The organism is Bacillus aquiflavi (genome assembly GCF_019915265.1).
In the GTDB taxonomy this organism is placed as follows: Bacteria; Bacillota; Bacilli; order Bacillales; family Cytobacillaceae; genus Bacillus_BT; species Bacillus_BT aquiflavi.
This window is the reverse complement of sequence record NZ_CP082780.1, coordinates 2768228-2825898: the sequence shown is the minus strand read 5'-3', so window position 1 is coordinate 2825898 and position 57671 is coordinate 2768228. Positions and strand designations below refer to the sequence as shown.

Below are 57671 nucleotides of genomic sequence, written 5' to 3'. Positions count from 1 at the left end.
TGCGCCGATAAGGCAATTAATGTGATAACTACACCAACACCGACAGAAATAAGAGCATTTGTAAAGCGGAATCCCATCCGCTCTTCTTTTCGATTAATTTTCGGTAAGTGATAAAAGCATAATAGAAATAGCGCAACTGAAACAGTTTCAATCACAAGCTGAGTAAGAGCTAAATCTGGTGCTCGAAAAAGAACGAAGTAAAGGGCAACTGTATACCCGATTGATCCTAATAAAATAATTGATGTTAATCTTGATTTTGCAAATAAAATTGCAATGGCACAAATTGCAATAATTACAGCTAAAATAGCTTCATACACTCCGATAGGTGCTGCATTATCAATCGTAATTTTCAATGCATTTTTCACTGATAATGTAATACTTAACATACCGATAAAGAAAATAAAAATATAGACGAGATATGTTCGAATAAATCCGTTCATATAGCTGTTCGTAAAGTTGTTTGAACTACGCTGAATTAGCTCTAAACTGCCATCATACAGACGATTAATAGATCGTTTTTTAGGGAATAGCTTATAAATGTTTTTCCATTTTGGAAATGTTAGGTAAGCTATCGTTCCAACAGCGATAACTCCTATCGTCATCATTAATTCTATGTTAAATCCATGCCAGTAACTAATTTCAACGAAAAATTTGCTGCTATCATTGAGCAAAGATGGAAGGATGGAAGCCATTGCCGGTGCTATTAATGTATCAGATAGCAAGCTGTCAGCAAAAAATCCGAAAATAATAACGAGTGATGCTAAAATAACTGGTGGTATAAGCATGCCAATAGGAGCCTCATGAGGCTTTTTCTCAAGTTGAGCAGGCTTATATTTACCTGTAAATGTCTTAAAGAATAAAATCATACTGTAAATAAACGTAAAAATACTTGCAATCCAAGCTAACATTGGGAAGAGAAATCCCCATGTTTGCATATTGAAAATATCCATTTCTAACACACGAACCATGCCAGTAAAAAACATTTCTTTACTTAAAAAAAAAAGTTAAAAGGCGGAAGACCTGCCATTGAAAATGTACCAATCGCAGCAATTGTAAACGTGATTGGCATCATGTGCATTAATCCTCCAAGCTTGCGAATATCACGAGTTCCCGTTTCATGATCGACAATGCCGACGACCATGAACAGACTGCCTTTAAATGTAGCATGATTAATTAAATGAAATACAGCAGCTGTTGTTGCCACGATAAAAATATTTTCATCCAAATGATCATAATAGAGAGCAGCGGCTCCTACACCTAACAGAGACATAATTAATCCAAGCTGACTTACTGTAGAAAAAGCAAGAATGCCTTTAAGGTCTGTTTGCTTAACAGCAGAAAATGAACCCCATAATAATGTTACGAGCCCGACTCCAGCAACAAGCCATAACCAAAGGCCTGAGTGTGGTGCAAACACTGGACTCAGTCTAGCAACAAGATAAATTCCTGCCTTTACCATTGTTGCAGAGTGTAGGTATGCACTCACTGGTGTCGGCGCTTCCATTGCATCCGGAAGCCAAATATGGAACGGGAATTGAGCTGATTTTGTAAATGCACCTAACAAAATACATAGCATGGCAGGAATGAATAATGGACTAGTAAAAATGTCCCCAGCATTGTTAATAATTTCAGAAATACGAAAAGTTCCCGTCATTAAGTAAAGGAGAACAAATCCTCCAAGCATGGATAAACCGCCTAATACTGTAATGAGCATCGATTTTTGTGCGCCATAACGAGAACGCTCTTTATGGTACCAATAACCAATTAACAAGAAAGAAGAAAAGCTCGTTAATTCCCAAAAGGTATACAAGACGATTAAGTTATCCGATAAAACAACGCCTAACATTGCTCCCATAAATAAGAGTAAATACACATAAAATGTGTTAAGTTGTTCTTTATCTTTTGCTAAATAAAAAATGGAGTAAAGAACGACGAGGGAGCCGATCCCAGTGATGAGCAGAGCGAAGAGTAGTCCTAAGCCGTCTATTTTTACAGTAAAATCAATTCCAAGTGATGGAATCCAAGATATAGACTTTGTGACTGAATGTCCACCCATTGTTTCTGATATAAACTGAAAAAAGTAACTGAATAATAAAACAGGTAAAAAGAGGACAAACCAACCTGTATGAATTTGCCGAACATACTTATAAACAATTGGTACAAGTAGTGCCAGCAAAAAAGGTGATAAAATTGCCAAGTGTAGCAAAGACAGAGACCCCCCTTATATGTATAAATAGTTGTGATCGTTTTTTAATGAAGTGGTAAGATAGTTAAGTAAAATTTTTAAAAAGCTTTACTGATTTTTTAGAATAGTATAATCATCCAACATCCAACTATGAAACAGTAAAAATTAATTGTCGAATTAAGCTTTAAGTGAAATTATAACCTAAAACTTAAGCGCTTGCATGCCTTTAAAAAAATATCTTAAGATTCTTTAATCAATTAATAAATAGGTAGAAACCCGTCATTTTCGCAAGAAAAAAAATTTTTTTAAATAAAAAATTTTAGTTTTAAATGGAATCATTTGGGGGTATTGATGGTTATTTTATGTATATAATGAACTTTGTCGGTAAACGCTATGTATGGTGATGTTACAGGATGAGGAAAAAAATTTTTGTATCGCTGCTAATCTTTTTTGCAATATTTAGCGGGGCATCGTTTTTAAATGATCGTACTGAAGAAAAGTTAATGATTGCTGAAAATCAAAATTTACATGTTATCCCATTAAATACAGGGTCTGAAACAAACAGAAACATACGATTGAAATTTAAACAAAGAGAATATGTTCGGATAATTCCGTATGATAAAAATTATTAGCATTTAACTTTCAAGATCAATATTGTGAGCAGGCTCCTCAAGAATAATAAGTTTTGGATCATGTAAAATCGTTCTTGCAATATTAAGCCGCCTTTTCTCAGAGAAGCTAAGCTTTTCAAGCTTAACCATTTTTATTTAGTAAGCCAACATTCAGTCATCATTTTTCAATATTGACGGGAACATTATAAAGGTTTTTAATAAAAGTGAGATATTTCTTTGCATGAAGCCGTTCATAAAGGGCTTCATTTAAAAGTGAAAGACCAATCTCTTGACATCTTCTTTTGTCATTATTATTTACCGCCAGAAGCTGGAATCTCTTCGATTAAAATGTTGATTCATTTATTTCTTTCCTATATCAGCGTTACATTGGATATAGTTGTATTACCAATTCTTTTTTCTCACTTTTTAAAATAACCGACATGATCCTCTCACCTGTCATTTTATTCCCTTTAGCACGTAGCCAAAGCTTTTGCTTTATAAAATAGGGAAGCTTTAACGATAGGCTTTGTTAAACAATATTGTTGTTTTAAGTTCATTTATGGAAACTCGTGCCTTTCCGCTAAATGAGCGAATCAATCAACAAAGTTAAAATATAGCCTAATGATAAAAAAATTTTACCATATGACTCGTAATCGTAAGGAAACAACTTGACTATAAGAAAAAAGTAGCACAAACATATGTTTGTGCTACTAAAGGTTAATATTTGTCTTAACTATTTCTCTTTTCCGAGCGAATAATAGAAGTTGATTTTTTGACATTCCACCATAAAATAACGAATGTTAATAAAAATAAAGCACTTGTAATAAAAAAGACTGATGAGATGCCAAAGAAGCCTGCAAATATTCCCCCCATTACTGGTCCGATGACGTTTCCAAGAAAGCGAAAGCTCATATTATAGCCGAGAACCTCCCCTTGCATAGAGGCAGGTGCGACTTGACGAATATACGCAGTGACACAAGGAATGATTCCGCCAATTGCGATCCCAAATAAAAAGCGAAATAAAATAAGTTGCCATAAAGATGTGACGAACGCTTTTGGGATAAATACGAGAGCTGCAAATAAAAGTAAAATTAATAAGACACGTTCATAGCCAATCGAATCTCCTAGTTTACCCCAAGCCCTAGTAGTAAGTAAGTTTCCAAAGCCAGCTGCAGAAAAGGCAACTCCAGCAAGAAAAGCAATGTTACTAGAGTTAGTTAACTCGTTAACGTATAAGGCAAGCAGCGGCTGAATACTTAAACTTGCTACTTGGACAAGTAATGTAATAAACATAATTGTCATTAATCCGCGATGATTGAAAATATGGCCTAATACTTCTTTGCGAGTAAAAGTTTGTTGGTTTTTTTTTACCTTTTTCTCGCGGTTTTCTTTAATTCCAATTGCCACAATTGTAGCGGCTATAGCAATTGCAATTGATGTAATGATAAATGTATATTGAAAAACGAACAAATCAGCCATGAATCCACCCATTAGCGGTCCTAAAAGCCCCCCGGATACAGTTCCCATCTGTAACGTTCCTAATGTTTTTCCTGCAATTTTTTTAGGCGTTTGTGATGAAATAAGAGCCAGGGACGTCGGGATAAATCCAGTGACAGCTCCCATGAGAAGTCTTAAAATAAATAATCCTTCAACAGAGCGAATAAATCCCATTAAAAAAATACTTGTTGCGATTCCGTAGCCAGTAATCATTAATATTGGCTTATATCCGCGTTTATCACCGAAACGCCCCCATAAAGGAGAAACAAAAAAAAAGCTGTCAAAAATGTAATTCCAAATACGAAGCCTGCCCAACGTTGTACGTATTCTTCACTAAAGACTCCAAATGTTTCAATATATAGAGACAGAAGTGGGATAATCATTGTTGTACTTGCGGCAACAAGAAAATTTGCAAACCACATGATGATTAAATTTCTTTTCCGGATAATAACACCTTCTTGTAAATATTTCGTATCCCTAAATATTAATCATATATAAAAGTCATTAATTTGAAAAGAGAAAAGCTTAACACTTCAATTATGGGGAGATGATTATATACTATATTTATTCCTGCTTATGATATGAGGCGAACGAAAAAGCAAGCTTTTTTCCGTTTCATATCGTAATGCGATTTTACACGGGTGCTATCGTTATTTTTTAAAATAATCCATTTCTAGCGTTTTTAGATGTGATAAACTTCTGTCTGCCCAAGCACTCCCTTCTTCTTGTAGTTCTTGTTTCATGTTGTTTACAGCGTGATGCAATGACTCAGTATAGTTTGGGATTTTTTCATTGTAAGCATGTACTAGTTTTTTTGGAACATTTGTTTTTTCATGAAAAGCTAATGCTCTTCTTTCATGAAAAAAGCTTGGATTCGGATTTTTTGGGCTATGCAGATCCCCTTGCATCGGGTGTTTAAGTACTGCAAGCACTTTTATTAAATAGTGTTGTGGACGAACATCAACAATTTCTCCAATATATTTTCCCGTTTTATAGACGGCTGTTATCGTTTGCCCAATATTGAATTTATTCATTTTATTGCCTCCTTTACAGATACATAATAGTTATATATGAACGTTACTTAAAGTATAGGTATATAGTTGTTATCGTGACAACTTTTTTTTACTTTATTAAAAAATGTATTTCTTTACGTTTAATCATAAATAAGGTGAGTCTTCAAAATTTACAAAAGTGAGATAGAGAGATTGCCCTCTTTTTAGATTTTGAAAAGGGCAAGGGCGATTTTTTATTAAATTAACATGATAAAAAATTTATTGAAAACAAAGGGTGCAAAGAAAGCAAAAATCAGTTAAAGTTAAAAAATGGAGGGATCATTGCAATGAAAAAAAGTTTATTTGCTTCATTAGTGACAATTTTGCTAATATTGGGCGCGTGTAGCACAAATTCAGATGACACAGTTAAGCAAAAGACTAACAATAACGAAAAACAATCACAAGCAGAAAAGCAGAAAGAAGGAGAGAAAGACATGAATAATGTAGTTTATCCACAGCTTACAACAGAGGTATTGGAAAATGAACAACTAGTTGAAATGGAGACTTCTATGGGAACGATTAAAATCAAATTATTTCCAGAATATGCTCCTAAAACAGTTGAAAACTTTGTTACTCATAGTAAAAATGGTTATTATGACGGAGTTACATTTCATAGAGTGATTGATGATTTTATGATTCAAGGCGGAGATCCTGATGGTACAGGACGCGGTGGTGAGAGTATTTATGGTCATCCGTTTGAAGATGAATTTTCTGACAAGCTTTTTAACTTACGCGGTGCTTTGTCAATGGCAAATGCTGGTCCAAATACAAATGGAAGTCAATTTTTCATTGTTCAAAATAACTCAATGGATCCAAGTTTTTAAGGGCAACTTGAAAAAGCAGGTTATCCTAAAGAAATTATTGATGCATTTATAGAAATGGGCGGTACTCCTTACTTAAATTTTAAACATACTGTTTTCGGACAAGTAATTGAAGGAATGGATGTTGTTGATAAAATTGCTAAGGTTGAGGTTGACTATAGTGATAAGCCTGTTGAAGATGTCATCATTAAAAAAATAACTGTAATTAAATAGTAAAATAAGCTGAGGTTGTCGGTCATGTGAATTGATTGAAGATAAAAATTTTTAAGTAACGTATCCATAGGGGAAAACATTAAAAAGTTGGAACACATTTAAAAGACTGATATAATAAATGAGAAATATGATTGTAAGTGAAGAGGAAAGGAAGATTCTATGTTCCAAGAGCTCGTTATGCCACTATATATGTATTTCCCATTTCTTTACTTCCCTGAGGATAAAACTGAATATATTCCAGCTGCCATCTCAATGTTCATTTTTATGGTAATAACAGTGTTAGCTTTTCGCCTTGTCATTAGAATTTCAAAGCGGCAAGCAGAGAAAGCAAAGAAGTTTGAAGAACAGTTAAATTTGACAGATGATCATAAAAAAGAGTAATTGATCATGATGAATAGCTTTTAAACATCCTTTCAGTTTGTATTTATGGTGCAATTTTCTTAGAAAGTGATTGAAAACCGCTTGTTAGGCACGAAACGGAAAGCGGATAGAATAAATTGTTCAATGAGCTTACAAATCTTACAACGAAGTGCAAGCAAAGTATAATGTGTGAGCGTTTGACAACAGTTTTTGCAGGGACGTTAAGACGTCCTTTTTTATTTTCCTCTTTCAAAGTTAAGTCATCCATTTATCCCTTCTTTATGTCCGATCGTTTATGAAGGATCAGACTTGGTCATAATGAATACAAATTAGGGATATGGAGGATTTACTGTCATGAGAAGACGATGTGCACTTGTTTTGTTATTACTATTAACAGGATGTACTGAACAATCCCCAACATCAGTAGAAGTTGAAATGTATAATAGGGATGGGGATTCTTTGGGGAAAATTAAACTGATGGAACAAGCAGACGGGGTTAAGTTAAGCATAAAATTAAAAGGACTCCCTCCTGGGGAACACGGTATGCACATTCATGATGTTGGAAAGTGTAAAGGACCTGACTTTCAATCTGCTGGTGACCATTTTAATCCAGAGAAGAAAGAACACGGACTCTTACACCCGAAAGGTGCACACGCCGGTGACTTACCTAACTTAATTGTAAAAGAAGATGGGAAAGTGGAAGAAGATATTGTTGCTCCTCAAGTTACCTTAAAAGAAGGAAAAACATCTTTATTTACGAAAAAGGGGACATCGATTATTATTCATGAGGATAAAGATGATGGAATGAGCCAGCCTGCTGGTAATGCTGGCGAACGTATTGCGTGCGGTGAGATTAAAAAAGAAAAGGCTGAATAACAGCCTTCAAAAGAAGGATCAGACTAAAAACCGCTTAACGTTTTTTAGTCCCAGACTGTTGATATACGCTCGCATGCTTCGTTGTCTATTCGTTTCCACCTCGACTAACAAGCGTCTTAACCAGTCTGGGAATGATGATTTTTTCTATAATTCACCAATGTTGAACACTTTAGTTTGTTTGTAATGCTTTTTTAAAACGTTTGAGTCCTTCTTTTAGTATTTCGCGCGGGCAAGCAATGTTCATTCTTACAAAGCCTTCTCCTCCAGGGCCGTATTTGGCTCCAGGTTCAAGTGCAAGCTTTCCTTTGTTTAGTAAGCGATTTTTCAACTCAATATCTGATAAACCGAGGTTGCGACAGTCGAACCAAAGCAGATACGTTCCTTGAGGCTCGATAAGTTTTACATTTGGCAGATTTTCTTCAATATATTTTTTCGTTATATTTACATTCTCTTTAATATATTTTAATAACTCCTCAAGCCATGCTTCCCCATGGCGATAAGCTGCCTCCACTCCAATTAATCCAAAGGTCCCGACAGAGAAGAAGCCTTGTTTTCGTTGGACCTCATTAAATTGATTCCGCAAGGTTTCCTCTTGAATAATTACGGAAGAAACGTTTAACCCAGCTAAATTAAATGTTTTGCTTGGAGAAATACATGTGATAACTATTTTTTCTAGCCCTTCTAAAGAAGCAATCGGGATATGTTTAAAAGGTTCAAGTACTAAATCCGAATGTATTTCATCAGCAAAAATAAGACAGTTATAGCGCAAACAAAGCTCTCCGATTTTTAAGAGCTCTTCTTTTGTCCAGACACGTCCGCCTGGATTGTGCGGGCTGCATAATAAAAATAATTTTACACCTTCTTTTAAACGGTTTTCAAAACATTCAAAGTCAATTTCATATTGACCTTTCATATTAAGTCTTAACGGGCTGTTTACAACAACACGGTCATTTTTTTCAATCATTTCAAAAAAAGGAGCATATACTGGTGATTGAAGCATTACTTTATCGCCAGGTTTTGTATAGGCACGGATCACTGTACTCATAGCAGAAACTACACTTGGACTAAGAGTTATCCATGATTTTTCAATTGGCCATTGATGACGTTTCTGCATCCATTGTTGCATTACTCTATAAGTTTCGTCTGAAGCAAATGTATAGCCGTAAACCCCGTGATCAAGTCGTTTCTGAAAGGCTTCTGTTACTGCAGCTGGTGCACGAAAATCCATATCAGCGACCCACATTGGCAACAAATCATCTTCGCCAAATAACTCTTTCGTCATTTCCCATTTAAATGAATTTGTTCCGAAACGGTCAACGTTTTCGTCAAAAATATTTCTAGTCATTTTCTCCACCCCTTTGATTTTATTACACTTTGCTGTTGATGTAGAGCATCTTAGAAGAACTAAAAATATCTAGGCTATGTCATACAACTCTGTTGATTTATTGGCTCATTTATCTTTTGACGATTTGAATTGAGAAGAGAGTGTTTTTTTCATTTATTTCTTTCGTCATCGCTGTGTGTGAGATGTAATCTAAAAATCATAAAAAGTCATATAGCCAAATATTGATAGGCTTGTTCATTTATTTATTACCATCATAAGCGTGATATTTATTAATTACAATATAAATTGATGTTATGACCTTTTTGCATAAAAAATTTAGCTGTAAATTGTTTAGGAAACGCAGTCGATTTTTTAAAAAAGAGGTTTTCTCTTTTTTTACTAAGAAATATAAAACTTTTAATTTGTTTCATTAACAAATTTCAACACATGTCTAAAAACATCAAGAGGACGTTCTTCAGGAAGGAGATGTCCTGTTTCTTTAAAAATAACTATTTGCGAGTTCGGTAATTCTTTATTTAATTTTTCTCCAACATTTAATGGAACAATTTTATCATCTTCACCCCAAATGAGCAGACAAGGTGTTTCAATTGTTTGCAGTTTTTCTGAAGATAGGTCTCCTTCGCGATGACGGATCATTCTTGTTAAGGCTCGAAAAATATCATTTTTCTGAAAAGGAGTTAAATAACCAGAAATCATTTCATGATCAATTAATGTATGGTCATATATAACATTTTTGAGATTTTGTTTTTCGCCAGATTTTCCAAGCCAATATTTTATGTAAAGATAAAAAAAGGGGAAGTAGCTTACAAAGATTAGTGATCGTTTAGCCCGCTGTAAGTAAGCTGAGCTGCATAGTAAAATGACTTTTTCCACTAAAGTTGGTTGTTTATAAGCAATGTTCAAGCTTATTTGTCCTCCCATTGAATGGCCCATGATGATGATTTTATCAATTCCCATCATTTTAATAAAATGAATAATTGTTTGCGCGATATTATCATATGAGTACGTATAACGCAAAGACTTTCCGCTTTTTCCGAAAGGAGGGAAATCTATAGAAAAAACATTAAAATCATTTTTTAATAAAGGGATGAGACGACGGTAGCTAAAAGAGGAGGATAAAAAACCGTGTATAAGTACAATTGTATTTTTGGAAGAAGGATGGGCATAAAATTCATAATATAAATCAATGCCATTTAATTTTTTATTTCCAGATGCTTTTTTAAAACCCATGGTCGTTCACTCCTGCTTTGCGAGATATCATTTATTTTATCCAAAATCATTCCTTTCACACTGTTGTCGAGAAAAAGATGGTGAAAAACAAAAAAAAGACAACCTACACGATTGTCTACTTAAAAGGGGGGAATACTAGAAAGCCTTATAATACAATATTAACCAAGTTTCTAGGTTATTAAACATATTTTTTAAATTTTTTGGGAGTTTTTTATTTTTTTTTTATTATTATTGATTGTTTGTCATAGACTTTCCTTTATTTCCTTGAAGGTCAGATGCAGGCACGTCTAACACTGTGGAAATTTTTAAAATTGTGTTTGTGTTTGGAATTTGCTCACCGGATTCATAGTTCTCAATAGTTTTTGTTCCTACCCGAATTTTTAATGCTAATTCTTGTGCAGTCATGCCTCTTCGTTCACGCCACAATTTAATATTTTTTCCGATTTCAGACATTTTTACCCTCTCCTTTATTTAGTTTCACTATATAATACATGTTTTTTGTATCTTAATGGAAGCATTCCCTTATTTAATTATTTTTATTGTACCATTTGTTTCAAAGTTATTTCGAGACGTTTTTTTGAATCGTTCTTAATTGTTCATAAAATCTCTATTTAATTACAAAAAATCCATCTTAAATATATATGAAAAAATTGATAAAAAAATCTAATTGTGATACAATTTTTTAATGCGTAAAAGAAGAGAAAAATAAAATTAAAAATTTAGGAGTGTTTTAATGGGTCAAAGAATTACAACCGGAAGTATATTAACAGGAAAAGTTACCGGTATTCAGCCGTACGGAGCATTCGTTTCGTTAAACGACTCTATACAGGGATTAGTTCATATATCTGAAATTACACACGGATATGTAAAAGATATTAATGATCATGTGAAAATAGGAGACGAAGTAACGGTAAAAGTGTTATCCGTTGACGAGGAAGGCGGAAAGGTCAGTTTATCGATTCGGGCAACTGAGGGTGTACCTTCAAAAAAAATTGCAGCAAAAGTAAAGAAAGCTGAAACTAACAATGAACAAGGTTTTAACACTTTAAAAGAAAAGCTGCAGGAATGGATTGAGCAATCTGAAAGTGAAGGTTTAATGAATAAATAAAAGCTAAGAACAGACTAAAGCCATGAGAGCTTATAGACAAATTCAATATGTTTTGTTGCCAACGCTTGTTAGCCGAGATATATAGGACGGAGGCGAAAGCGAATAGATCAGTCGTGCATGAGCTTACAACGAAGTGCAAGTGATGATAAATGCGAGTGTTTGTCAACAGTCTGAATAGCTGGGTAATAAACTCAGCTATTTTTTATTTCTTAAATTAATTTTTCTGAAAAATTAACAAATTCATTTAATTGACACAAATATTATGTTTTAATTTTAAAGAGAGTGAAATTACACCGAGAGGAAAGAAGTACGATGAAGGAGAGTTCAGAAAAAAAGATACCGTTTATTATAGCGATGCTGCCTTTAACAGCGATGATGATTGTCATGGCGATCACAATTATTGAATTTGAAGGAAGCCCGCACATACCGTTAATTTTTGGAACTATTGTGTGTGCAATAGTCGCATCCCAGTTTGGATTTAAGTGGAAAGAGATTGAAGCAGGGGTATATAAAGGAATTCAACTGGCGTTACCTGCTATTATGATTATTATTATGGTCGGATTGACGATCGGAGCTTGGATTGGTGGAGGAATCGTTGCAACAATGATTTATTACGGACTAAAATTAATCACACCATCAATGTTTCTCGTTTCGATTTCAACTATTTGTGCGATTGTTACATTAGCAATCGGCAGTTCGTGGTCAACGATGGGAACGATTGGTGTTGCTGGCATGGGCATTGGGATAAGTATGGGTATTCCTGCACCAATGGTAGCTGGAGCTATCATTTCAGGCGCCTATTTTGGTGATAAAATGTCACCACTTTCAGATACAACTAATTTAGCAGCTGGCATAACTGAAACTGATTTATTTGAGCATATTCGCCATATGTTTTATACTACAATTCCTGCATTATTCCTTGCATTAACAGCTTATTTTTTTATGGGAAGACAATTTCGGACAACTGAATTAAATAATGAAAATATTCAAACGATCATGAATGTACTCAATGAAAACTTTGTTATATCTCCATGGCTGCTATTCGTTCCTTTGATTGTGATCTTTTTAGTTGCAAAAAAAGTTCCGGCTCTTCCAGCACTTGCAGCTGGTATATTGTTAGGGTGGTTATCGCATATAATCGTTCAAGGTGGACAAATTGGAATTGCGGTTAATACATTACAAGAAGGTTTTTCGATTGAAACTGGAAATGAATTAGTCGATGATCTTTTCAATCGTGGCGGGATTGATGATATGATGTATACTGTCTCTTTAACAATTGTTGCGATGGCATTTGGCGGGGTCATGGAGCATACAGGGATGCTGGAAGCTATTGTTAAACAAATATTAAAGTTAGCTCGTTCAGCTAAAAGTCTTGTTGTTGCAACTGTCTTTACAAGTTTTTTTACAAATATTGCAGCAGCAGAACAATACATTTCAATCCTGCTCCCGGGAAGAATGTATCATCAAGCTTATAAGAAAAAGAGACTCCAATCAAAAAACCTCTCACGGGCTTTAGAAGATGGGGGAACAGTTACTTCATCACTTGTACCTTGGAATACATGTGCTGTTTTTATTATGTCTACATTGGCAGTACACCCGTTTGAATATGCCCCATATGCCATTTTTAATTTATCTGTTCCATTGATTGCAATTTTGTTAGCTTCTTTTGGATTTAAGATGCCGTATATGAGTGAGAAAGAAATGAAGGAGATTGAAGAGAGTCAAACTTCTTCAAAAATTTCTGGATAAGGTTGTGTCGTACAACTTAAAAAAATATTTATCTATTTCTTATAAGAAGATGATAAAAATTTTATTTTTGATATTATTAATGAACATAGTTTAATGAATTTTTAAATTAATGGGAACAGTGTAAAAATACGTGGTTTTAATAATAATGTTTGAATAGGAATAACTTGTTACATGATGTCATAGTTTAACGTTTTTTACATAACAGGGTTAAATATCGTGTTACAATATATAAAAAAGTAACAACGAATGAAGTAAATTCATACCCCAATTTTCATGAATTGAAGGTTCCGTTGTACAATAGTAATATTGATTTAGGATGGAGGAATGTTTATGATGAAAACAGCATCTAAAGCATTAATTGAGCAATCAGAACAATTCGGAGCAAATAATTATCATCCGCTGCCAATTGTCATTTCGAACGCAGAAGGTGTTTGGGTTGAAGATCCAGAAGGGAATAAGTATATGGATATGTTAAGTGCTTATTCTGCAGTTAATCAAGGACATCGTCATCCAAAAATTATTGCCGCATTGAAAAATCAGGCTGATAAGGTAACTTTAACATCTAGAGCGTTTCATAATGATCAGCTTGGATCATGGTATGAAAAGGTTTGCAAATTAACAAATAAAGAAATGGCACTTCCAATGAATACAGGTGCAGAAGCTGTTGAAACGGCAATTAAAGCTGCACGACGTTGGGCATATGATGTAAAAGGTGTTGCAAATAATAAAGCGGAAATTATTGCTTGTAAAGGAAATTTTCATGGTCGGACAATGGCCGCTGTTTCTTTATCATCTGAAGAAGAATATAAACGCGGCTTCGGACCAATGTTGCCAGGAATAAACCTTGTCCCTTACGGTGACATAGAAGCATTAAGAAAAGCAATAACTCCTCATACAGCGGCATTTTTGGTTGAGCCGATCCAGGGAGAAGCAGGGATTATGATCCCTCCGGAAGGTTTCTTGAAACAAGCATATGAATTGTGTAAAGAAAATAACGTTTTATTTATTGCCGATGAAATTCAAGCTGGATTAGCCCGATCTGGAAAAATGTTTGCTTGTGATTGGGAAGAGGTAGTTCCCGATATGTATATTTTAGGAAAAGCCCTTGGAGGAGGAGTATTCCCAATTTCATGTGTTGTTGCCAATAAAGATATTTTAGGTGTATTTAATCCAGGCTCACATGGTTCAACATTTGGGGGAAATCCGATGGCATGTGCTGTTTCAATTGCAGCCATTGATGTACTAATAGAGGAAAAGTTAGCCGAACGCTCTTTACAGCTTGGAGAATATTTTATAAATAAATTAAAAGAAATAAACAATCCGATCATCAAGGAAGTACGCGGTCGTGGTCTATTTATTGGGATCGAATTGACAGAATCAGCGAGAAAATATTGTGAGGGGTTAAAAGAAGAGGGCTTGCTTTGTAAAGAAACACATGAAACAGTCATACGCTTTGCTCCACCCCTTATTATTAATAAAGAAGAGTTAGATTGGGCGATTGAGCGAATTAAAAAAGTATTATCTTAATATTGTTAATGAATACTAAGAGATAGAAAGCTCCTTTATCTCTTTACAAGAATATAAGGAAATAAACGGAAGCTTTACTTAAATTAATAAAGAGGTGCAATAATGGAAACCGCAGGAGTATCAGAAAAAGCTATAAATGATTCATTAAAATTATTAACATCGACTCAAGTTGTTATAAAAAAGGCTTTGGATAAACTTGGATATAATGAAGAGGTTTATGAGCTTCTGAAAGAACCTTTACGGATGTTAACAGTCAAAATTCCAGTTCATATGGATGATGGATCAGTAAAGATATTTACCGGATATCGTGCTCAGCATAACGATGCAGTAGGACCTACTAAAGGAGGAATACGCTTCCACCCAGAAGTAAATGAGCCTGAAGTAAAGGCTTTGGCGATGTGGATGAGTTTAAAATGTGGGATCGTTGATTTGCCATATGGCGGAGGAAAAGGCGGAATTGTTTGTGACCCTCGTACGATGTCAATGGGCGAGTTAGAGCGTTTAAGTCGAGGCTATGTAAGAGCGATAAGCCAAATAGTCGGACCGACAAAGGATATTCCTGCTCCGGATGTTTTTACGAATTCGCAAATTATGGCTTGGATGATGGATGAATATAGCTCTTTAAAAGAACATGATTCTCCAGGTTTTATTACAGGAAAGCCAATCGTTCTCGGAGGATCTCAAGGAAGAGAAAAGGCAACAGCTCAAGGAGTAACTATTTGTATTGAAGAAGCAGCTAAAAAACGGGGAATTTCGATAAAGGGTGCAAAAGTGATCGTTCAAGGCTTCGGTAACGCTGGAAGTTTCTTGTCGAAATTTTTGTATGATGCAGGTGCGATTATCGTTGGTATCTCTGATGCTTATGGTGCTTTATACGATCCAAATGGTTTAGATATTGATTACTTGTTGGATCGCCGTGATAGCTTTGGAACGGTTACCACGTTATTTGAAAATAAGATTACAAATAAAGAATTGCTTGAGTCTGATTGTGATATTCTTGTTCCAGCAGCGGTCGCCAATCAAATAACTGAAGAGAATGCGCATAATATTAAGGCTTCAATCATTGTAGAAGCTGCAAACGGACCGACAACGTTAGAAGCGACGAAAATATTAACTGAACGGGGAGTCCTGCTTGTTCCAGATGTGTTGGCTAGTGCTGGCGGAGTAACCGTGTCATACTTTGAATGGGTACAAAATAATCAAGGCTACTACTGGAGTATAGAAGAAATTGAAAAGAAACTCCGTAAGGTTCTTGTTGAATCATTTAATAATGTGTATCAAACAGCAGAAACGCGTAAAGTAAATATGCGTCTAGCAGCATATATGGTTGGAGTTCGAAAGATGTCAGAAGCGGCTAAGTTTAGAGGGTGGGTTTAAGAGTTTAAAAAGGAAAAGCAGCCTTTTAAAGGCTGCTTTTCCTTTTTTATTTATTATCTTGTTGGCTTTGCCTCAGGTTCACGTTCAAGTTCTTCATTTGGTTTAAACAGCAAACCAAGATTGATAAGACCTGCAATTCCGACTAAGCCGTAAATAATCCTCGAAAGAGCGGAGTCTTGACCGCCGAATATAGCAGCTACAAGATCAAACTGGAAAAAACCAATGAGCCCCCAGTTAATGGCTCCAATAATTGTAAAAACTAGTGCAATACGCTGTAAAGCGCTCATTTTATTTCCTCCTTATGATTAAAGTGTTCTTTTATATAGTGATACATGCAATAAATAATTATTCATGTTTAATGATGTGTTTAAAAATATTTTTTCCAATAAAGTGAAAACTTGAAAAGGACGTTAAGAGCTAGTTTTGCCTAACTGTGGATGATAACGAAATAACCAAGACTTAAAATTTCAAAATCCTTTTAAGAAATTCATCATGAAATTGATGTAAATGGAAACACTAAAACAAAATGACCAAGAAAGGTGTGTCTTCATTGATTGAGATACCGTCCGAGTTAGAAGGAAAGCATTTTGAACTTTTTAAGTTAGAACAGGTCTTAAAGCCGCTTGGTTATTCGATTGGCGGTAACTGGGATTATGATCACGGATCCTTTGATTATAAAATTGATGAGCAAACGGGATACCAATTTTTACGGCTTCCTTTTAAAGCAATTGATGGCCAGTTAGACTCTCGCGGAGTCACGGTTGAATTTGAGCGTCCTTTTTTGCTTAGTCACAAATATCAGCGCGGGCTTGATGATCATGTAAATGTATCAAATGTAACAGCTTCCTTTAATCAATTTTCTGAACCTGTTGATAAAGATGCAAGCTTCCCTGAAAAATTGGTCGGGATCGGCCGGGCGCTAGTAAGGGAAGCAGAAAAACTCCTGCTCAATTTATAAGGATGCTCAACTAACAATTCTCATTAAACACAACTATTAGTTGATCATCTTTTTGAATGATAAAAGGGTGGGAAGGATTAATAATCGTTTTCTCACCTCTTTTAATACCAACTAGTAGAATATTTTTTAATAATAAATGTGAGTTTATTAAGTTAAATGACTGACCAATCATTTCTTCTTTTACAGTTAAAAAAGAGAGCTTACATTTTTGCAGTTGATTTATTATTTCAAAGAAGCTTGTTTTTTTCGTAGAAAGGAGACGATTGACCATTACAAAACTTGTTAATGCATTCGACTGAATAATTTCATCTGCTCCTGCTCGCTTAGCATTAGCTACTTGTTCAGGTGTTAGTATTTCTGCAATACAGCATATTGAAGGATTTAAACCTTTTATTGTTAATAAGGTCAACACAGTATTCATATCTGCGTAAAGTTCATTTTTATTTTGATCGGCTGTAATTAATACCTTTTCTGCAAAGGCAATATTTGCTTTCATTAACACTTCATCTTGAAAAGCACGTCCATTTATAAAATGAACATTGTTGTGACAGATTGGGTTTTCTTGAAGGGTTTCATCAATTAATATTATTTTTTTTGGATTTTTCTCTAGTAACATACTTTTAATAATTTCCCGCGAACGTTCATTCCAACCGATAATAATCATATGATGACCACCGTTATAAGCAACTTTTCCTTTCATGAAAGAATTTTGTCTTGAGACAGCTGCGGTCGCGATTGTTGCAAAGTACGATGACACAAGGCCAATGCCAAGAAATATTAACACGATCGCCGCTACTCGACCTTTTGTAGAAGCAGGGACTAAATCTCCATAACCAACTGTAGATGTAGTAATAAGTGCCCACCAAATTCCGTCGAATACAGTCGGAAATGTTTCCGGCTCCATAAAATACATCATAACTCCAAAGCAAATAATGACTATTAATGCTAAAATAAAGATGCGAAAAATGAGCGGTAAACGCATAAAAAAAGCATAAAGGTGTTGGGGCACGCTATTCACCTCAAAACTTTAGACTTCATGCTCATTATTGACGAATAAAATTTTTTTCATAATTTTTAAAGCAAAAATCAGCTAGGTAATTTGCATTAATTTAAAATTGTTATACAATATAAGATGTACAAACGACTGTATTTTTAGCTAAAACTGTTATATAACAGTTTTGAAGAAACATAATTATTGCATAATAGGAGATGACTTCATTGTTATTAGACGAACGTTTCCGTGGGTATAACTCTGCTGCTTTGAAAAAGGATTTACTAGCAGGGATCACGGTGGGTATCGTTGCCATTCCCCTTGCAATGGCATTTTCGATTGCTTCAGGTGTAAATCCGGAATATGGGATATACACGACAATTATCAGTGGATTTTTAGTAGCATTACTTGGAGGATCACGCTTTCAAATTGCCGGCCCTACAGGTGCTTTTATTCCTGTACTGTTAGCCGTTGTTCTCCAGTATGGGTATGAAAAGTTGTTAATTGCAGGTCTCTTGGCGGGTCTTTTACTTATGATCATGGGGTTATTAAAGCTTGGTAACTTAATTAAGTACATACCTCGCTCAGTAACGATCGGATTTACATCAGGAATTGCTGTCATTATTTTCACAGGACAAATTGCAAGCTTTTTAGGATTAGAAGGTGTTGAAAAGAAAGAGGCTTTTCATGAAAATATGAATGAAATTTTTCGTCAATTAAATACAGTGAATATGTACAGTATTTTAATCGCTATATTAGGATTTATATTATTAATTTTTATTCCGAAATTATTTCCTCGTGTTCCAGTACTTCTAGTTGCGTTAATTATTCCTACAATTGTTGCTGTCTTCTTTTTCCCAAACAAAGTTGCAACAATCGGATCAGCATTTGGAGAAATTCCGCAAAAGCTTCCATCATTTAGTTTTCCAGAGCTAAGTTTGGAAACGATAAAAGAGGTATGGAGACCAGCTTTAGTTATTGCTATTCTTGGTGGGATTGAGTCGTTATTGTCAGCTGTTGTTGCAGATGGAATGACTGGAAAGCGGCACAATTCAAATCGTGAGTTGTTCGGGCAAGGGGTTGCCAACTTCGTCACACCATTATTCGGAGGAATTCCAGCAACAGGTGCAATTGCTCGTACAGCAACAAATATAAAAAGCGGTGCAGTCAGTCCGCTATCTAGTATATTTCATAGTGTATTTGTTTTAGGGGCTCTATTAATATTTGCACCATATGCATCGTATATACCTCTTGCGAGTATGGCTCCGATATTAATGCTAGTTGCTTGGAATATGAGTCAGCATAGAGCGTTTGTTCATATTTTAAAATTACGATCAGCTGATTCCATTGTTTTAATAGTAACGTTCTTACTAACTGTGTTTGTTAATTTAACAGTAGCAGTTGAAATTGGATTATTACTGGCAATGATCTCTTTCATTAAACGTATGAGCGGGATGCTTGAAATTGATAAAGTATTACCCGATTCACATGGAAAGCAAGTTTCACCTGATCCAATTATAACAGGACATGATTGTCCGCAGCTTTCAATTTATACAATTGAAGGGCCATTGTTTTTTGGGGCAGCGGATACTTTTGAGCGTGTGCTAACCCGCTCAATACGTAAACGGCCAAAGGTGCTGCTTTTGCGTATGCGGTATGTCTCTCTAATTGATGCTACTGGTGAAGGAAATCTCTCTTCTTTAGTGAATGACTTTCAAAAAATGAACGGAATTATCCTAATTTCGGGTATACGCGAGCAGCCTCTTGAAATGCTAAAAATAAGCGGCCTTTATGAAAAAATTGGGGCTGAGCATATTTTTGAGCATACTGGAGAAGCAATTAACTACGGTCTCTCTCTATTAAACTATGATCATTGTAAAGGATGCCGCTTTGCTGCTTTCCGTGAATGCGATAGTTTTAAGCAAAGAGAAGTAAGTGAACACGCACAGATGGCGCGTGTGCGTTAGAATAAAATCGCGACGGAAGCGAGTAAAAACTGTCGTTTGATCACTCAATTTGACAACAATCTAGTCGATGATTGGCAAGGTTAGCCAAATCATCGACTTTTTGTTTGTAATAAATGATTGGAGATTATTTAGGCATCCAATTTGTTATGTAGTCATAACATTCGGTTTTTCAACGACTACACCTGCAAGTTCAAGCTTCACAGGATTTTGGAGAGAGTCACCGACTGGACATGTTCTTTCAATAAATAGAGCAAACTCGTTTGCTTTTTCTTCAGATGCGTCACATTCCATATACATTTTAAAACGTACAGCTTGAAATCCAGGTCTTACTTCTTTTTTTCCTTGAAAACCAGCGGGATCTAAATCTCCTTCCAATTCAACACGAAAAGCTCGAAGATCGATTCCAAATTGTTTTGCATAAATTTTAGCTACAATTGATTGACACGCACCTAACGCACAAAGTGTCATTTCAACTGGATTCATTCCTTTGTCAGTCCCGCCCAAGTATTTCGGTTCATCCATCATTACTTTAAAACCTCGCGAAGCCGTTTCTACTAACAAACCTTCATCTAAATTTTTTGCGGTAGCTTTAAATGTAACAATTGACATGTTTTTTTTCCCCCTAAAATGTGACTATTCATCTTTTGACAAGTTTATTTTACCATATAAAATTATATTTGTTCACTATATCACAAAGTAATATTAACAATTTTATGAATAACAATTAAAGTAAAAAAACATATCCTGTTAAACATTATTGTTCAATGGCACATTCGTGTGAGACATTGTCCTTTCGAGAAGGCTTCATATCGTTAGGAAGTAAGTAAATCAACAGAGAATAATATATAAAAATAGCTGTAAACTAGAACATACGGAAGTAATCCACCCGTAAATGTAAGTCTCATCATTTTAAATTGTACTTACATGTCATAATCATGTCATATGGCTATTTGTCCTTTAATACTCGGCTTGTGAATAATGTCACTAATATGTAACAATGTATATGTCGCAATTATTGAAAGAACGATGTTTAAACATTTTAGGGAGGTCTTTTTTTGGTTAGAGTGAAAAAAAGTTTTTTTTTTTTACTGATTTTTATTCTGATTGCAAGTTTAACAGCTTGCACTTCAAGTGATAGCAGTAAAAACGGTAAGTCAGAAGGTGCAAATAAAGAGGAAACACTTATCTTTGCTGATGCTGGATGGGATAGTATGAGATTCCATAATGGTGTAGCCCGGTTTATACTTGAAAACGGTTATGGATATAAAACGGATATTATGCCTGGCTCTACAGTTGCAACAATCCAAGGACTTGGGAGCGGGGATATTGATATTTACATGGAAGTATGGACAGACAATGTGAAAGAATCTTATCAAAAAGTTTTAGACAGCGGTAAGGCGGTTGAACTTGGCATAAACTACGATGATAACACTCAAGGATTGTATGTTCCAACCTATGTAATCGAAGGGGATCCAGAACGGGGAATAGAACCATTGGCACCCGATTTAAAAACTGTTGAAGATTTAAAAAAATACAAAGATCTTTTTAAAGACCCTGAAGATCCTAGTAAAGGAAGAATCATTGGCGCCATTCCAGGTTGGTCTGCCGATGAAATTATGACTGAAAAAATTGAAACGTATGGGTTAGATGAGCAATTTAACATTTTCCGTCCTGGTTCTGACGGTGCCTTATCAACATCGATCGTTAATGCATATAAAGCCGGTGAACCTTGGGTTGGCTACTATTGGGAGCCCACTTGGATCATGGGAATGTATGATATGACACTATTGGAAGAAAAAGAGTATAACGAAAAAGATTGGAACGATGGTTATAAGACAGCCTTTCCTTCTGTGAAGTTGACAATTGCTGTTAATAAAGATGTTAGTGAAAATAAGGAAGTAGTTGACTTCTTGAAAAATTACAAATCGTCTACTGAAATAACAAACGAAGCCCTTTCTTATATGCAAGAGCATGAAGCAACGGCAGAAGAGGCAGCTGAAAACTTCTTAAAGGAACACGAGGAACTTTGGGTTGAATGGGTTCCTGAAGATATAGCTAATAAAGTGAAAGAAAAACTTTCATAATGAACTTTGAAAAATAAATCAATAGCTGGTATTTAACCAACTATTGATTTATATTTTTTTGCTATGGTGAATTATATACTAGATTGGAGTGAAATTAGTTGCATTGTATAATGTGACATATGAAATATGACTAATTTTCCGGATATTCGTTGGGAACTAGGAAAGTACGTTGAAGAAGCAACTGTGTGGTTTACAGATCATTTTCAAGGCACTTTAGATTCTATTTCAAACGGAGTTTTATTCTTATTAATGAAAATAGAAGCGGGTCTATTATGGATTCCTTGGTGGGCGGTATTACTAGTTGTTTTTATTTTAGGAGCACGCTACAAAAGTATTGTTTCAGGAACGATATATGCATTGTTATTATTTTTAGTCGGTACATTTGGTTACTGGGAATTAATGATGCTTACATTAGCGATCGTTTTGGCCTCTGTTGTGATTTCAATTATTATCGGGGTTCCAATTGGGATTATATCTTCTTACAGTAAGAAAACAGAAAACATTTTACAGCCAATATTAGATGCGATGCAAACATTACCGAGTTTTGTGTACTTAATTCCCGCAATGATGTTTTTTGGTTTAGGAAAAGTCCCAGCAGTATTTGCTACGATTATATATGCTGCTCCTCCTGTTATTCGCTTAACAAAATTAGCAATTCGCGGAGTCTCAAAAGAAATGGTCGAAGCAGCTCAATCATATGGTTCTTCTACTTGGCAAGTTTTAACGAAAGTACAACTCCCACAAGCACTCCCTACAATTATGACAGGTATTAACCAAACAACGATGATGGCTCTTTCAATGGTTGTTGTAGCTTCAATGGTTGGAGCAAAAGGTTTAGGTATGGAAGTATTAACTTCTATTAACCGGATTGACATTGGAAAAGGTTTCGAGTCTGGAATCGGGATTGTGTTTCTCGCTATTATTATTGATCGAATTTCTCAAGGAATTGCTGACAGATCTCGTTCGAAGCGTTTGAAATTGTAAAAGGAGTTTAAATTTATGCCAACAAAAATACAAGTGAAAAATATTACAAAAATATTTGGGAAAAATCCAAAAACAATTGTCCAAAAAATAAAGCAAGGAATGTCGAAAAAAGAAATATTAGAAAAAACAGGCCATACTGTTGGGATCTATAATGCTAACTTCGAAGTAAAAGAAGGGGAAATCTTCGTGATTATGGGGTTATCAGGAAGTGGAAAATCAACCCTTATTCGCTGTCTTAACTTATTAAATAAACCAACTGCGGGGCAAATATTTGTTGATGGTGAAGAGGTCACATCATATAACAAGAAGCAATTACAGGAGTTTAGAAAAACAAAAATAGCGATGGTATTTCAACATTTTGGACTTTTTACACATCGATCTGTTTTAGAAAATGTGGCTTATGGTCTTGAAATTAAAGGTGTTCCAAAAGAAGAACGTGAAAAAATTGCTTTAAAAAATATTCAGATTGTAGGGCTTGAAGGGTATGAACAGCAAATGCCAGATCAGCTTTCTGGAGGGATGCAACAGAGAGTAGGACTGGCAAGAGCCTTAGCAAACGATCCTGATATTTTACTAATGGATGAACCTTTTAGCGCCCTAGACCCTCTTATTCGCAGGGAAATGCATGTTGAACTTCTTGATCTACAAGCAAAACTTAAAAAAAAGATTATTTTTATTACACATGATATAAATGAAGCATTTAAGCTTGGAGATCGAGTTGCTGTTATGAAAGATGGACAAATAGTTCAGACTGGAACACCAGAAGAAATTTTGGAGTCGCCGGCTGATGAGTATATTGAAGATTTCGTAAAAGATATTGATCGTTCTAAAGTTTTACAAGCAAAACATATTATGATGAGTCCTGATCCAGTGGCGTATATGAAGGATGGGTTAAAACTTGTAGTTAAAAAGATGGAACAGCAAGGGATTTCTAGCTTGTACGTCGTAGATACGAATCGTAAGCTACAAGGAATTGTGACGATTGATGATGCGATCGAGGCTCGACAACGCGGGCAAGAATTAAAGGATATTATTAAGCATGATTTTGAGAAAACTAATCCCGAAACATTTATCCAAGATCTCATCCCGCAAGCTACTCAAACAAAATATCCAATCGCTGTTATCGATCAAGAACAAAAACTTCTCGGTTTAATTGTTCGCGTTTCCGTTCTTTCAGGTTTAGTATAAATTACCTATACTTTTTGCTGCTTTCTCTAAAGTGATGAGAAAGCAGCTTTTCTTTTTATCATCATTTATTTGCTTTCGCTTGCTGCTGTACTTTATTAGGCTTTTCCTCTTCTAAATCTTCTTGTTTTGCAGCAACTAAATTTGAGGAGCGAATGACAGCTGATGTTAAATTATTATTCGGCGCTGCTTCTTCATTCCACTTTTTCATTTTGTCACATCCTCTCTATAAATGTAATGTTTAGTATACGATTTCTAGAAATGAATATGAATTTTTTTAGTTTTATTTTAAATATATACTTGAATCAAATATATACTTTTGTTAAAGTTATTTTATGGAAAGAACAAGTTTAATTAAAGGTCATTTAGAAATGTGTGTGTTGTCTATTTTATCAAGGGGGAAAAGCTACGGTTATGAAATGATGAAGGAGTTGGAAAAATACAATTTAAAATTGAAAGGAGTAGGAAGTATTTATCCGATATTGACTAAGCTGAAAGATCAAGGATGGGTTCATACTTACCGTGAAGTAACAAATAACGGAAAGATGAGAGTTTATTATGAAATCAACGAAAAAGGAGAATTGTATCTCCAAAAAAAGATTAACGAATGGTTAGAGTTGCAAAATGATATAAAGTCTTTGCTTCAATGTGGTTTGAAAGGAGATCAGTTGAAATGAAAATTGTATTAAGTCGATCTGAAAAACAGTTTTTAAATGAAGTACTTACAGAATTAAAACAATATCAAATCAGCTCAAAAGATAGAAGAAATATTAAACTGCAGCTTTTAGAACATATTCAGGAAGCTCGTGAACATGGCGATGATAGTTTAAATGGACTCGGCGATTCGACGACATTTGTTAAGGATTTTTTAGACTTGAATGAAATAGATCTTTATTCTGAAATAAAACAGCTATGAACACCTCGCAGTAGACGAGGAACTTTACTTATAATAGGCAGCTGTGCTTTAATTGTTACATATCTTTTCTCACAGTTTGTTTTATCACTGTTTTTAACAGAAGTATTTAATCCACAATCTAACCATTCATTTCATTATCATCTTTTGTATCGAATATCTGATGATGCATGGTGGAATTCATTGCTCATTATGATTAGCTTCTTTACTTCTTTAGCAGTATCATTACTTGTTGTGTTTTTTTTCGAAAAAAACGGAGAATTATTTTATGAAAGAACTAATCGCTATTATTAAAGTAATATTAGTTTGTTTATTATTAATTTCTTCTCTTATATTTTGGCCCGTCTCACAAATATCCGCAGAACAAAATGTAAAAAACACGTTAGAAAACTACGTCGAAACTTTTTTAAAGGAACATCGAGTTCCTGGAGCTTCAATTGCAATTGTGCGTCATAATGAGATTTTTTATTCCAACGGATGGGGGATAACAGGAGAGTCTGAACAAGATGTAACGACTGAAACGCCTTTTACGGTTCGGATCGATCAGCAAGTCATTAACAGGCTTAGCGATCATGAAATTAATTGAAGAAGGAAAGCTTAACATAGATGATCCTGTACAGAAATATATTCCTACTTTCACGCTTAAAGATCAACAAGCAGCATCTCAAATAACGATTAAGCATTTATTATCTCATACGAGTGGACTTAGTCCTTATATTGGTTTATTAATGGCTGATAAAACCTCCAATGATCTTAACGCGATTAAAAGCAATTTGAACAATCTAATAAATGTTAACCTCACAGCATCTCCTGGCGAGAAATATCAATATAGCAGTGCAAACTACTTAATTCTTGGTGCTCTTATTGAGGAAGTTACAAATCAACCATATTCTCAGTTCATGGAAGAGCACATTTTCTTACCTTTACAGATGAAAAATGCAGCAGCTGACTTAGAAACAGCAAGAGAAAAAGGATACTTTGCAGGGTATCAGTCATGGTTTGGTCTACCAAGAAAGAGTGAAGTTGTCTATGATAACGGAGGAGCCGCATATGGCTATATCACTGCAAGTGCTAAAGATATGGCCCAATTGATTAACTTTTTTAGCGAACAAGGTGACAGCATATTATCAAAAGAATACAAGGAACTTTATTTATCTCCCCTATTTCAAACTAAAGAAGAGCAATATTACGGTTTTGGTTTAAGAATAACAGATTCCGTTTCTCAAGGAAAAATAATTTGGCATTCAGGTTCAACCCCAGATTCGCATACTGAATTTTTCTTCTTGCCTGAAACAGGTTGGGGCGGGGTGATTCTGACGAATAAAAATCATATATTAGAAGAAGAGGCTCTTCCAAATTTAAAGAATGGTATAATTGCGATTTTAAATGGAGAAAAACCGGCTGATGTACAAAGTATTTTTCCTACTGTTCAACTTGTCCTATGCGGGATACTATGTTTGCTTTTTGGACTGTTGTTTTATTTAATAGTCAAACTTGTTAGGAAAAATATTCGTAAAAGAAATGGTATTAGGTCAATAAAGTAGACACAAATTTTTTAGATTTTTATCCTCTACCGCGCTTTCGCTTGGTGGCCTCTTCATTCAAGAACAGAATGACTTCTGTTCTTGAATGAAGAGGAAAAAGTGTATCTTGTGTTAACTTGCAGCTTTACTAAGGTACATACGTTCGTATTCGGACGGCGAAAGGTATCCATTGGCCGAATGAATTCTTTTTGAATTATAGAATATTTCGATATATTCATAGATTTCTTTTTTGGCCTGTTCTCTCGTCTTATATTTAGTTAGATAGATAAGTTCTTTCTTTAGCACACTATGAAAGGATTCAATGCAGGCATTATCATAACAGTTTCCCTTTCTGCTCATGCTTATATCCATCTCATACTTAGTCAATTTCTTTTGATAATCTTTTGAACAATATTGGCTGCCACGATCTGAATGATGAAGAACAGAGCCAAGGGGTGGCTTCTGGCGGTTATATGCCCGATCCAGAGCGTTAATCACCAACTCTTTTGTCATTGTCTTATCCACGGACCAGCCAACAACAATTTTGCGAGAAAATAAATCCATTACGCTTGCTAAATAGAGCCAGCCTTCTGAAGTTGGAATATAAGTGATATCAGCGACCCATACTTTATTCGGTGCATCTACTTTAAATTCTTGATTAAGCTTATTCTCGTAGACTGGAAGAGAATGCTTTGAATTGGTAGTCGCTTTATATTTTTTAACTGTCTTTGACCGGAGATTCTCTTCTTTCATGATACGAGCTACTGTTTTTTGGCAGACAGGCACTCCTTTTCTTTCAAGGTCTTTTGCAATCTTTGGACTTCCATAAAGTCCCCTGGATTCTAAATATGATTTATGAACGTGCTTAACTAAAGTTTTATGGCGTTTTGCTTTTTCACTTTCAGGGCGATCCACCCATTTGTGATAGCCGCTTCGGGAAACCTTCATGACCTTGCACATCTTCTCCACACGGAAAATGAAGCGATTCTCATAGATGAATGAGAAAATTACCGATGGTCTTTCACGAAGAAGTGCATCATCCTTTTTTAAGATTGCATTCTCCTCCTCAAGATCACGTAGCCGTTTTTGCATTGCTTTTAATTGTTGAGCTTCTGTCATGTTTGGAAAAGAAGCTTCAATAAACTCTTCACCATATTTCTTTTTCCAATTGTGAATGGTATTTGGACTAATATCCAGATCCCTAGCCGTCTGGGCAACCGACTTGTTTTGTTCAATCATCATTTGGACTGTACTTCTTTTAAAATCTTCATCAAATGTTTGTCTGCTCATTTGGACACCTCATATTATTAGTTATTTTAATAATAAACTGTGTCTACTTTTGAGTCTAACATCAAAAAACATTATGTATTTCCGGTACAATCCTTATTGCTTTATCAATTATCCTTGTTCCACTACTCTTATATATTGTAAGGTCTCCTTGGCATTCGATAAAATTATTTGCTCCTGATATTGCCTTACTGATAATGATGATTGTAGTCTTTTTTAACTTAAACGGTCTATTATCCATATTTATTTTACTGAAACGATATCAATCTTCTTAATTAATATTTACTTCTAAATTTAAAAAAAAGTCCGTTAACGGGGCCGATCCGAAAATAATAAATGTAAAAGCTCATTAACACAACGTTTAGAGCAGATAATGTGATAATTTTAATATGGTTACATAACAAAAGGTTTGTGATTATTATACAATTAAACCATCAGAAAAAGTTACTTCTGATGGTTTAATGATTTACTACTAATGATTAATAATTGAAAGTATGTCTTGTAAGCGATCAACTTGATAAGTAGGTTGTGCTTTTTTGGCAACTTTGCCATCAGCATGGTCAATCAAAATTGAATCCATTCCAATTTTTGTTGCTCCTAAAATATCTGTACTTAAGTTATCACCAACCATGACTACTTTATCAACTGATAGCTCCATTAAACGTAAAGCGTGTTCAAAAATAACTGGATTTGGTTTGCCGAAACCAACATTTCCTGAAATGACGATATGCTCAAAAAATGGAACAAGCTCTGGAGTCATCGTAAGTTTTTCAAGCTGTAAAGAAGGCGCCCCATTTGTTAAAAGTAATAAACGAAAGTCTTTAGCTGTTAAAGTATTCAGTACGTCAATTGTTTCTTCATATAGAAATGGAGAGGAACGGCGAGCTTCTTTAAAGCGGTCTCTTGCTTTAATGGCTTCATCTTCTCCGAGATTGAAATCCTTTAATCCTTGCACCCATGTCTTTGTTTGATAATCTAAAATGAGTTCGCCCATTTGTCTGAATTGCCAATGGTGGACATCTCCAAAGTTTCCCCATAGACCTTCAAAAGGATTGATTCCAATTTGTTGCGTAAATAAGTAGAAAGGATAAGTTGCATATTGTTTTCGAGCTTCTTTTCTAATTCGAGCTTCGATATCCTTTTTGTTTAAATGATATGATGAAGCAATTTCATGACATGTAAGATCAAACGCGGTTTGGATACTTTTTCGATCATTTAATAACGTGTCATCCAAATCAAAAAATATCGCTTTCTTCATTATTCTCCCCCATTAAAGTTAATTCGTCATTATTATGTTCTTTTAATCTCTTTATTTTAACATTTAAATCAATATATTATAAACGTTCTGTAATGAAAATAAAAGGAGATTGTTAACGCAAATCGTAAAAAATGCATAACAAGAAATATTTTTGTAACAAACGAAATATTTTTAAAAAAAATGAAACATTTGTAATTATTAAACGTCTAATATGTTAGAGAACAAAAAAGGGTGTGATGTTATTGTCCAAACAAATTAAGTCGTAACTTTATTTTATTAAATGACTACTAAATTATTATCCTATAAATGCATAACGAGAAATATTTACGTAATAAATGAAATATTTTTAAAAAAAGTGAAACATTTGTAATCATTAAACGTCTAATATATTAGAGAACAATAAAAGGTGTGATGTTATTGTCGAAAGAAACTAAGTCGTAACTTTATTTTATTAAATGACTACTAAATTATTATCCTATAAATGCATAACGAGAAATATTTACGTAATAAATGAAATATTTTTAAAAAAAAGTGAAACATTTGTAATCATTAAACGTCTAATATATTAGAGAACAATAAAAGGTGTGATGTTATTTGTCGAAAGAAACTAAGTCGTAACTTTAATCTTATTAAATGACTTGTCAACTCGTCACCATAGAAACAAAGAAGAGTAATTTTATAGAAAAGTAATTTTTAATCATCAAGTGAAAAATGTAATAAATTAATAAAATAATAAATAGGAGTGGTTTTCATGTCAAAAAAAATTATTGGTCTTACGTTCACTTTATTAGTTATTTTTTCATTCACTATTTATCAATCTGTTTCATCCAAGAATACGGTTAAGTCTGTTCAAGCTGAAGATCTTAAAATTGTTTCAAAAGAAAGAGCTGAAAATGATTATTTAGATTCTACTTATCGTCCAGTTGTTAATTCTCAACCAGCAGCAAAAATTGAACAAGAGCCAAATGTCGAAAAGTCGATTGAACAAAAAGAACAACCGATTAAAGTAGCAGCAACTAAAAAGACAGAACAAGTTCCACAAACGAAGGTAGAAAAGAGAAGTGAACCAGCAACGCCTCTTACAGTAATAAATGAAGATACACAAAAAGAAGTGAAACAAATTGAAAATAAGCAAATTGAAAATAAACAAACCGAAGATCAAGAAAAAATAGATAAAGGGAATGATATCTATATTGAAAGAGATATTCAAAAACTAGCAAATCATTCGCATTATTCTTATACTAAAGAACAATTATTACAAGAGTTCGGTCATAATTATACAGAGTTAATTGGCGCAAAGCATAATAACACTCTTTGGCGTTTTCATATCGGAGCAGTAGAAGATTACAAGTATGAGTTAGAATATGACACAGTAGATAGAGAAGCACTGCTTTCAGATAGAGTGAAGTACTTCATTACTTTCCATTTTGCAGCAGATGGTGAATCAATTGCGTATATTTCTGGATATTATAAAGATGTGTGTGGCGTTGTCCATGAATATGGTGTTTTTCAAGACGGATCAATGAAAGATTTATCTAGTCATGGACAATATTTTGAATAATAATTGATTTTTTTATAGAGGGTACGGAAAATGTGTGTAGTTTAACAGCATTTAACGTACCTAATTTTGTTTTAAGAGGCATACACTGATAATGAAAAGACCGATTGAATCATTATAATGAGAACGAAGGATACATGCGTTTTCTAAAAAGTCTGACTGTACTACCGAAATAGATGTAGTACAGTTTTGTTTATTTTTATGGATAAATAACGAATTTTCCAATATGAAAAGAATGAAAAAGGAGATCTATGATTAAATAAATTGGCGACAAATATTTGGATATGTGTACTTTTGCTTCTAGCAATCAGAATAGGGTGATGAAGTAGAAAAAAGAAGAAGTACATTTTATCTAGATTGTTTTTTTGCTTCACTATTCTATAAGAGAAATATTCAAATGAAGAGATTAAGAACAGCCATGTTATGACATGGCTGTAAGACCCAATTGATTGTTGTTTAATGTCGAGCAGTTTGTAAATCAGGCTATAGCCCTTTGAAACTATATCATTTATTATTTGTTTATGCATGTTTACTGAATGAAGATTACACCAACAGTTAAAAAAGATACACGTTTTACTCTTTGTTAGGAGTATCTAAATGAAGTGGAGGAGGTACCAACCAGCCTTTTTCTTTGTTTAATTTCAACACTTTTACTCCAAATTGTGCTTTACTCAAATGAAATTGACCAAACATCGCACCGATATCTTCACGAATAGATTGCCCCATAATCTGACTGCATGCTACTAGACCATTTGCAGTGTCCATAGATAAAGCTGCGCTGATTTCTGGATCACCAAACCGAGCACCAGTGGGTATATCTTCTAAGTTAGCAACTGGACGTTCAGGTGGTGCGGGAGGAAGGGCTACACCATTAGCTTTTAATAATTCTTCGATTTGTTGATTTTCAGTTTTAATCCCTTGAATTGCTTCCTCAAGGAGATTCTTTAAATCATGATCACCAGTATGATTAACAAAGGTTTGGTACGCAACAAGATGTCCTTTATTCACTGTAAGGTATGTCCAAGAACTAAATACTTCACCATAGTGCATCGGTTCATCTTGAGGGTTACCGCTTAAAATTCCCATAATCGCACTCCTTATCTTTTTAATTTTCATTATTTTCTCCTTTAAAAAGAAAATAGTTTCGATTATTAGTGTGAGATTATTTCCTGAGAATATGCATTCATAACGAATTTTTTTATTTTTTGATATTTTTAGTCGAACTGGCATGAGTAGAAAAAACATTTGATGAAGATTTTAAAGAAGTGCGCACAAATGACAATGGAACAGGAGGATTGAAGACAAATATGAACTATAAAATAATAAAAAAAACGCCAGTTCTAAACGGTAGAAATGGCGTACCTTCAAGGTTTAAATCATATGGAGCATAGCGGGCTCGAACCGCTGACCTCTACACTGCCAGTGTAGCGCTCTCCCAGCTGAGCTAATGCCCCTAAATTCATGTCCATGAAATATTATAGCCTCACTCTTTCACTAATGCAAGTGAAAGAGTGAAGGTAACGGATTAGGAGTATGAGAATAACAATACAATGATTCGGGCTTTTTTACTCCCATGTAAGTTCTATGCCTAATTTTTCTCCTAGTTTAACAAGGCCTTTTTGAAATTCAAGTGCTAAATTGTTTGCTTTTTCAACGTGCTTATCCACTTCTCCTGCTAAGTCAGGGTCTTTTGTTTCATAAACTTTTAAATCTAAATCCATTGACTTTTGGTATGACTCGATAGCTTTTATATATTTTTTGTGATGAGGTGCTAACTTCTCATTTTCTATTTTTTCTTTTTTAATTTTATTAACAAACGTTTTATACTCTTCCATCGTTTTCTTCAAAATATCAATATATTCTTTTTCTGTTACTGAATCATCTTGAGCTGCGATTTCATAGTTTTCTACTATTTTAAACTCTTCTTCATTCCATTCGTTAATTTTTGTAATGTAGTTTTCGAAAGCATCAGCATCTTTAGAAAATAAGCTACAGCCTGATAATAAAAAAATAATCATTAAAATTCCAATAATTTTTTTTATATAGTACCTCTTTCATGTATAAATTAGTTTTCTGTTATTCTCTTAATCCTCCATTGCCAATTAAAACAATTTATCCCCTTTTTTACAATAGTTTTTATATAAAACAATAGTTTTTAACTTCATAACGCTTGTAAAAACTGTTAAAAGTTATCCCTTAATGTAAGCTCTCAATTTCAACACTTTTAATCCCTGTCATTTCCGAAACAGTGTAATATACATCGGTCGTTTTTCGCCGAAAATGAACAGTGACCACTAATTGAACGATATGTGTTCCTTCTGATGTATCTTTTATCCGAATACTTCTTATCGTTATTTTATTTTTTTTTTTTTTTTTTTTAAAATTTCCGCAATTTTTTGCTTTTCAAGTACGTAAAGTTTTAATGAAACTTCTCTTTCTCTAAGCTGTCTTGGACCAATCAGCCCGATAATAAACGGTACAATTTCAACGCTAATAATTAATAAAGCAACACCTGCAGCTGCTTCAAGATAAAATCCAGCCCCGACAGCAATACCAATGCCTGCTGAGCCCCAGATCATGGCAGCTGTAGTCAGTCCAGAGATTGTATCGTTTCCACGTCTTAAAATAACTCCTGCTCCTAAAAAACAAATTCCTGATACAATTTGGGCTGCTAAACGAAGTGGATCCATTGTAATATTAATTTCATCATTTCCTGGGAACATGTATGCTGATTCTATAGAAACAATTGTTAACAAACAGCTGACAGTGGAGATCACAAGGCTTGTCTTTAAACCAACTGGCTTTCGTTTTAACTCTCTTTCTAATCCAATGACAAGTCCGAGGATAGCTGTTAGTCCTAATTTAATTAAAATATCGATTTCAATGAAATTCATCATTTTCTCTCCCTAGAGTTGAATGTTTTAATTCAATAGAAAAATACAGCATAACATCGTAAAATTATGTATACCTTGTAATTTTAACATGAAAGAGGTGTTTCTTTTGCAAAATTTAAAAGTAAATCCATATGTTGCTTTGGCGATTGGAGTAATTACTGTGTCAACATCGGCTATTCTTGTCAAAGTTTCTGCCGCACCTTCTGGGATTATTGCTTTTTATCGCTTATTATTTTCAGTTTTATTTATGTTGCCTTTGTTTCTTTTAAAGTATGTTTCGGAGCTGCGTCTTATTACGAAGCGAGATTGGGTGTTATCAATTATCGCGGGTGTATTTTTAGCATTTCATTTTATTTTGTGGTTTGAATCATTGAATTACACATCTGTTACAAGCTCGACAGTATTAGTCACATTACAGCCGTTATTTGCATTTATCGGGACGTACTTTTTCTTTAAAGAGAAGTTATCTTTTAAGGCGGTTTTAAGTGGCGTCATTGCAATTATAGGTAGTTTTTTTATTAGCTGGGGAGATTTTCAAATTAGCGGAGCAGCACTTTTTGGTGATATTTTAGCGTTAATTGCCTGTGCACTTGTAACAGCATATTTGTTGTTTGGGCAAACAGTAAGACAAAGGCTTTCATTGATTACTTATACATTTGTTGTCTATAGCATAAGTACAGTAACACTTTTCCTCTATGTTTTAATTTTAGAAGAACCGCTTATTCCATATCCAACGAATGAGTGGGTATATTTTATTTTACTTGCATTAATTCCAACATTGCTAGGTCATACATTATTTAATTGGTTATTAAAATGGTTAAGTACTTCTACAATTTCAATGGCGATTTTGTTTGAACCAGTGGGGGCGTCATTGTTAGCCTACTTTTTGCTTGGAGAACGAGTAGTCCAATCACAAGTACTTGGCGGTGTCATTATCATAATCGGAGTAACATTATTTTTATTAGATGAGCGGAAAATAAAGCAATTAAATCAAAAGCAAATAGCAAAATAAAGTATTTGTTAATTAAGACAGAAATAAGCGGAAATATGGGGGGATTATATAAAAGAGTATGAGTATGGTTATTTTTATCATGCTTTAGGGAGCAGTTTAGATCTCCATTGTTAAAATGTAATAGTTGGAAATCTAACTGCTTTCAATAATTCTAAAGTGTAGAACAGAATTTTTAGGTGAAAAAACAGTTGTTCCTATTTGTTTTAAGTAAGAGCGACTATTTAAAAGTATACGCTAAATTAGAAAAGACAAAAGCCATCATGACAGTAAAAATAAAAGTCCCACCATATACTTTTCCTTCTGTATTGGCGATTTTAATTCCTTCTATATATGCAAAAGAAAAGAGAAATATAGCCATAAATAATGAAAGATAAAGTGCCAGCGTATGAGCGATCAATGTTAATACAGTCCTTTCAAATTTAAAATTTTTTTTAATTTCAGTCATTATTTTATGCTTATTAAAATAAAGTTATGTTTGTTTTAAAAACACAAAATGATGCTTTATTTACTTGTCTAAATAAAATATTAAAAACTATCTTGAAAATATTTAATGAACATGGTATATTTATTTTCGTCCTTATGGACAAACTTTATAGGTTTATTTGTTATTAAAGGCTATAAAGTATTTGAAAACTTTAAAATGTTGTTGACAAAAGGTTAAACAGCATGTTATATTAAAGAAGTCGCTTCTGATGCGACTGGAGAAAAATTGCTCTTTGAAAACTAAACAAACAAACGTCAACAAATCAAAGTGGAGGCAATTAACTATTCGTTAGAAGCTGACATTTGCCAACGTTAATTTTTTATCATGAGCGAATCAACGCTCCAAATTTATTGGAGAGTTTGATCCTGGCTCAGGACGAACGCTGGCGGCGTGCCTAATACATGCAAGTCGAGCGAACTGATCAAAAGCTTGCTTTTGAACGGTTAGCGGCGGACGGGTGAGTAACACGTGGGCAACCTGCCTGTAAGACAGGGATAACTTCGGGAAACCGGGGCTAATACCTGATAACCCTTCTCTTCGCATGGAGAGAAGTTAAAAGATGGCTTCGGCTATCACTTACAGATGGGCCCGCGGCGCATTAGCTAGTTGGTGAGGTAAAGGCTCACCAAGGCGACGATGCGTAGCCGACCTGAGAGGGTGATCGGCCACACTGGGACTGAGACACGGCCCAGACTCCTACGGGAGGCAGCAGTAGGGAATCTTCCGCAATGGACGCAAGTCTGACGGAGCAACGCCGCGTGAGCGAAGAAGGTCTTCGGATCGTAAAGCTCTGTTATTAGGGAAGAACAAGTACCGTTTGAATAAGGCGGTACCTTGACGGTACCTAACGAGAAAGCCACGGCTAACTACGTGCCAGCAGCCGCGGTAATACGTAGGTGGCAAGCGTTGTCCGGAATTATTGGGCGTAAAGCGCGCGCAGGCGGTCCTTTAAGTCTGATGTGAAAGCCCACGGCTCAACCGTGGAGGGTCATTGGAAACTGGGGGACTTGAGTACAGAAGAGGAGAGTGGAATTCCACGTGTAGCGGTGAAATGCGTAGAGATGTGGAGGAACACCAGTGGCGAAGGCGGCTCTCTGGTCTGTAACTGACGCTGAGGCGCGAAAGCGTGGGTAGCGAACAGGATTAGATACCCTGGTAGTCCACGCCGTAAACGATGAGTGCTAAGTGTTAGAGGGTTTCCGCCCTTTAGTGCTGCAGCAAACGCATTAAGCACTCCGCCTGGGGAGTACGGCCGCAAGGCTGAAACTCAAAGGAATTGACGGGGGCCCGCACAAGCGGTGGAGCATGTGGTTTAATTCGAAGCAACGCGAAGAACCTTACCAGGTCTTGACATCCTCTGCCACTCCTAGAGATAGGACGTTCCCCTTCGGGGGACAGAGTGACAGGTGGTGCATGGTTGTCGTCAGCTCGTGTCGTGAGATGTTGGGTTAAGTCCCGCAACGAGCGCAACCCTTGATCTTAGTTGCCAGCCTTTAGTTGGGCACTCTAAGGTGACTGCCGGTGACAAACCGGAGGAAGGTGGGGATGACGTCAAATCATCATGCCCCTTATGACCTGGGCTACACACGTGCTACAATGGATGGTACAAAGGGCAGCGAAACCGCGAGGTCGAGCCAATCCCATAAAACCATTCTCAGTTCGGATTGCAGGCTGCAACTCGCCTGCATGAAGCCGGAATCGCTAGTAATCGCGGATCAGCATGCCGCGGTGAATACGTTCCCGGGCCTTGTACACACCGCCCGTCACACCACGAGAGTTTGTAACACCCGAAGTCGGTGAGGTAACCTTTTGGAGCCAGCCGCCGAAGGTGGGACAGATGATTGGGGTGAAGTCGTAACAAGGTAGCCGTATCGGAAGGTGCGGCTGGATCACCTCCTTTCTAAGGAATCATTAAAGGTTGATCGTTTGTTTGTTTAGTTTTGAGAGAGCAATCTCTCAAATATTGTTCTTTGAAAACTAGATAATAAATGAAGAAGGCAAAAGAAAGAAACCGAGTATCACCAAAGATATCTCTTAAAAAAAGGGAAAAGAGAAGCAAGTAGTTCTAGGAAGCAAATGAACGACAACCGGAGCGTACAAAAGTACGTGAGGATTGGAGTGAATGCAACTGACAACGAAATACGTAGCTTATCTTTTACCAAAAAAAAACAACAACTTAGAAGCGAAGCTTATTGTCTAAAGTAAGGAAAAGAAGAAGCGAGAAGCTCAAGGAAGTGAACGAACGAAGACCGGAGCGTATAAACATACGTGAGGATCTGAGTGAGGGAAACTGACGCAGAGATTCGAAGCTTATTATTTTCCGTAGGTTAAGTTAGAAAGGGCGCACGGTGAATGCCTTGGCACTAGGAGCCGATGAAGGACGGTACTAACACCGATATGCTTCGGGGAGCTGTAAGTAAGCTTTGATCCGGAGATTTCCGAATGGGGAAACCCCCTATCCGTCATGGGATAGGATCATAACCTGAATCCATAGGGTTATGAAGGCAGACTCGGGGAACTGAAACATCTTAGTACCCGGAGGAAGAGAAAGCAAAAGCGATTCCCTAAGTAGCGGCGAGCGAAACGGGAACAGCCCAAACCAAGAGGCTTGCCTTTTGGGGTTGTAGGACACTCAACATGGAGTTACAAAGGAACGGGGTAGATGAAGCGGTCTGGAAAGGCCCGTCAGAGAAGGTAACAACCCTGTAGTTGAAACTTCGTTCCCTCCTGAGTGGATCCTGAGTACGGCGGGACACGTGAAATCCCGTCGGAATCTGGGAGGACCATCTCCCAAGGCTAAATACTCCCTAGTGACCGATAGTGAACCAGTACCGTGAGGGAAAGGTGAAAAGCACCCCGGGAGGGGAGTGAAAGAGAACCTGAAACCGTGTGCTTACAAGTAGTCAGAGCCCATTCATGGGTGATGGCGTGCCTTTTGTAGAATGAACCGGCGAGTTACGATTTCATGCAAGGTTAAGTTTAAAGACGGAGCCGCAGCGAAAGCGAAGCGAGTCTGAATAGGGCGAAAGAGTATGAGGTCGTAGACCCGAAACCAGGTGATCTACCCATGTCCAGGGTGAAGTCCAGGTAACACTGGATGGAGGCCCGAACCCACGTACGTTGAAAAGTGCGGGGATGAGGTGTGGGTAGGGGTGAAATGCCAATCGAACTTGGAGATAGCTGGTTCTCTCCGAAATAGCTTTAGGGCTAGCCTCAAGTGTAAGAGTCTTGGAGGTAGAGCACTGTTTGGACTAGGGGCCCTCATCGGGTTACCGAATTCAGACAAACTCCGAATGCCAAAGACTTATCCTTGGGAGTCAGACTGCGAGTGATAAGATCCGTAGTCGAGAGGGAAACAGCCCAGACCACCAGCTAAGGTCCCAAAGTATACGTTAAGTGGAAAAGGATGTGGAGTTGCTTAGACAACCAGGATGTTGGCTTAGAAGCAGCCACCATTCAAAGAGTGCGTAATAGCTCACTGGTCGAGTGACTCTGCGCCGAAAATGTACCGGGGCTAAACGTATCACCGAAGCTGTGGATTGACACCGTAGGTGTCAGTGGTAGGAGAGCGTTCTAAGTGCGTTGAAGCTAGATCGTGAGGACTGGTGGAGCGCTTAGAAGTGAGAATGCCGGTATGAGTAGCGAAAGAAGGGTGAGAATCCCTTCCACCGAATGCCTAAGGTTTCCTGAGGAAGGCTCGTCCGCTCAGGGTTAGTCGGGACCTAAGCCGAGGCCGAAAGGCGTAGGCGATGGACAACAGGTTGATATTCCTGTACCACCTTATCGCCGTTTGAGCAATGGGGGGACGCAGGAGGATAGGGTAAGCGTACAATTGGATGTACGTCTAAGCAGTTAGGCTGGTAATGAGGCAAATCCCATTACCGTAAGGCTGAGTTGTGACAGCGAGGAAAATCATTTTCCGGAGTTCCTGATTCCACACTGCCAAGAAAATCCTCTAGCGAGGAATAAGGTGCCCGTACCGCAAACCGACACAGGTAGGCGAGGAGAGAATCCTAAGGTGATCGAGAGAACTCTCGTTAAGGAACTCGGCAAAATGACCCCGTAACTTTGGGAGAAGGGGTGCTCTGATAGGGTGCAAGCCCGAGAGAGCCGCAGTGAATAGGCCCAGGCGACTGTTTAGCAAAAACACAGGTCTCTGCGAAGCCGCAAGGCGAAGTATAGGGGCTGACGCCTGCCCGGTGCTGGAAGGTTAAGGGGAGCGCTTAAGCAATCGCTGAAGGTGTGAACCGAAGCCCCAGTAAACGGCGGCCGTAACTATAACGGTCCTAAGGTAGCGAAATTCCTTGTCGGGTAAGTTCCGACCCGCACGAAAGGCGCAACGATCTGGGCACTGTCTCAACGAGAGACTCGGTGAAATTATAGTACCTGTGAAGATGCAGGTTACCCGCGACAGGACGGAAAGACCCCGTGGAGCTTTACTGTAGCCTGATATTGAATTTTGGTGCAGCTTGTACAGAATAGGTAGGAGCCGTGGAAACGTGAGCGCTAGCTTACGTGGAGGCGTCGGTGGGATACTACCCTTGTTGTACTGAAATTCTAACCTGCGCCCCTTATCGGGGCGGGAGACAGTGTCAGGCAGGCAGTTTGACTGGGGCGGTCGCCTCCTAAAAGGTAACGGAGGCGCCCAAAGGTTCCCTCAGAATGGTTGGAAATCATTCGCAGAGTGTAAAGGCACAAGGGAGCTTGACTGCGAGACTTACAAGTCGAGCAGGGACGAAAGTCGGGCTTAGTGATCCGGTGGTTCCGCATGGAAGGGCCATCGCTCAACGGATAAAAGCTACCCCGGGGATAACAGGCTTATCTCCCCCAAGAGTCCACATCGACGGGGAGGTTTGGCACCTCGATGTCGGCTCATCGCATCCTGGGGCTGTAGTCGGTCCCAAGGGTTGGGCTGTTCGCCCATTAAAGCGGTACGCGAGCTGGGTTCAGAACGTCGTGAGACAGTTCGGTCCCTATCCGTCGTGGGCGTAGGAAATTTGAGAGGAGCTGTCCTTAGTACGAGAGGACCGGGATGGACGCACCGCTGGTGTACCAGTTGTCTTGCCAAAGGCATAGCTGGGTAGCTACGTGCGGAAGGGATAAGTGCTGAAAGCATCTAAGCATGAAGCCCCCCTCAAGATGAGATTTCCCATTTGAGCTCCCTGAAAGATGATCAGGTTGATAGGTCTGAGGTGGAAGCGTGGCGACACGCGAAGCTGACAGATACTAATCGAGCAAGCACTTAACCAAATAAACATGATACTTTCTATCTTACTTCTTCACATTATCTAGTTTTGAGAGAATAAAAAATTATACTTGAAAAAAATTTTAAAAAGTATATAATAGTATATGTCTCATTTAAAAACATGTCTGGTGACGATAGCGAGAAGGTCACACCCGTTCCCATTCCGAACACGGAAGTTAAGTTTCTCAGCGCCGATGGTAGTAGAGGGCATCCCTCTGCGAGAGTAGGACGTTGCCGGGCTAAGTACGGAGGATTAGCTCAGCTGGGAGAGCACTTGCCTTACAAGCAAGGGGTCGGCGGTTCGATCCCGTCATCCTCCATTATCTATGCCGGCCTAGCTCAATTGGTAGAGCAACTGACTTGTAATCAGTAGGTTGGGGGTTCAAGTCCTCTGGCCGGCACCATAGGACCTTTATTGTACAAGTTGTATTATTTTGATATATTAATGAGCCATTAGCTCAGTCGGTAGAGCATCTGACTTTTAATCAGAGGGTCACAGGTTCGAATCCTGTATGGCTCACCAGCTATTTTGCGGGTGTGGCGGAATTGGCAGACGCACCAGACTTAGGATCTGGCGCCGTGAGGCGTGGGGGTTCAAGTCCCTTCACCCGCACTATTTTGCGGAAGTAGTTCAGTGGTAGAACACCACCTTGCCAAGGTGGGGGTCGCGGGTTCGAATCCCGTCTTCCGCTCTCGATCATTTGCCGGGGTGGCGGAACAGGCAGACGCACAGGACTTAAAATCCTGCGGTAGGTGACTACCGTACCGGTTCGATTCCGGTTCTCGGCACTATAAGCGCCCGTAGCTCAATTGGATAGAGCGTCTGACTACGGATCAGAAGGTTATGGGTTCGACTCCTTTCGGGCGCGCCATACATAATAGATATATCCGGGAAGTAGCTCAGCTTGGTAGAGCACATGGTTTGGGACCATGGGGTCGCAGGTTCGAATCCTGTCTTCCCGATTATAAATAATTTAATGGGGCCTTAGCTCAGCTGGGAGAGCGCCTGCCTTGCACGCAGGAGGTCAGCGGTTCGATCCCGCTAGGCTCCACCATATTTTGTCCTTTATATTGGCGGCGTAGCTCAGCTGGCTAGAGCGTACGGTTCATACCCGTGAGGTCGTGGGTTCGATCCCCTCCGCCGCTACCATTTAAAAGGACCTTTAGCTCAGCTGGTTAGAGCAGACGGCTCATAACCGTCCGGTCGTAGGTTCGAGTCCTACAAGGTCCACCATCTTTACCTTATATGGAGGAATACCCAAGTCCGGCTGAAGGGATCGGTCTTGAAAACCGACAGGGGTGTTAAAGCCCGCGGGGGTTCGAATCCCTCTTCCTCCGTCATGTAAGTTTATATTATCGCGGGGTGGAGCAGTCTGGTAGCTCGTCGGGCTCATAACCCGAAGGTCGTAGGTTCAAATCCTGCCCCCGCAATAAATATTTAAATATGGTCCCGTGGTGTAGCGGTTAACATGCCTGCCTGTCACGCAGGAGATCGCGGGTTCGATTCCCGTCGGGACCGCCATTATTATTATATACATAGGCTCGGTAGCTCAGTCGGTAGAGCAAAGGACTGAAAATCCTTGTGTCGGCGGTTCGATTCCGTCCCGAGCCACCATTGTCAATAGGCCGTTAACCTTGACTAGAGTTTTTAAACTATGGCGGCTATGGCGAAGTGGTTAACGCATCGGATTGTGGCTCCGACACTCGTGGGTTCGATTCCCACTAGTCGCCCCATAATAAATTATATACGCGGGTGTAGTTTAGTGGTAAAACTTCAGCCTTCCAAGCTGATGTCGTGGGTTCGATTCCCATCACCCGCTCCAATATAAATTGGGCCTATAGCTCAGCTGGTTAGAGCGCACGCCTGATAAGCGTGAGGTCGGTGGTTCGAGTCCACTTAGGCCCATCATATGATGTTATTCCGCAGTAGCTCAGTGGTAGAGCATTCGGCTGTTAACCGAACGGTCGTAGGTTCGAATCCTACCTGCGGAGCCATATTTGGGGAAGTACTCAAGAGGCTGAAGAGGCGCCCCTGCTAAGGGCGTAGGTCGCGTAAGCGGCGCGAGGGTTCAAATCCCTCCTTCTCCGTCACTTCATCTGGCCCGTTGGTCAAGTGGTTAAGACACCGCCCTTTCACGGCGGTAACACGGGTTCGAATCCCGTACGGGTCATAAAAAGCTGTTGTTCAAATGAACAACAGCTTTTTCATTAATCAATTTGTTTTATGTTCTTTTTCTTTAAAAGGTACTCGGGACTATTAAAGTCTAAATTAGAGAAAGCTCCTGGATAAGGGCCTCTGAACATATCAATCGCTAAAATTTTTCCATCAGCTGCTTCAAATAATGCTGGTTTGAAATGTGTTTGTTCTTTATTTCTCCCCACATCGTCACCTCACTTTCCTTTTGAAAATGGTTTATTTTTATTGTCTACATATCCATCTTTTTGCTTATAGGGGATGTTTCCAATTATTGATTCTATATTTTCTTTATCAAGAGACGCTTCGTATTCTTCGTGTTTTTTTGATGGATAAACTTCTATTTTTGTACCAGTCATATCAGTTGCTAAAAAAGTTTCAATATCTTCCGTAAAGCCCTCATCATCATGACTTTCGTTGTAAAGACTCTCATATGATTCATAGTCACCTGCTAAATCGGACGGAGTTTCAGATGTACCAAAGCGTGCAACTTCTTGAAAGCTATCTTCATGATCAAATACTTCCCTATTTTGTCGATGTTGAAAAAAGTTGTTATGGGCTGGTTCAAGAACATTTTCTTCACTAGGGCGATCAGAAGGTATTATTTGTTCAGGGCTATGTTTTTTACAATAGAGCGTTGTAGGAATTGCTTTTAGTCGTTCAAACGGGATATCTACATCGCAAATGGTACACTTTCCATAAGTCCCCATTTCCATTGCGTTAAGTGCCGCCTTAATTTTATCGAGCTCAGAATCCGCATGTTCCTCTAAAGCAAAATCTTTCTCACGCTCAAATAACTCTGTGCCCATATCAGCAGGATGATTATCATAAAGAGAAAGCTCTCCAACTGTTTCACGAGAATTGTCACCTTCTAAACTTCCCTCTTTATTTCGTTTAAGTTGATTTTCTCTCATTTGTTTTATTTCCTTTAACTCATTTTTTAGAATTTCAATCTGTTGTCTCGTTATCACTTGTACACATCCTTTTGTAAAGCTGTTGTCTTTTTAGTATGGGCGTTTAGATATTTTTTATATGTTAAAAATTAATCTGAAAGTAAAATTGAACATTCATTCAGTCTTAGCAATGTGGTTAAAAAGAAATAGAGTAAAGAAACTGTTGGGGAGCTATAAAAAACAAATTAAAAAAGCTTTCGCATTTGGCGAAAGCTTGAAATTATAAAGTGAATTTTTGAAACGGCCAGCATTAAACGGAAGCGAAAAGCTTTCGTACATAAAGCACCCGTTAGTTTGGCAACAGTTTGAAGTTATTTATCATTTTATAAATAATAGCTTAAAAATAATCCAATTGACAGTAGAAAGCCAAAAATCGTGTTTGTTTGCGCTGTTGCCTTCATTGCCGGCATCATAGTAATAGGCTTAGTCTTGCCAATAAAACCTTTCGTTGCTTTTATCGCTTTCGGCAAGCTCAATATAACAATAGCTAACCATGGAGTCGTATAGTTTAATGAAATTAGAAAAAATACCCATAGGTATGAGATTGTAAACATACCGGCCAATAAGTAGATGGCATTCTGTCTTCCAAGTAAAATAGCTAGTGTTTTACGCCCGTTTTCTTTATCGCCATCTAAGTCCCGAATATTGTTAGAAAGTAGAATGGCTCCGACTAAAATTGAAATTGGAATCGAAACAAGTACACTTGTTGTTGTAATCGTTCCTGTTTGAATATAAAAGGAAATGAGAATAATAAGAACACCCATAAAAAATCCAGCGACAATTTCTCCAAAAGGTGTATAAGCAATTGGAATTGGACCGCCTGTGTAGAAATAACCAGCTGCCATTGAAACTATTCCGATAACAGCTAGCCACCAACTCGTGTTAATACAAATATAAAGTCCAATGAGTAAAGCAACGCCAAATAGGCTAAAGGCTAATCTAAGAACTGTTTTCGGCTTAATCCCTTCTCTGACAATCGCTCCGCCAATCCCAACGGATTTTTCATTATCAAGTCCTCTTTTAAAATCGTAATACTCATTAAACATGTTTGTTGCTGTTTGAATGAGAATACTGGCAACTAACATTGCCGAAAATAAGATGAGATTAATCTCTGTTATGTGTAAAGCAAGAGCTGTCCCTAATAAAACAGGAACAAATGAAGCCGTTAATGTATGCGGACGTGTTAACTGCCACCAAACTTTCCAGTTTGATCTTGATTTTACGGCAGTTGAAGAATTAGTATGCACATTCGGTTGCATGATAAAACTCTCCCTTTTTTGCAATAATGTCTCCAACTAAATATGATAATAATAAAAATACCCCAATGTTAAGTGTAGGTAAACGGGCTGTAAGTGTCAATGTCTTTTGCCACTAAACAAGGGGAATATTGCCTTTATCGTATTATGGAAAAACAAGGGTTTTAAATCATGCTCTCTTATTGACATTATATCGTTATGAAGTGTATGGTAAAATAGGCTTAAGACAAGTAGATAAAAAGCGAAGCGGACTGCAAAGCGGTGCCAAGTAAAACAACTTATGAGCAGGTCATGTAGTTTCTATTGGATGCAGAGCAGAATTGTTTATGACTTTAAGCCGCTAGAAGGCGAGAAGCTGATCAAAAAGCAACTAGGTGCTCGTTTTGGGGGGATTTTTTTGATTACAATTCAAGGTACAGACTTTAAAGAGGAAATCTTACAAGGAATGAATCGGGCAAAGGCAACGGGAAAAGAAGTTTTATTAAGTGTTGTGAACAAAATTGATCATATTGAACCGCTTTCTTTTTTCGCCGCAGGGCGAGAAAATATGTTTGGAGAACGGTTTTTTTTGAAAGAGCCTTCAAGTGAAAACTATTTTATTGGTTTAGGTATATGTAAATTAATACGATCTGATGAAAGAGATAATCGTTTTCTACTCGTCGAAAAAGAGTGGAAGCGTTTTATATATGAAGGAATGATATCTAATCCTTACAAGCATGCTGGACTGGGTCCTGTGCTTTTTGGGGGCTTTTCTTTTGACCCTTTTAAACCAAAAACAGAATTATGGTCAAAATTTAATGATTCGACCTTTCATGTACCGAAGTTTATGTTAAGTAAAGTAAATGGACATGCTTATTTAACAACAAATCTAATTTGTACAAAAAATGATGAAGCGACCTTTGTAGAAAAGGTAATTGAAGAGCGAGAAAATCTTCTGAACGTACTCTTTGAATATAAACCTGATTTTGCAGATGCTCAATTAAAAAAGAAAATTGAAATAAATCCATTACAATGGAAAGAAACAGTGGCAAATGCGATTGAAGATTTAAAAAAGTCCGCGACCTTAAAAAAAGTTGTCTTAGCAAGGGAATTGCGACTTTATTTTAGTGATGATATTAATATTGAACAAGTGTTGTTTCACCTCTTATCTGATCAAGTAGATAGTTTTATTTTTGCTTTCGAGTCAAATGGCGATTGCTTCATTGGTGCATCACCTGAAAGGCTAGTGAAGAAAAATAATGAAAATGTTTTTTCTACGTGTTTGGCTGGTTCAATTAGAAGGGGAAAAACCGATCAGGAAGATAAATTGTTAGGTGAAACGTTATTAAAAGATGAGAAAAACTTAATTGAACATCAATATGTAGTCGATATGATTAAAGAGGCAATGAATGAAACATGCGACGAAGTGATTTTACCTAGCAACCCAACTTTGTTAAAAGTAAGGGATATTCAACATCTGTACACTCCTGTAGTCGGTAAAGTCAATTCGGATAGATCTTTACTGACATTAGTTGAACGGCTTCATCCTACGCCTGCATTAGGGGGCTTGCCTAAAAAGGAAGCAGTGAAAAAGATTAGAGAAATTGAAGAGTTAGATCGAGGGTTATACGCTGGACCTATTGGATGGATGGACTATCAGGGAAATGGGGAATTTGCTGTGGCCATTCGTTCTGGACTTATACAAGGTCAAGAGGCGTCATTATTTGCAGGCTGTGGAGTAGTTGTTGATTCAAATCCTGAAATTGAGTATCAAGAGACGGACATGAAGTTTCGTCCAATGCTTAATGCATTAGGGAGGAATAAATAAATGAGCCATTTAGAGGCGTTAACTGCATATACTGCAGCGTTTGTTGCTGAGTTAGTTAAAGCAGGAGTTGAAGATGTAATTATAAGCCCTGGTTCAAGGTCAACGCCATTGGCCATGATGATGGCAGAGCACCCAGATTTAAAGATTCGTATACATGTTGATGAACGATCCGCGGCATTTTTTGCTTTAGGGATTGCCAAGGCTTCTGAAAAACCAACTGTTCTTTTATGTACATCTGGAACAGCTGCGGCCAATTATTATCCCGCCGTTATTGAAGCAAAATATGCTCGTGTTCCGCTTATCGTATTAACAGCAGATCGACCACATGAACTTCGGGATGTCGGGGCGCCACAAGCAATTGATCAAATACATTTATATGGAAAAAACGTTAAGTGGTTTGTTGAAATGGCACTACCTGAAAATTCACAAGACATGATCCGTTATGCTCGGACGGTATGTACTCGTGCGGTTACTGTTGCGTCACGTACACCAGCAGGACCTGTACATTTGAACTTTCCATTTCGAGAGCCGCTTATTCCCGATCTAGAAAGAGAAAATTTATTTGAACTAACTGAAAGACCGCATGGCTGTATGAATATTCATACAGGTATACTTTCATTACAGGCTGAAGACGCTGAAACAATCGCTACTGAGTTAAATAACTATGAAAAAGGGCTTATTATCTGCGGTCCAATTGAAGATTGTACATTGACAGAAAAAATAGTCGAACTAGCTGATGCATTACAATATCCAATCATTGCAGATCCATTGTCCCAAATGAGAAGTGGAAAACATTGCGGTGAAAAAATTGTTACAAGCTATGATACTTTTTTGAAAAATGAAAAGGCACAAAAGTTATTAAAGCCTGAAGTCATTATTCGTTTCGGAGAAATGCCGACTTCAAAAGCATTGCTCTTCTTTTTAAAGAAGCATCGCTCTATTCGTCAATTTATTATTGACGGAGGCGGTGGGTGGAGAGATCCATCTGGAACAGGAACAGATATGGTATGTTGTGATGAAAAAGCTTTTTGTCAATCAATAACAAATTATTTAGTAGTAAAGAATTCAACAAAATGGTTAAATAAATGGTTAGAGATTGATGCTGTAACACAACGTGGATTATTGCAAATTAATCAACAATCTTCTTTAAGTGAAGGAAAGCTATTTAGTTTATTAGCAAAAATACTTCCGAACCATTCAACTCTTTTTGTCGGAAACAGTATGCCAATTAGAGATTTAGATACTTTTTTTCATTTTAATAATAAGTCCATTCGCATTATGGGAAATCGCGGAGCTAATGGGATCGATGGAATAGTTTCAACCGCATTAGGAGCTGCCACTGTTTCAGAACCGTTATATTTAATTGTTGGAGATCTTACTTTCTTTCACGATTTAAATGGACTTTTAGCAGCTAAGCTTTACAATATAAATATTAAAATTATCTTGATCAATAATAATGGAGGCGGTATTTTCTCTTTCCTTCCTCAGTCAAAGCATGCGGCAAATTTTGAAAAATTATTTGGAACGCCTTTAAATTTAGACTTTTAGCAAGTTGTTAACATGTATGGCGGTAAATATACTTATATATCAGACTGGGATCATTTTAATGACGCTTTTCAACAAGCTGTTGAATATTCAGGATTATCAGTTCTTGAAATTCCGACAAATAGAAATGAAAATTTAATGGAACATCGAACTTTGTGGAACAATGTTTCCCAGGAAATAAGTGCAACAATTGCTGGTGAAATCAAGTGAATTTTGTAATCGACGGCATTCGTTATCATATAAAATATTGTCGAGAAGAAGGCTTCCCGCTCATTTTACTTCATGGTTTCACTGGCGATTCTTCAACATGGTTGCCATTCTGTAATAAGTTAACACCTCAGGCAAAGCTGATTATGCCAGATATTATTGGTCATGGATGCACAGAGTCTCCTGAAAATGTTAACGTTTATCAAATTGAAAAAGTTGCATATCATTTACTTTTAATTATGGATCAATTGAAGATTAAAAAGGCTGATATACTAGGTTATTCGATGGGAGGAGGTCTTGCTTTAACATTTGCAATTATGTTTCCTGAACGGATTCGCAAGCTCATTTTAGAGAGTGCTTCTCCGGGACTTGAAACGGAAGCAGAGAGGGAACAAAGACGTTTGCAAGATGGTAAGCTTGCGGATTTTATTAAAAAGAATGGGATAGAGGAGTTTGCTAATTATTGGGGGGAAATACCTTTATTTCATACTCAACAATATATTTCTAAGCATAAAAAAAGTGTAATAAGAAAACAGCGGCTTAAAAATAATCCAATAGGTTTGGCTAATAGTTTACTTGGAATGGGAACTGGATCGCAGCCTTCCTGGTGGGACGATTTAAAATATATTCAACATGAAGTGTTACTCGTAACCGGTATGCTTGACAAAAAATTTTGCCGAATCAATGAGAGGATGAAAAAAAGAATTCCGTTAAGCCAATTGGTTTCAGTTCCAAACTGTGGACACGCAGTTCACGTGGAAGATGAAGAAAAGTTTGGTACAATAGTAAATGAGTATTTGTCCATAGAATAAGGAGGTTTTAAAATGACAGTAGAATGGAATGCAGAACGTCAATACGAGGATATTTTATACGAAACATATAATGGAATTGCAAAGATTACAATTAATCGTCCAGAAGTACGCAATGCGTTTCGTCCGAAGACAGTAATGGAATTAATTGATGCATTTGCGTATGCACGTGATGATGCAAGTATAGGTGTCATCGTTTTAACTGGAGCAGGCGATGATGCTTTTTGCTCGGGAGGAGATCAGAAAGTAAGAGGTCACGGTGGATATGTAGGAGATGATGAAATTCCGCGCTTAAATGTTCTCGACTTACAAAGATTAATTCGAGTAATACCGAAGCCAGTTATCGCGATGGTAAAAGGATACGCAATTGGTGGAGGACATGTTTTACATATTGTTTGTGATTTAACGATTGCAGCTGATAATGCAATTTTCGGACAAACAGGACCTAAAGTGGGCAGCTTTGATGCTGGGTATGGCTCTGGATACTTGGCACGAATTGTCGGTCATAAAAAAGCTCGCGAAATTTGGTACTTATGCCGTCAATACAATGCCCAAGAAGCGCTTGATATGGGGTTAGTAAACACTGTTGTTCCACTTGATAAAGTTGAAGAGGAAACGATTAAATGGTGCGAAGAAATGTTAGAAAAAAGTCCAACTGCATTACGTTTCTTAAAAGCTGCTTTTAATGCTGATACAGATGGGCTTGCAGGAATTCAACAATTTGCAGGAGATGCAACATTACTATACTATACAACAGATGAGGCTAAAGAAGGTCGAGATGCTTTTAAAGAAAAAAGAAATCCTGATTTTGGGAAATTCCCTCGCTTTCCATAAAAATTTCGATAAACAGCTTGATGATCATTCATCAGGCTGTTTTCAACAGGGATGGGTGAAATGGAAGAGACAATTCCGAATTGGTTAACAAAACGTGCGCATTTAACCCCTGATCGAATCGCTTTAAAGTTTAAAGGAGAAGAATATAGTTTTCAATGTGTTTATGATCAGTCGCTCAAAATAGCTAGACAGCTTAAAGGCTTGCATCTAAAAGAAGGAGACTTCGTTGGAGTTCTTTTAAAAAATCATGCAGATACGGTCTTTATTCTCTTTGGATTACAGCTGTTAGGTGTAAAGACAATTTTATTAAATAATCGATTAACAGCTGATGAATTAGTATATCAGTTAAAAGATAGTAAAGCTAAGTGTCTCATATATGAGCAATCTTTTGATTTTGTAGTAAAAAACATAAATAAACAAATATTGGCAGATTTAATGACAATATCTAAAGAGGCACTATTTGGACTCGAGGAGCAGGAAGTGAATGCCAAGGAAGAGTTTTGTCTAGAAAATGTTTGTACAGTGATGTATACATCGGGAACAACCGGTCGCCCAAAAGGAGTATTGCAAACATACGGAAATCATTGGTGGAGTGCTATCGGTTCAATGTTGAACTTAGGTTTAAGAGAAGGCGATTGCTGGTTATTATCAGTTCCCTTTTTCCATATTAGTGGTTTTTCAATTTTAATTCGCGGTGTTATTTATGGGATAACAGTCGTGCTTCATGAATCATTTGACGAAAAGGCTGCAAATGATGCAATTATTCATGATCGTGTTACAATCATGTCTGTTGTCAGTACAATGCTTGTTAAAATGGTTGATCATTTAAAGGATCAGTCCTATCCAGCTTATTTTCGCTGTATGCTGTTAGGCGGTGGACCAGCACCGCGCACTTTATTAGAGACATGTGCTAAAAAACAAATCCCTGTATTTCAAACATACGGAATGACAGAAACAGCTTCACAAATTGTTACGTTAGCACCTGAATATAGCTTATCAAAGCTAGGATCGGCTGGAAAGCCGTTGTTTCTTGCTCAACTGAAAATTAAAACAGTAACAGGTAATGAAGCTGCCCCGTATGAAACAGGTGAAATTGTTGTTAAAGGACCAAATGTGACAAAAGGTTATTTGAATAAAATGAATGAAACAAAGGAAAAAATACAAGCTGGCTGGTTGTATACAGGAGATATTGGCTATTTAGATCATGAAGGTTTTTTATTTGTTTTAGATAGACGCTCTGACCTAATTATTTCAGGTGGGGAAAATATTTATCCTGCAGAGATTGAGTCTGTTTTACTAGGACATGCAAAAGTTGATGATGCAGGGGTCATTGGTGTAGATGATGTTAAATGGGGGCAAATTCCAGTAGGATTTGTCGTTTTAAAGTCGAATGCAAATGTAAATGAAAATGATTTACTTGAATATTGTCAAAAAAAATTGGCGAAATATAAAGTGCCAAAAAAAATTATTTTTTTACAACAATTACCTCGAAATGCATCTAGAAAGTTATTAAGGCGAAAGCTTCGGGATTATTATAGATAGCTGGGGGGAATTCTGTCCCCCCCCCCCGAATTTAATAAAGCTCATTTCCTGGCTTAAATGTTTTACAGTCAGTTTCACGGCTATGTTCAGCTGTTTTTCCAGCTTGACTAATAACATAAATTTTATCAGCGTTACATAAATTTCCATGTTCCCAATAATGGCAGTTATTTACTTCGCATAGCACATCTTTCGCCACGATAGTGTATCTCCTTTCATTTCTCTATAGTTTTGAATTGCCACACTTGGACACCCAAGTAAATATTATTTTATACAAATAAATATCTCAAATACATGTTGTTAACAGGGAAAAAATGCTGATCAATCATTTGGGTTACCTTGCCGTAAATATTCCTTGTCTTTCATAAAGAGTCTCCAAAAGTAAATGAAGCCTGGAACAAGTATTGAAAATCCGACAATATAAGTCGCAAATACAGCTCTAAAAGAGCTAGGATCTGTAAAACCTGACTCAATCGTTACTTCAGGGTAGACAATATAAGGCAGATGGGCATTGCCATATACGTATGCTGCCACCAAATATTGGATTACAACAGCGATGACTGAAATTCTTGGAAGTCCTTTCTTCCCTTTTTTTGAAGGGAGAAACAAAGCAATAATGCCAATAATAAAGAATACAGATGATAAAATTAATAATGGATAGTTATCCATTATATTTGTATACAACCAACTAGCTTCTGTGCGCATAGTAAATAAAATAAGGAACGCCATAATAATAGTAAAAGGTCCGATCATAATTGCAGTCCGTCGATAAACTGCATATGCATCAAAATCGTTCGACACTTTCGAATAATCGGCAAGCAATAGAGCTGAAAGAAATAATGTACTGCTGATCGCAAATCCTACAAAAGCATATTCATTAGGGCTTGTGAATAGCTCCCCCATATTTAACGACTGCTTTCCATCTGAAAAATCAACAAAGTTTCCGTGTGTTATTGGTAAAACACTAATAAGTAAAGCAGGAATGAGAAGACCGGAAATTCCTGATATATAGGTTAATACCCGTCTATATTCATTAGCAATATTTGAAAAAACTAAAAACGCACTTCTAATTGCTAAAAGGAGTAAAATAAGACTTCCAGGAATTAATAATACTGTTCCAAGTGTAAAAGCAGCATGTGGGAAAAAACTATAAATAGCAACAACAACTGCCACAATAAACACATTTGTTACTTCCCAAGTAGGAGATAAGTAACGATTGGCAATATTAGCTGCATTTGTTTCCCGTTTATTTAAAAATATCATTGACCAAAATCCTGCCCCAAAATCCATTGTTCCCATTACTGCATATATAAAGACGATTCCCCAAATAATCGAGATTGCAATTAGTGCATCCGACATACATATCCTCCTCTGTTAAGTATTCGTACTAAGTAAAGGCCCATTCTTTTCGTTTGCACGTGCTAAATCATTCATGACAGTGTTCCGTTTAAAGTAGTATAGGAGAACTAATACAACAGCTAAAGATAAAACGATATAGATGACGACAAATAAGACGAAAAGTGTTGCCAAATTCGTTGCAGAGGTTACTGAGTTCTCAGTCGATAAAATTCGATAAATCGTCCATGGTTGTCTTCCGGTACAGGCAAAAATCCAACCAAACTCGATACTTATCATTGCTAAAGGTCCAGCCGCTACAATAGCCCACATTAATATTTTTGGGAACCGGTCTTTTTTTAAGAATTTATTCCAAATAAATCCGAATATTGAGAGGAGAATGAGTAGTGAACCAATTAAAACCATCCCATTAAACAGTGTATGAACAAACAGAGGCGGCCAATATTCTTCTGGAAAATCATTTAATCCTTTTACAACTGTGTCAAAACTATTACCAGCTAAAAAGCTAAGAACCCAAGGAATTTCTATTGCTCCTTTTACAGTTTGTGTTTCTCTATCTGTATAACCTCCGATTGCTAACGGGGCATGTGACTGAGTCTCAAATAAACCTTCGGCAGCTGCAAGTTTTTCTGGTTGATATTCGTGAAGTAATTGAGCAGATTCATGTCCATTTACAGCAGTAGCTATTGAAAAAATACCTCCAATTATTAAAGAAAGCATTAAAGCTTTTTTATGAAAATTATATACTGCTGTATCGAACTTTGTTCGCAGCATTTTAAAAGCTGCAATAGAAGCGATAACAAAAGCACCAGTCATATAAGCGCTTAATGCTACGTGGAGTGCAGTAACAAAAAAGCTTGGGTTGAAGAAGGCCGCCCAAGGGTCAACATTTACAATCTCTCCATTTTCGATATTAAAACCTGCTGGTGTCCCCTCGAAAGCGTGTACATTTGTAATTAGTACAGCAGAGGCAAGAGCACCGAAAACGACAAAAGTTAAACTTAAAATTCGCATCGCAGGTGAAATTCTTTCCGCAGCAAAAACATAAATTGACATAAATAATGCTTCAACAAAGAAAGCGTAAATTTCAATTTGAAAAGGCAGAGCCATTACAGTACCGATGACCTCCATAAAACCGGGCCATAGTAAAGATAGTTGAGTACCTGCAATTGTTCCTGATGGTATTCCAACACCGAGCAAAACTGCAAAGCCTTTTGTCCACCTTTTTGCCATTACCGCATAATCGATATCCTTCGTTTTTTGGTAAAGAATCTCAGCAACTAAAATTAAAAACGGTAATCCCACACCTAAAGTTGCAAATATTATGTGGAAGCCCATCGTAGTTCCAAACAATGACCGAGCAAGTAATAAATCATCCATTTATATATCTCCTTTTTAAATAAATCATTCATCTTTTTTTATTGTGACTTGTTTTACTGTTTATATGTATAAAAAAGGAGTTTCTACAAAAATTATCTTAAAAAATATAACGTAAAGGGAGTGGATCGCTTTTAAGGTAAACAACGTTTTGGACAGTTAAGTACCGCTCGGATTCATCATTGGTCACCCTTCGATGTGGGCTTCATATTGACAATCGTTTGGGCATTTGCGCAAAAAAGCTTTACTTCGATAGGGAAACCGAAGTAAAGCTTTAGACGGGTCTAATTTAATGCTTTTTGGAGAGTTGAGATATTTTCTCTCATTAATGTAATATAGTCATCTTTATTTTTAATGTCATCATCGGTTAATACACCTAAATTATGCAAAGTAAGCGGCTCAGCGCCTACTTCCTTTTGGACAATTTCTGTAAGATGAGAATTTACATTTTGTTCAAATAATATATATTTAATCTGATACTCTTTTGCTGTCTCAATAATCGTTTCTAATTGTTTTTGTGATGGCTCACTTGTTGTTGATAATCCCGATATACTAATTTGATGAAGACCGTAGCGTTTTTCCCAGTAGCCGTATGCTGCATGGGAAACAATGATATTTTTTTTTTTTGCATTTGTAATTGTATTTTTAAAGTCTTGATCAATTTCCTTTAATTCATTTGATAATTCTTCAAAGTTATTTTCAAACGTGCTTTTTTCTTCGGGCATTTTATGAATAAGTTCATTTTTTATTGCTTCTGCTAGTTCAAGCGCATATACTGGATCAAGCCATACATGTGGGTCAATATCTCCATGAGTATGACCATGATCGTCTTCATGTCCATGTTCATCTTCGTGTTTTTCTTCATCGGCATGATCATTTTCATTTGTCTCATTTAAATGAAGCATTTCACCTGTAGCGACCATTGTTACTTTTTCATTTTTTAATGTTTTTTTTGCGTTATCAACAAAGCCTTCTAGTCCTAATCCGATGTAGAAAAATAAATCTGCCTCTGCAAGTTTAATCATATCTTTTTGTGAAGGTTCAAACGTATGCTCATCTGAACCCGGTGGATAAATTGTTTCAACATTAACAAAATCTCCGCCTATTTTTTTTGTGAAAAATTGAAGTGGATAAACAGTTGTATAAACAGTTAATGTCTTGTCAGCTGATATTGTTTTTTCTGTCTCTTTTTTATTTGTCTGTTTTGTTTCTTCATTACATCCTGATAGAAATAAAGCAGCAGTTAAGAGAAGAGAAAAAAATATAAGTACTTTTTTTATTGATATCTCCTTTCTATTCATTAAAAGTATTTGTTAATTTAAAATAAAATAAAATAATAAAGAAAACATAATACGAAATCATTACGATTTACTTCATCCATCTTACGAAATTATGTTCACAAAATCAAGTAGTAAAAACTTTTCTTTTTGTATAAAGATTATGTATTCTATTATTATGTAAGAAAATTTTATATTGTAAGAGGTGGCAAAATGAATTTACTTGAAGAATTAATAGCATATAATAAAGACTTTGTATCGAAAAAGAAATACAAAGAATATACAACGACAAAATACCCAAATAAACGTATGGTTATTTTAACATGTATGGATACAAGGTTAGTCGAACTATTGCCAAAAGCTTTAAATGTAAAAAATGGGGATGTTAAAATTATAAAAAATGCAGGTGCACTTATTACGCATCCATTTGGAAGTATTATGAGAAGCTTGCTTGTAGGTGTATATGAGCTGCAAGCAGATGAGATTTTTGTTATCGGGCACCACGACTGTGGAATGAGTGGTTTAAAAGCCGACAGTATGATTGAGAAAATGAAACAAAGAGGAGTGAAAGAAGAAATCCTGGAAACATTAGCTTACTCAGGAATAGAATTTAAAGAATGGTTAAAAGGATTTGAAAATGTAAATGAGAGTGTGGCTCACAGTGTAGACGTAATAAAAAATCATCCGCTGCTTCCGCAAGATATTCCTGTCCATGGTTTAGTTATTGATCCGACAACAGGGAAGCTTGATCTTGTTATGAATGGTTATGAACAATTATAAGATTTTTTCTTTTGTTCTTTTTCTGGAACGGGGTCGATACCGCCTGGATGAAAAGGGTGACATTTCAAAATTCTTTTTATTGTGAGCCATCCTCCTTTTATCGGTCCAAATCTTTTAATTGCTTCAAGACCATAGTGGGAACACGTAGGGTAAAATCGACATGTTGGCGGTTTTAACGGTGATATAGCAGTTTGATAGAAGCGTATAAGGCCGATCATGAATTTTTTTTCCATCATACATCTCTCTTTTCTTTTCTGTGAAATAAATAAGTTTTTCAAGATAAACAATAACATATTATTTATGATTCGTCTAAACTAACGATAAGATGAAAAAAAGTTAATTTCGAGTTATGATAAGTAAAGGATAAAAAAAGGAGTGAATCATACTATGCCATCTGTAGAAAGTTTTGAATTAGATCATTGTGCAGTTAAAGCCCCATATGTGAGACATTGTGGCGTTCATAAAGTTGGTAGTGATGGTGTTGTTAACAAATTTGATATTCGTTTTTGCCAGCCTAATAAGCAGGCGATGAAGCCTGATGCTATTCATACTTTAGAGCATTTATTAGCATTTAATATTCGAAAGCATTCTGAGAAATATGATCATTTTGATATTATTGATATTTCGCCAATGGGTTGTCAAACGGGTTTTTATTTAGTTGTAAGTGGAGAACCGACAGTTGAGGAAATTATAGATTTATTACACGATACAATGGAAGAAGCTGTTGATATTAATGAAATTCCTGCTGCAAATGAAACACAATGCGGGCAAGCAAAGCTTCATGATTTAGAAGGTGCCAAGCGTTTAATGCGTTTTTGGTTTGAACAAGATAAAGAAAACTTAAAAGAAGTATTTAATTAAATATTAACGACTTGAGGTCGGGATAAAACCATTTTAATCAAAGATAAATCCGAACAATGAGATAGTTAGTGCTTATATCCCGCTCCGGAAATATACTTCGCTTTCCGCGGACAACGCCTCAACTTCCTCGGAAGCAAAAACCGCTTCCTGCGGGATTTTCAGCTGTTGCTTTTCCCGCAGGAGTCTACGTATATTTTCTCCGCTGAATGAGCATATCGTTCGTTTTTAGAGTTGATTGTTTTAGTTATGTCCCAGCCTCACTCTTTTAATTTACTTTTTCTTTATCACTGTAATAATTGGTTTGCGGATCGTCTTCTTTTATCGGGTCAACTGTATGTTTATATGAATAAGCTTTAGACGTTGCGAATAAAGTTAAAATTAACACGACGGCAACAATTAAAATTGAAAGTATCAAGATGATTTTCATTTTTTTCTCCCCCTTTGTCACCTATTTTAACATATATGGGAAGGGGAAAAATCTAAAAAAATATAGATAATAAGGTGAAATCATATGTCATTAAAAAGGGGAGAGCAGTTGTTTCCTTAGCAAGTTTCACTTTTGGCTGCAGAAAATAAAAAAGA

Annotated in this window: 48 protein-coding genes, 22 tRNA genes, 3 rRNA genes and 6 pseudogenes (1 of these 79 cut by a window edge); 52 read left to right on the top strand and 27 right to left on the bottom strand. The window is 36.6% G+C overall.

What is annotated here, in order from left to right:
• Positions 1–2212, bottom strand: a pseudogene (locus K6959_RS13750) (Na+/H+ antiporter subunit A) (it extends 202 nt beyond the left edge of the window).
• 386 nt (positions 2213–2598) lie between these two features.
• Between K6959_RS13750 and K6959_RS13745 the strand changes: the two are divergent.
• Complete coding sequence (locus K6959_RS13745; protein ID WP_163239773.1) at positions 2599–2817, top strand: hypothetical protein; 219 nt, start codon at positions 2599–2601, stop codon at positions 2815–2817.
• Positions 2818–2820: 3 nt separating this feature from the next.
• On the opposite strand, the gene K6959_RS19900 is transcribed toward K6959_RS13745, so the two are convergent.
• The 3 genes and pseudogenes from K6959_RS19900 to K6959_RS13735 all read right to left on the bottom strand — a co-directional run bounded on the left by K6959_RS19900 (position 2821) and on the right by K6959_RS13735 (position 5327).
• A complete protein-coding gene (locus K6959_RS19900; RefSeq protein ID WP_374058337.1) occupies positions 2821–2946 on the bottom strand; it encodes a hypothetical protein in 126 nt (41 codons plus the stop codon).
• Positions 2947–3525: 579 nt separating this feature from the next.
• Positions 3526–4715: pseudogene (locus K6959_RS13740) on the bottom strand (MFS transporter).
• 228 nt (positions 4716–4943) lie between these two features.
• Complete coding sequence (locus tag K6959_RS13735; RefSeq protein ID WP_163239777.1) at positions 4944–5327, bottom strand: kinase-associated lipoprotein KapB; 384 nt, start codon at positions 5325–5327, stop codon at positions 4944–4946.
• Between the two features lie 305 nt (positions 5328–5632).
• On the opposite strand from K6959_RS13735, the pseudogene K6959_RS13730 reads away from it, so the two are divergent.
• The 3 genes and pseudogenes from K6959_RS13730 (at position 5633) to K6959_RS13720 (ending at position 7615) form a co-directional block, all read left to right on the top strand.
• Positions 5633–6379 (top strand): annotated as a pseudogene (locus K6959_RS13730) (peptidylprolyl isomerase).
• 159 nt (positions 6380–6538) lie between these two features.
• Positions 6539–6760, top strand: coding sequence for a hypothetical protein (locus K6959_RS13725; RefSeq protein WP_246234489.1), 222 nt, complete (start codon positions 6539–6541; stop codon positions 6758–6760).
• Between the two features lie 333 nt (positions 6761–7093).
• The gene (locus K6959_RS13720) at positions 7094–7615 is read left to right on the top strand and encodes a superoxide dismutase family protein (RefSeq protein ID WP_163239781.1); all 522 of its coding nucleotides are present in this window, start codon (positions 7094–7096) and stop codon (positions 7613–7615) included.
• 169 nt (positions 7616–7784) lie between these two features.
• Here K6959_RS13720 and K6959_RS13715 read toward each other — a convergent pair whose 3' ends face one another.
• The 3 genes and pseudogenes from K6959_RS13715 to K6959_RS13705 all read right to left on the bottom strand — a co-directional run.
• Positions 7785–8960 carry a MalY/PatB family protein gene (locus K6959_RS13715; RefSeq protein ID WP_163239783.1) on the bottom strand — a complete coding sequence of 392 codons (1176 nt, stop codon included), beginning with the start codon at positions 8958–8960 and terminating at the stop codon, positions 7785–7787.
• A 396-nt stretch (positions 8961–9356) separates the two neighbouring features.
• Positions 9357–10190: an alpha/beta fold hydrolase gene (locus tag K6959_RS13710; protein WP_223086782.1), complete on the bottom strand. Its 834-nt coding sequence runs from the start codon at positions 10188–10190 to the stop codon at positions 9357–9359.
• Between the two features lie 267 nt (positions 10191–10457).
• A pseudogene (locus K6959_RS13705) lies at positions 10458–10643 on the bottom strand (helix-turn-helix domain-containing protein); the annotation flags it as partial.
• 280 nt (positions 10644–10923) lie between these two features.
• On the opposite strand from K6959_RS13705, the gene yugI reads away from it, so the two are divergent.
• From yugI to K6959_RS13685, 4 genes are all read left to right on the top strand, one after another.
• The gene (yugI, locus tag K6959_RS13700; RefSeq protein WP_163239789.1) at positions 10924–11298 is read left to right on the top strand and encodes a S1 domain-containing post-transcriptional regulator GSP13; all 375 of its coding nucleotides are present in this window, start codon (positions 10924–10926) and stop codon (positions 11296–11298) included.
• 312 nt (positions 11299–11610) lie between these two features.
• Positions 11611–13047 (top strand): Na+/H+ antiporter NhaC, encoded by a 1437-nt coding sequence (nhaC, locus tag K6959_RS13695; RefSeq protein ID WP_163239791.1) that lies wholly within the window; start codon positions 11611–11613, stop codon positions 13045–13047.
• Between the two features lie 330 nt (positions 13048–13377).
• Positions 13378–14574, top strand: a complete 1197-nt coding sequence (locus K6959_RS13690; RefSeq protein WP_163239793.1) for an ornithine--oxo-acid transaminase — start codon at positions 13378–13380, stop codon at positions 14572–14574.
• A gap of 102 nt (positions 14575–14676) precedes the next feature.
• Positions 14677–15951 (top strand): Glu/Leu/Phe/Val family dehydrogenase, encoded by a 1275-nt coding sequence (locus K6959_RS13685; protein ID WP_223086780.1) that lies wholly within the window; start codon positions 14677–14679, stop codon positions 15949–15951.
• Between the two features lie 53 nt (positions 15952–16004).
• Here K6959_RS13685 and K6959_RS13680 read toward each other — a convergent pair whose 3' ends face one another.
• The gene (locus tag K6959_RS13680) at positions 16005–16238 is read right to left on the bottom strand and encodes a DUF378 domain-containing protein (protein WP_163239797.1); all 234 of its coding nucleotides are present in this window, start codon (positions 16236–16238) and stop codon (positions 16005–16007) included.
• Between the two features lie 263 nt (positions 16239–16501).
• On the opposite strand from K6959_RS13680, the gene K6959_RS13675 reads away from it, so the two are divergent.
• Entirely contained in the window at positions 16502–16909 is a 408-nt protein-coding gene (locus K6959_RS13675) for a YugN-like family protein (RefSeq protein WP_163239799.1), read from the top strand.
• A gap of 10 nt (positions 16910–16919) precedes the next feature.
• Here K6959_RS13675 and K6959_RS13670 read toward each other — a convergent pair whose 3' ends face one another.
• Positions 16920–17918, bottom strand: coding sequence for a potassium channel family protein (locus K6959_RS13670; RefSeq protein WP_223086779.1), 999 nt, complete (start codon positions 17916–17918; stop codon positions 16920–16922).
• Positions 17919–18127: 209 nt separating this feature from the next.
• On the opposite strand from K6959_RS13670, the gene K6959_RS13665 reads away from it, so the two are divergent.
• Positions 18128–19867: a SulP family inorganic anion transporter gene (locus K6959_RS13665; protein ID WP_394373001.1), complete on the top strand. Its 1740-nt coding sequence runs from the start codon at positions 18128–18130 to the stop codon at positions 19865–19867.
• A gap of 144 nt (positions 19868–20011) precedes the next feature.
• Here the strand turns inward: K6959_RS13665 and K6959_RS13660 are convergent, their stop codons facing one another.
• Positions 20012–20476, bottom strand: a complete 465-nt coding sequence (locus K6959_RS13660; protein ID WP_223086776.1) for an OsmC family protein — start codon at positions 20474–20476, stop codon at positions 20012–20014.
• Positions 20477–20931: 455 nt separating this feature from the next.
• Between K6959_RS13660 and K6959_RS13655 the strand changes: the two genes are divergently transcribed.
• From K6959_RS13655 to K6959_RS13645, 3 genes are all read left to right on the top strand, one after another.
• Positions 20932–21951, top strand: coding sequence for an ABC transporter substrate-binding protein (locus K6959_RS13655; RefSeq protein WP_223088396.1), 1020 nt, complete (start codon positions 20932–20934; stop codon positions 21949–21951).
• 126 nt (positions 21952–22077) lie between these two features.
• Positions 22078–22935: an ABC transporter permease gene (locus tag K6959_RS13650; protein ID WP_223086775.1), complete on the top strand. Its 858-nt coding sequence runs from the start codon at positions 22078–22080 to the stop codon at positions 22933–22935.
• A gap of 15 nt (positions 22936–22950) precedes the next feature.
• Positions 22951–24123: a quaternary amine ABC transporter ATP-binding protein gene (locus K6959_RS13645; protein WP_223086774.1), complete on the top strand. Its 1173-nt coding sequence runs from the start codon at positions 22951–22953 to the stop codon at positions 24121–24123.
• 61 nt (positions 24124–24184) lie between these two features.
• On the opposite strand, the gene K6959_RS13640 is transcribed toward K6959_RS13645, so the two are convergent.
• Positions 24185–24331, bottom strand: coding sequence for a hypothetical protein (locus K6959_RS13640; RefSeq protein ID WP_163239812.1), 147 nt, complete (start codon positions 24329–24331; stop codon positions 24185–24187).
• A 124-nt stretch (positions 24332–24455) separates the two neighbouring features.
• On the opposite strand from K6959_RS13640, the gene K6959_RS13635 reads away from it, so the two are divergent.
• The 4 genes and pseudogenes from K6959_RS13635 to K6959_RS13625 all read left to right on the top strand — a co-directional run bounded on the left by K6959_RS13635 (position 24456) and on the right by K6959_RS13625 (position 26577).
• Positions 24456–24797: a PadR family transcriptional regulator gene (locus K6959_RS13635; protein WP_163239814.1), complete on the top strand. Its 342-nt coding sequence runs from the start codon at positions 24456–24458 to the stop codon at positions 24795–24797.
• Positions 24794–25327 (top strand): annotated as a pseudogene (locus tag K6959_RS13630) (hypothetical protein). The gene K6959_RS13635 and the pseudogene K6959_RS13630 overlap by 4 nt, the downstream one beginning before the upstream one ends.
• Entirely contained in the window at positions 25302–25619 is a 318-nt protein-coding gene (locus K6959_RS19300) for a hypothetical protein (RefSeq protein ID WP_262421795.1), read from the top strand. The pseudogene K6959_RS13630 and the gene K6959_RS19300 overlap by 26 nt, the downstream one beginning before the upstream one ends.
• Positions 25606–26577: a serine hydrolase domain-containing protein gene (locus K6959_RS13625; RefSeq protein ID WP_246234496.1), complete on the top strand. Its 972-nt coding sequence runs from the start codon at positions 25606–25608 to the stop codon at positions 26575–26577. The genes K6959_RS19300 and K6959_RS13625 overlap by 14 nt, the downstream gene beginning before the upstream one ends.
• 111 nt (positions 26578–26688) lie before the next feature.
• Here the strand turns inward: K6959_RS13625 and K6959_RS13620 are convergent, their stop codons facing one another.
• Entirely contained in the window at positions 26689–27846 is a 1158-nt protein-coding gene (locus K6959_RS13620) for an IS3 family transposase (protein WP_223086772.1), read from the bottom strand.
• Between the two features lie 469 nt (positions 27847–28315).
• Positions 28316–29101, bottom strand: a complete 786-nt coding sequence (locus K6959_RS13615; protein WP_223086770.1) for an HAD family hydrolase — start codon at positions 29099–29101, stop codon at positions 28316–28318.
• Between the two features lie 751 nt (positions 29102–29852).
• Here K6959_RS13615 and K6959_RS13610 point away from each other — a divergent pair.
• Positions 29853–30662: a hypothetical protein gene (locus tag K6959_RS13610; protein WP_223086768.1), complete on the top strand. Its 810-nt coding sequence runs from the start codon at positions 29853–29855 to the stop codon at positions 30660–30662.
• Positions 30663–31232: 570 nt separating this feature from the next.
• Here K6959_RS13610 and K6959_RS13605 read toward each other — a convergent pair.
• The 4 genes and pseudogenes from K6959_RS13605 to K6959_RS13590 all read right to left on the bottom strand — a co-directional run bounded on the left by K6959_RS13605 (position 31233) and on the right by K6959_RS13590 (position 33553).
• Positions 31233–31745: a DUF3231 family protein gene (locus K6959_RS13605; RefSeq protein WP_163243108.1), complete on the bottom strand. Its 513-nt coding sequence runs from the start codon at positions 31743–31745 to the stop codon at positions 31233–31235.
• A gap of 295 nt (positions 31746–32040) precedes the next feature.
• Positions 32041–32113, bottom strand: a tRNA-Ala gene (locus tag K6959_RS13600).
• A gap of 111 nt (positions 32114–32224) precedes the next feature.
• Positions 32225–32677 carry a hypothetical protein gene (locus K6959_RS13595; protein WP_223086766.1) on the bottom strand — a complete coding sequence of 151 codons (453 nt, stop codon included), beginning with the start codon at positions 32675–32677 and terminating at the stop codon, positions 32225–32227.
• Between the two features lie 178 nt (positions 32678–32855).
• A pseudogene (locus K6959_RS13590) lies at positions 32856–33553 on the bottom strand (MgtC/SapB family protein).
• An 88-nt stretch (positions 33554–33641) separates the two neighbouring features.
• Here K6959_RS13590 and K6959_RS13585 point away from each other — a divergent pair.
• Complete coding sequence (locus K6959_RS13585; protein ID WP_394373000.1) at positions 33642–34565, top strand: DMT family transporter; 924 nt, start codon at positions 33642–33644, stop codon at positions 34563–34565.
• A 217-nt stretch (positions 34566–34782) separates the two neighbouring features.
• On the opposite strand, the gene K6959_RS13580 is transcribed toward K6959_RS13585, so the two are convergent.
• A complete protein-coding gene (locus K6959_RS13580; protein WP_223086763.1) occupies positions 34783–35010 on the bottom strand; it encodes a hypothetical protein in 228 nt (75 codons plus the stop codon).
• A 386-nt stretch (positions 35011–35396) separates the two neighbouring features.
• Between K6959_RS13580 and K6959_RS13575 the strand changes: the two genes are divergently transcribed.
• From K6959_RS13575 to K6959_RS13460, 24 genes are all read left to right on the top strand, one after another.
• A 16S ribosomal RNA gene (locus tag K6959_RS13575) occupies positions 35397–36949 on the top strand.
• Between the two features lie 425 nt (positions 36950–37374).
• Positions 37375–40299 (top strand): 23S ribosomal RNA (locus tag K6959_RS13570).
• A gap of 119 nt (positions 40300–40418) precedes the next feature.
• Positions 40419–40534 (top strand): 5S ribosomal RNA (gene rrf, locus K6959_RS13565).
• The 16S, 23S and 5S rRNA genes sit together here with 21 tRNA genes alongside, the layout of an rRNA operon.
• A 7-nt stretch (positions 40535–40541) precedes the next feature.
• Positions 40542–40614 (top strand) — tRNA-Val (locus K6959_RS13560).
• A gap of 8 nt (positions 40615–40622) precedes the next feature.
• A tRNA-Thr gene (locus K6959_RS13555) sits at positions 40623–40698 on the top strand.
• Positions 40699–40741: 43 nt separating this feature from the next.
• Positions 40742–40817 (top strand) — tRNA-Lys (locus K6959_RS13550).
• A gap of 8 nt (positions 40818–40825) precedes the next feature.
• Positions 40826–40907, top strand: a tRNA-Leu gene (locus tag K6959_RS13545).
• Between the two features lie 7 nt (positions 40908–40914).
• Positions 40915–40986: transfer RNA gene (locus K6959_RS13540), tRNA-Gly, on the top strand.
• An 11-nt stretch (positions 40987–40997) separates the two neighbouring features.
• Positions 40998–41083: transfer RNA gene (locus K6959_RS13535), tRNA-Leu, on the top strand.
• A gap of 6 nt (positions 41084–41089) precedes the next feature.
• Positions 41090–41166, top strand: a tRNA-Arg gene (locus K6959_RS13530).
• Positions 41167–41183: 17 nt separating this feature from the next.
• A tRNA-Pro gene (locus tag K6959_RS13525) sits at positions 41184–41257 on the top strand.
• 16 nt (positions 41258–41273) lie between these two features.
• Positions 41274–41349: transfer RNA gene (locus tag K6959_RS13520), tRNA-Ala, on the top strand.
• An 18-nt stretch (positions 41350–41367) separates the two neighbouring features.
• Positions 41368–41444 (top strand) — tRNA-Met (locus tag K6959_RS13515).
• 7 nt (positions 41445–41451) lie between these two features.
• Positions 41452–41528: transfer RNA gene (locus K6959_RS13510), tRNA-Ile, on the top strand.
• Positions 41529–41542: 14 nt separating this feature from the next.
• Positions 41543–41632: transfer RNA gene (locus K6959_RS13505), tRNA-Ser, on the top strand.
• Positions 41633–41651: 19 nt separating this feature from the next.
• A tRNA-Met gene (locus K6959_RS13500) sits at positions 41652–41725 on the top strand.
• Between the two features lie 15 nt (positions 41726–41740).
• Positions 41741–41816: transfer RNA gene (locus K6959_RS13495), tRNA-Asp, on the top strand.
• A 17-nt stretch (positions 41817–41833) separates the two neighbouring features.
• Positions 41834–41909, top strand: a tRNA-Phe gene (locus tag K6959_RS13490).
• 43 nt (positions 41910–41952) lie between these two features.
• A tRNA-His gene (locus K6959_RS13485) sits at positions 41953–42028 on the top strand.
• Between the two features lie 15 nt (positions 42029–42043).
• Positions 42044–42117, top strand: a tRNA-Gly gene (locus tag K6959_RS13480).
• Between the two features lie 9 nt (positions 42118–42126).
• A tRNA-Ile gene (locus K6959_RS13475) sits at positions 42127–42200 on the top strand.
• 14 nt (positions 42201–42214) lie between these two features.
• Positions 42215–42289: transfer RNA gene (locus K6959_RS13470), tRNA-Asn, on the top strand.
• 5 nt (positions 42290–42294) lie between these two features.
• Positions 42295–42382: transfer RNA gene (locus K6959_RS13465), tRNA-Ser, on the top strand.
• An 11-nt stretch (positions 42383–42393) separates the two neighbouring features.
• Positions 42394–42465: transfer RNA gene (locus tag K6959_RS13460), tRNA-Glu, on the top strand.
• A gap of 37 nt (positions 42466–42502) precedes the next feature.
• Here K6959_RS13460 and K6959_RS13455 read toward each other — a convergent pair.
• The 3 genes from K6959_RS13455 to K6959_RS13445 form a co-directional block, all read right to left on the bottom strand.
• Complete coding sequence (locus tag K6959_RS13455) at positions 42503–42676, bottom strand: hypothetical protein (protein WP_163242053.1); 174 nt, start codon at positions 42674–42676, stop codon at positions 42503–42505.
• Between the two features lie 9 nt (positions 42677–42685).
• Entirely contained in the window at positions 42686–43459 is a 774-nt protein-coding gene (locus tag K6959_RS13450; RefSeq protein WP_163242054.1) for a TraR/DksA C4-type zinc finger protein, read from the bottom strand.
• A 305-nt stretch (positions 43460–43764) separates the two neighbouring features.
• On the bottom strand, positions 43765–44700 hold the full coding sequence (locus K6959_RS13445; RefSeq protein WP_163242055.1) for a 1,4-dihydroxy-2-naphthoate polyprenyltransferase: 936 nt from the start codon (positions 44698–44700) through the stop codon (positions 43765–43767).
• A 128-nt stretch (positions 44701–44828) separates the two neighbouring features.
• Between K6959_RS13445 and K6959_RS13440 the strand changes: the two genes are divergently transcribed.
• The 7 genes from K6959_RS13440 to K6959_RS13415 all read left to right on the top strand — a co-directional run bounded on the left by K6959_RS13440 (position 44829) and on the right by K6959_RS13415 (position 51441).
• Positions 44829–44969 (top strand): hypothetical protein, encoded by a 141-nt coding sequence (locus K6959_RS13440; protein ID WP_163242056.1) that lies wholly within the window; start codon positions 44829–44831, stop codon positions 44967–44969.
• Between the two features lie 125 nt (positions 44970–45094).
• On the top strand, positions 45095–46504 hold the full coding sequence (locus K6959_RS13435) for an isochorismate synthase (RefSeq protein ID WP_262421794.1): 1410 nt from the start codon (positions 45095–45097) through the stop codon (positions 46502–46504).
• Complete coding sequence (gene menD / locus K6959_RS13430) at positions 46505–48052, top strand: 2-succinyl-5-enolpyruvyl-6-hydroxy-3-cyclohexene-1-carboxylic-acid synthase (RefSeq protein ID WP_316252496.1); 1548 nt, start codon at positions 46505–46507, stop codon at positions 48050–48052.
• A 12-nt stretch (positions 48053–48064) separates the two neighbouring features.
• Positions 48065–48259, top strand: a complete 195-nt coding sequence (locus K6959_RS19695) for a thiamine pyrophosphate-dependent enzyme (RefSeq protein ID WP_316252495.1) — start codon at positions 48065–48067, stop codon at positions 48257–48259.
• Complete coding sequence (gene menH / locus K6959_RS13425) at positions 48256–49068, top strand: 2-succinyl-6-hydroxy-2,4-cyclohexadiene-1-carboxylate synthase (RefSeq protein ID WP_223086759.1); 813 nt, start codon at positions 48256–48258, stop codon at positions 49066–49068. The genes K6959_RS19695 and menH overlap by 4 nt, the downstream gene beginning before the upstream one ends.
• 12 nt (positions 49069–49080) lie before the next feature.
• Positions 49081–49899 (top strand): 1,4-dihydroxy-2-naphthoyl-CoA synthase, encoded by an 819-nt coding sequence (menB, locus tag K6959_RS13420; protein WP_163242060.1) that lies wholly within the window; start codon positions 49081–49083, stop codon positions 49897–49899.
• A gap of 60 nt (positions 49900–49959) precedes the next feature.
• The gene (locus tag K6959_RS13415; protein ID WP_163242061.1) at positions 49960–51441 is read left to right on the top strand and encodes an o-succinylbenzoate--CoA ligase; all 1482 of its coding nucleotides are present in this window, start codon (positions 49960–49962) and stop codon (positions 51439–51441) included.
• A gap of 31 nt (positions 51442–51472) precedes the next feature.
• Here the strand turns inward: K6959_RS13415 and K6959_RS13410 are convergent, their stop codons facing one another.
• The 4 genes from K6959_RS13410 to K6959_RS13395 all read right to left on the bottom strand — a co-directional run bounded on the left by K6959_RS13410 (position 51473) and on the right by K6959_RS13395 (position 55472).
• The gene (locus K6959_RS13410; protein WP_163242062.1) at positions 51473–51637 is read right to left on the bottom strand and encodes a DUF1540 domain-containing protein; all 165 of its coding nucleotides are present in this window, start codon (positions 51635–51637) and stop codon (positions 51473–51475) included.
• Between the two features lie 122 nt (positions 51638–51759).
• A complete protein-coding gene (locus K6959_RS13405; protein WP_163242063.1) occupies positions 51760–52797 on the bottom strand; it encodes a cytochrome d ubiquinol oxidase subunit II in 1038 nt (345 codons plus the stop codon).
• A 15-nt stretch (positions 52798–52812) separates the two neighbouring features.
• A complete protein-coding gene (locus K6959_RS13400) occupies positions 52813–54174 on the bottom strand; it encodes a cytochrome ubiquinol oxidase subunit I (RefSeq protein WP_223086758.1) in 1362 nt (453 codons plus the stop codon).
• Between the two features lie 281 nt (positions 54175–54455).
• On the bottom strand, positions 54456–55472 hold the full coding sequence (locus K6959_RS13395; protein ID WP_223086757.1) for a metal ABC transporter solute-binding protein, Zn/Mn family: 1017 nt from the start codon (positions 55470–55472) through the stop codon (positions 54456–54458).
• Between the two features lie 189 nt (positions 55473–55661).
• Between K6959_RS13395 and K6959_RS13390 the strand changes: the two genes are divergently transcribed.
• The gene (locus K6959_RS13390; RefSeq protein WP_163242066.1) at positions 55662–56228 is read left to right on the top strand and encodes a beta-class carbonic anhydrase; all 567 of its coding nucleotides are present in this window, start codon (positions 55662–55664) and stop codon (positions 56226–56228) included.
• Here K6959_RS13390 and yidD read toward each other — a convergent pair.
• Positions 56213–56461, bottom strand: a complete 249-nt coding sequence (yidD, locus tag K6959_RS13385) for a membrane protein insertion efficiency factor YidD (protein WP_223086755.1) — start codon at positions 56459–56461, stop codon at positions 56213–56215. The genes K6959_RS13390 and yidD overlap by 16 nt on opposite strands.
• A gap of 154 nt (positions 56462–56615) precedes the next feature.
• On the opposite strand from yidD, the gene K6959_RS13380 reads away from it, so the two are divergent.
• Complete coding sequence (locus K6959_RS13380; RefSeq protein WP_163242068.1) at positions 56616–57089, top strand: S-ribosylhomocysteine lyase; 474 nt, start codon at positions 56616–56618, stop codon at positions 57087–57089.
• A 265-nt stretch (positions 57090–57354) separates the two neighbouring features.
• Here the strand turns inward: K6959_RS13380 and ytzI are convergent, their stop codons facing one another.
• Positions 57355–57516, bottom strand: coding sequence for a YtzI protein (gene ytzI / locus K6959_RS13375; RefSeq protein ID WP_163241500.1), 162 nt, complete (start codon positions 57514–57516; stop codon positions 57355–57357).
• Positions 57517–57671 lie beyond the last annotated feature (155 nt).

Coding starts and splice junctions, on each gene's coding strand:
- K6959_RS13745 (WP_163239773.1), top strand. CDS start 2,599: ATGAGGAAAAAAATTTTTGTATCGCTGCTAATCTTTTTTGCAATATTT.
- K6959_RS19900 (WP_374058337.1), bottom strand. CDS start 2,946: ATGGTTAAGCTTGAAAAGCTTAGCTTCTCTGAGAAAAGGCGGCTTAAT.
- K6959_RS13735 (WP_163239777.1), bottom strand. CDS start 5,327: ATGAATAAATTCAATATTGGGCAAACGATAACAGCCGTCTATAAAACG.
- K6959_RS13725 (WP_246234489.1), top strand. CDS start 6,539: ATGTTCCAAGAGCTCGTTATGCCACTATATATGTATTTCCCATTTCTT.
- K6959_RS13720 (WP_163239781.1), top strand. CDS start 7,094: ATGAGAAGACGATGTGCACTTGTTTTGTTATTACTATTAACAGGATGT.
- K6959_RS13715 (WP_163239783.1), bottom strand. CDS start 8,960: ATGACTAGAAATATTTTTGACGAAAACGTTGACCGTTTCGGAACAAAT.
- K6959_RS13710 (WP_223086782.1), bottom strand. CDS start 10,190: ATGGGTTTTAAAAAAGCATCTGGAAATAAAAAATTAAATGGCATTGAT.
- yugI (WP_163239789.1), top strand. CDS start 10,924: ATGGGTCAAAGAATTACAACCGGAAGTATATTAACAGGAAAAGTTACC.
- nhaC (WP_163239791.1), top strand. CDS start 11,611: ATGAAGGAGAGTTCAGAAAAAAAGATACCGTTTATTATAGCGATGCTG.
- K6959_RS13690 (WP_163239793.1), top strand. CDS start 13,378: ATGATGAAAACAGCATCTAAAGCATTAATTGAGCAATCAGAACAATTC.
- K6959_RS13685 (WP_223086780.1), top strand. CDS start 14,677: ATGGAAACCGCAGGAGTATCAGAAAAAGCTATAAATGATTCATTAAAA.
- K6959_RS13680 (WP_163239797.1), bottom strand. CDS start 16,238: ATGAGCGCTTTACAGCGTATTGCACTAGTTTTTACAATTATTGGAGCC.
- K6959_RS13660 (WP_223086776.1), bottom strand. CDS start 20,476: ATGTCAATTGTTACATTTAAAGCTACCGCAAAAAATTTAGATGAAGGT.
- K6959_RS13650 (WP_223086775.1), top strand. CDS start 22,078: ATGACTAATTTTCCGGATATTCGTTGGGAACTAGGAAAGTACGTTGAA.
- K6959_RS13645 (WP_223086774.1), top strand. CDS start 22,951: ATGCCAACAAAAATACAAGTGAAAAATATTACAAAAATATTTGGGAAA.
- K6959_RS13640 (WP_163239812.1), bottom strand. CDS start 24,331: ATGAAAAAGTGGAATGAAGAAGCAGCGCCGAATAATAATTTAACATCA.
- K6959_RS13635 (WP_163239814.1), top strand. CDS start 24,456: ATGGAAAGAACAAGTTTAATTAAAGGTCATTTAGAAATGTGTGTGTTG.
- K6959_RS19300 (WP_262421795.1), top strand. CDS start 25,302: ATGAAAGAACTAATCGCTATTATTAAAGTAATATTAGTTTGTTTATTA.
- K6959_RS13625 (WP_246234496.1), top strand. CDS start 25,606: ATGAAATTAATTGAAGAAGGAAAGCTTAACATAGATGATCCTGTACAG.
- K6959_RS13620 (WP_223086772.1), bottom strand. CDS start 27,846: ATGAGCAGACAAACATTTGATGAAGATTTTAAAAGAAGTACAGTCCAA.
- K6959_RS13615 (WP_223086770.1), bottom strand. CDS start 29,101: ATGAAGAAAGCGATATTTTTTGATTTGGATGACACGTTATTAAATGAT.
- K6959_RS13610 (WP_223086768.1), top strand. CDS start 29,853: ATGTCAAAAAAAATTATTGGTCTTACGTTCACTTTATTAGTTATTTTT.
- K6959_RS13605 (WP_163243108.1), bottom strand. CDS start 31,745: ATGGGAATTTTAAGCGGTAACCCTCAAGATGAACCGATGCACTATGGT.
- K6959_RS13595 (WP_223086766.1), bottom strand. CDS start 32,677: ATGATTATTTTTTTATTATCAGGCTGTAGCTTATTTTCTAAAGATGCT.
- K6959_RS13585 (WP_394373000.1), top strand. CDS start 33,642: ATGAAAGAGGTGTTTCTTTTGCAAAATTTAAAAGTAAATCCATATGTT.
- K6959_RS13580 (WP_223086763.1), bottom strand. CDS start 35,010: ATGACTGAAATTAAAAAAAATTTTAAATTTGAAAGGACTGTATTAACA.
- K6959_RS13445 (WP_163242055.1), bottom strand. CDS start 44,700: ATGCAACCGAATGTGCATACTAATTCTTCAACTGCCGTAAAATCAAGA.
- menD (WP_316252496.1), top strand. CDS start 46,505: ATGAGCCATTTAGAGGCGTTAACTGCATATACTGCAGCGTTTGTTGCT.
- K6959_RS19695 (WP_316252495.1), top strand. CDS start 48,065: ATGTATGGCGGTAAATATACTTATATATCAGACTGGGATCATTTTAAT.
- menB (WP_163242060.1), top strand. CDS start 49,081: ATGACAGTAGAATGGAATGCAGAACGTCAATACGAGGATATTTTATAC.
- K6959_RS13415 (WP_163242061.1), top strand. CDS start 49,960: ATGGAAGAGACAATTCCGAATTGGTTAACAAAACGTGCGCATTTAACC.
- K6959_RS13405 (WP_163242063.1), bottom strand. CDS start 52,797: ATGTCGGATGCACTAATTGCAATCTCGATTATTTGGGGAATCGTCTTT.
- K6959_RS13400 (WP_223086758.1), bottom strand. CDS start 54,174: ATGGATGATTTATTACTTGCTCGGTCATTGTTTGGAACTACGATGGGC.
- K6959_RS13395 (WP_223086757.1), bottom strand. CDS start 55,472: ATGAATAGAAAGGAGATATCAATAAAAAAAGTACTTATATTTTTTTCT.
- K6959_RS13390 (WP_163242066.1), top strand. CDS start 55,662: ATGAATTTACTTGAAGAATTAATAGCATATAATAAAGACTTTGTATCG.
- yidD (WP_223086755.1), bottom strand. CDS start 56,461: ATGGAAAAAAAATTCATGATCGGCCTTATACGCTTCTATCAAACTGCT.
- K6959_RS13380 (WP_163242068.1), top strand. CDS start 56,616: ATGCCATCTGTAGAAAGTTTTGAATTAGATCATTGTGCAGTTAAAGCC.
- ytzI (WP_163241500.1), bottom strand. CDS start 57,516: ATGAAAATCATCTTGATACTTTCAATTTTAATTGTTGCCGTCGTGTTA.